This window comes from Maribacter sp. 2-571 (assembly GCF_050589625.1).
Taxonomy (GTDB): domain Bacteria; phylum Bacteroidota; class Bacteroidia; order Flavobacteriales; family Flavobacteriaceae; genus Pelagihabitans.
Window position 1 is genome coordinate 1 of sequence record NZ_JBNGOP010000031.1, and the last position, 57,671, is coordinate 57,671.

At 44.1% G+C, this 57,671-nt stretch carries 54 protein-coding genes (1 of these 54 running past the window's edge); 23 read left to right on the forward strand and 31 right to left on the reverse strand.

What is annotated here, in order from left to right; all coding sequences use genetic code 11:
* Positions 1 to 441: 441 nt before the first annotated feature.
* Positions 442 to 663, reverse strand: coding sequence for a hypothetical protein (locus ACRD7P_RS17835; RefSeq protein WP_430909049.1), 222 nt, complete (start codon positions 661 to 663; stop codon positions 442 to 444).
* A 578-nt stretch (positions 664 to 1,241) separates the two neighbouring features.
* Here ACRD7P_RS17835 and ACRD7P_RS17840 point away from each other — a divergent pair.
* Both ACRD7P_RS17840 and ACRD7P_RS17845 read left to right on the forward strand, forming a co-directional pair.
* Entirely contained in the window at positions 1,242 to 1,700 is a 459-nt protein-coding gene (locus tag ACRD7P_RS17840) for a hypothetical protein (RefSeq protein WP_430909050.1), read from the forward strand.
* 214 nt (positions 1,701 to 1,914) lie between these two features.
* Positions 1,915 to 2,967: a quinone-dependent dihydroorotate dehydrogenase gene (locus ACRD7P_RS17845; RefSeq protein WP_430909051.1), complete on the forward strand. Its 1,053-nt coding sequence runs from the start codon at positions 1,915 to 1,917 to the stop codon at positions 2,965 to 2,967.
* A gap of 11 nt (positions 2,968 to 2,978) precedes the next feature.
* Here the strand turns inward: ACRD7P_RS17845 and ACRD7P_RS17850 are convergent, their stop codons facing one another.
* Positions 2,979 to 3,401, reverse strand: coding sequence for a Dabb family protein (locus ACRD7P_RS17850; RefSeq protein WP_430909053.1), 423 nt, complete (start codon positions 3,399 to 3,401; stop codon positions 2,979 to 2,981).
* A gap of 154 nt (positions 3,402 to 3,555) precedes the next feature.
* Between ACRD7P_RS17850 and ACRD7P_RS17855 the strand changes: the two genes are divergently transcribed.
* The gene (locus ACRD7P_RS17855) at positions 3,556 to 4,179 is read left to right on the forward strand and encodes a LysE family translocator (RefSeq protein ID WP_430909054.1); all 624 of its coding nucleotides are present in this window, start codon (positions 3,556 to 3,558) and stop codon (positions 4,177 to 4,179) included.
* Positions 4,180 to 4,307: 128 nt separating this feature from the next.
* A complete protein-coding gene (locus ACRD7P_RS17860; protein ID WP_430909055.1) occupies positions 4,308 to 5,174 on the forward strand; it encodes a hydroxymethylglutaryl-CoA lyase in 867 nt (288 codons plus the stop codon).
* A 15-nt stretch (positions 5,175 to 5,189) separates the two neighbouring features.
* Here ACRD7P_RS17860 and ACRD7P_RS17865 read toward each other — a convergent pair whose 3' ends face one another.
* Both ACRD7P_RS17865 and ACRD7P_RS17870 read right to left on the reverse strand, forming a co-directional pair.
* On the reverse strand, positions 5,190 to 5,543 hold the full coding sequence (locus ACRD7P_RS17865) for a hypothetical protein (protein ID WP_430909056.1): 354 nt from the start codon (positions 5,541 to 5,543) through the stop codon (positions 5,190 to 5,192).
* Between the two features lie 742 nt (positions 5,544 to 6,285).
* The gene (locus tag ACRD7P_RS17870; protein WP_430909058.1) at positions 6,286 to 6,795 is read right to left on the reverse strand and encodes a fasciclin domain-containing protein; all 510 of its coding nucleotides are present in this window, start codon (positions 6,793 to 6,795) and stop codon (positions 6,286 to 6,288) included.
* Positions 6,796 to 6,874: 79 nt separating this feature from the next.
* Here ACRD7P_RS17870 and ACRD7P_RS17875 point away from each other — a divergent pair, with 79 nt between their 5' ends.
* Both ACRD7P_RS17875 and ACRD7P_RS17880 read left to right on the forward strand, forming a co-directional pair.
* A complete protein-coding gene (locus ACRD7P_RS17875) occupies positions 6,875 to 7,480 on the forward strand; it encodes an RNA polymerase sigma factor (protein ID WP_430909059.1) in 606 nt (201 codons plus the stop codon).
* Entirely contained in the window at positions 7,473 to 8,261 is a 789-nt protein-coding gene (locus ACRD7P_RS17880) for an anti-sigma factor (protein ID WP_430909060.1), read from the forward strand. The genes ACRD7P_RS17875 and ACRD7P_RS17880 overlap by 8 nt, the downstream gene beginning before the upstream one ends.
* A 604-nt stretch (positions 8,262 to 8,865) precedes the next feature.
* Here ACRD7P_RS17880 and rimO read toward each other — a convergent pair.
* Together rimO and ACRD7P_RS17890 are read right to left on the reverse strand one after the other, a co-directional pair.
* A complete protein-coding gene (gene rimO / locus ACRD7P_RS17885) occupies positions 8,866 to 10,170 on the reverse strand; it encodes a 30S ribosomal protein S12 methylthiotransferase RimO (RefSeq protein ID WP_430909061.1) in 1,305 nt (434 codons plus the stop codon).
* 194 nt (positions 10,171 to 10,364) lie between these two features.
* Positions 10,365 to 10,910: a pyridoxamine 5'-phosphate oxidase family protein gene (locus tag ACRD7P_RS17890; protein ID WP_430909062.1), complete on the reverse strand. Its 546-nt coding sequence runs from the start codon at positions 10,908 to 10,910 to the stop codon at positions 10,365 to 10,367.
* A 654-nt stretch (positions 10,911 to 11,564) separates the two neighbouring features.
* On the opposite strand from ACRD7P_RS17890, the gene guaA reads away from it, so the two are divergent.
* From guaA to ACRD7P_RS17905, 3 genes are all read left to right on the forward strand, one after another.
* Positions 11,565 to 13,097, forward strand: a complete 1,533-nt coding sequence (gene guaA, locus ACRD7P_RS17895; protein WP_430909063.1) for a glutamine-hydrolyzing GMP synthase — start codon at positions 11,565 to 11,567, stop codon at positions 13,095 to 13,097.
* A 2-nt stretch (positions 13,098 to 13,099) separates the two neighbouring features.
* The gene (locus ACRD7P_RS17900) at positions 13,100 to 15,235 is read left to right on the forward strand and encodes a LysM peptidoglycan-binding domain-containing protein (protein ID WP_430909064.1); all 2,136 of its coding nucleotides are present in this window, start codon (positions 13,100 to 13,102) and stop codon (positions 15,233 to 15,235) included.
* 309 nt (positions 15,236 to 15,544) lie between these two features.
* Positions 15,545 to 16,075 carry a DUF922 domain-containing protein gene (locus ACRD7P_RS17905; protein ID WP_430909066.1) on the forward strand — a complete coding sequence of 177 codons (531 nt, stop codon included), beginning with the start codon at positions 15,545 to 15,547 and terminating at the stop codon, positions 16,073 to 16,075.
* A 118-nt stretch (positions 16,076 to 16,193) separates the two neighbouring features.
* Here the strand turns inward: ACRD7P_RS17905 and bshC are convergent, their stop codons facing one another.
* The gene (gene bshC, locus ACRD7P_RS17910; protein ID WP_430909067.1) at positions 16,194 to 17,804 is read right to left on the reverse strand and encodes a bacillithiol biosynthesis cysteine-adding enzyme BshC; all 1,611 of its coding nucleotides are present in this window, start codon (positions 17,802 to 17,804) and stop codon (positions 16,194 to 16,196) included.
* A gap of 203 nt (positions 17,805 to 18,007) precedes the next feature.
* On the opposite strand from bshC, the gene ACRD7P_RS17915 reads away from it, so the two are divergent.
* A complete protein-coding gene (locus ACRD7P_RS17915; protein ID WP_430909068.1) occupies positions 18,008 to 20,485 on the forward strand; it encodes a M14 family zinc carboxypeptidase in 2,478 nt (825 codons plus the stop codon).
* Between the two features lie 395 nt (positions 20,486 to 20,880).
* Complete coding sequence (locus ACRD7P_RS17920) at positions 20,881 to 21,378, forward strand: CIA30 family protein (RefSeq protein WP_430909069.1); 498 nt, start codon at positions 20,881 to 20,883, stop codon at positions 21,376 to 21,378.
* Positions 21,379 to 21,550: 172 nt separating this feature from the next.
* Here the strand turns inward: ACRD7P_RS17920 and ACRD7P_RS17925 are convergent, their stop codons facing one another.
* Entirely contained in the window at positions 21,551 to 22,675 is a 1,125-nt protein-coding gene (locus ACRD7P_RS17925) for a Gfo/Idh/MocA family protein (RefSeq protein ID WP_430909070.1), read from the reverse strand.
* Positions 22,676 to 22,957: 282 nt separating this feature from the next.
* On the opposite strand from ACRD7P_RS17925, the gene ACRD7P_RS17930 reads away from it, so the two are divergent.
* Positions 22,958 to 23,554, forward strand: coding sequence for a GIN domain-containing protein (locus ACRD7P_RS17930; protein WP_430909071.1), 597 nt, complete (start codon positions 22,958 to 22,960; stop codon positions 23,552 to 23,554).
* Positions 23,555 to 23,568: 14 nt separating this feature from the next.
* Here the strand turns inward: ACRD7P_RS17930 and ACRD7P_RS17935 are convergent, their stop codons facing one another.
* The 8 genes from ACRD7P_RS17935 to ACRD7P_RS17970 form a co-directional block, all read right to left on the reverse strand.
* Positions 23,569 to 23,877: a hypothetical protein gene (locus ACRD7P_RS17935; RefSeq protein ID WP_430909072.1), complete on the reverse strand. Its 309-nt coding sequence runs from the start codon at positions 23,875 to 23,877 to the stop codon at positions 23,569 to 23,571.
* Positions 23,878 to 24,164: 287 nt separating this feature from the next.
* Positions 24,165 to 24,635 (reverse strand): hypothetical protein, encoded by a 471-nt coding sequence (locus tag ACRD7P_RS17940; protein WP_430909073.1) that lies wholly within the window; start codon positions 24,633 to 24,635, stop codon positions 24,165 to 24,167.
* A 495-nt stretch (positions 24,636 to 25,130) separates the two neighbouring features.
* Positions 25,131 to 26,459 carry a DUF58 domain-containing protein gene (locus tag ACRD7P_RS17945; RefSeq protein WP_430909075.1) on the reverse strand — a complete coding sequence of 443 codons (1,329 nt, stop codon included), beginning with the start codon at positions 26,457 to 26,459 and terminating at the stop codon, positions 25,131 to 25,133.
* 3 nt (positions 26,460 to 26,462) lie between these two features.
* The gene (locus ACRD7P_RS17950) at positions 26,463 to 27,431 is read right to left on the reverse strand and encodes an AAA family ATPase (protein WP_430909114.1); all 969 of its coding nucleotides are present in this window, start codon (positions 27,429 to 27,431) and stop codon (positions 26,463 to 26,465) included.
* A gap of 82 nt (positions 27,432 to 27,513) precedes the next feature.
* A complete protein-coding gene (locus ACRD7P_RS17955) occupies positions 27,514 to 28,725 on the reverse strand; it encodes a DUF4350 domain-containing protein (RefSeq protein ID WP_430909077.1) in 1,212 nt (403 codons plus the stop codon).
* The gene (locus ACRD7P_RS17960; protein ID WP_430909078.1) at positions 28,718 to 29,455 is read right to left on the reverse strand and encodes a DUF4129 domain-containing protein; all 738 of its coding nucleotides are present in this window, start codon (positions 29,453 to 29,455) and stop codon (positions 28,718 to 28,720) included. The genes ACRD7P_RS17955 and ACRD7P_RS17960 overlap by 8 nt, the downstream gene beginning before the upstream one ends.
* A gap of 6 nt (positions 29,456 to 29,461) precedes the next feature.
* Positions 29,462 to 30,346, reverse strand: coding sequence for a hypothetical protein (locus ACRD7P_RS17965; RefSeq protein WP_430909079.1), 885 nt, complete (start codon positions 30,344 to 30,346; stop codon positions 29,462 to 29,464).
* Positions 30,318 to 31,301 (reverse strand): stage II sporulation protein M, encoded by a 984-nt coding sequence (locus ACRD7P_RS17970; RefSeq protein WP_430909080.1) that lies wholly within the window; start codon positions 31,299 to 31,301, stop codon positions 30,318 to 30,320. Before ACRD7P_RS17970 ends, ACRD7P_RS17965 begins: the two co-directional genes overlap by 29 nt.
* Positions 31,302 to 31,334: 33 nt before the next feature.
* Here ACRD7P_RS17970 and ACRD7P_RS17975 point away from each other — a divergent pair, with 33 nt between their 5' ends.
* A complete protein-coding gene (locus ACRD7P_RS17975; protein ID WP_430909081.1) occupies positions 31,335 to 32,051 on the forward strand; it encodes an RDD family protein in 717 nt (238 codons plus the stop codon).
* A gap of 50 nt (positions 32,052 to 32,101) precedes the next feature.
* On the forward strand, positions 32,102 to 32,713 hold the full coding sequence (locus ACRD7P_RS17980) for a trimeric intracellular cation channel family protein (RefSeq protein ID WP_430909082.1): 612 nt from the start codon (positions 32,102 to 32,104) through the stop codon (positions 32,711 to 32,713).
* 92 nt (positions 32,714 to 32,805) lie between these two features.
* On the opposite strand, the gene ACRD7P_RS17985 is transcribed toward ACRD7P_RS17980, so the two are convergent.
* Complete coding sequence (locus ACRD7P_RS17985; protein ID WP_430909083.1) at positions 32,806 to 33,534, reverse strand: peptidylprolyl isomerase; 729 nt, start codon at positions 33,532 to 33,534, stop codon at positions 32,806 to 32,808.
* A gap of 2 nt (positions 33,535 to 33,536) precedes the next feature.
* On the opposite strand from ACRD7P_RS17985, the gene ACRD7P_RS17990 reads away from it, so the two are divergent.
* On the forward strand, positions 33,537 to 34,178 hold the full coding sequence (locus ACRD7P_RS17990; protein ID WP_430909084.1) for an NUDIX hydrolase: 642 nt from the start codon (positions 33,537 to 33,539) through the stop codon (positions 34,176 to 34,178).
* 107 nt (positions 34,179 to 34,285) lie between these two features.
* Here ACRD7P_RS17990 and ACRD7P_RS17995 read toward each other — a convergent pair whose 3' ends face one another.
* The 9 genes from ACRD7P_RS17995 to ACRD7P_RS18035 all read right to left on the reverse strand — a co-directional run bounded on the left by ACRD7P_RS17995 (position 34,286) and on the right by ACRD7P_RS18035 (position 41,691).
* Positions 34,286 to 34,666 carry a VOC family protein gene (locus tag ACRD7P_RS17995; protein WP_430909115.1) on the reverse strand — a complete coding sequence of 127 codons (381 nt, stop codon included), beginning with the start codon at positions 34,664 to 34,666 and terminating at the stop codon, positions 34,286 to 34,288.
* A gap of 149 nt (positions 34,667 to 34,815) precedes the next feature.
* Entirely contained in the window at positions 34,816 to 35,628 is an 813-nt protein-coding gene (locus tag ACRD7P_RS18000) for an AraC family transcriptional regulator (protein ID WP_430909085.1), read from the reverse strand.
* 157 nt (positions 35,629 to 35,785) lie between these two features.
* Positions 35,786 to 36,352 carry a pentapeptide repeat-containing protein gene (locus ACRD7P_RS18005; protein ID WP_430909086.1) on the reverse strand — a complete coding sequence of 189 codons (567 nt, stop codon included), beginning with the start codon at positions 36,350 to 36,352 and terminating at the stop codon, positions 35,786 to 35,788.
* Between the two features lie 41 nt (positions 36,353 to 36,393).
* Positions 36,394 to 37,053 carry an ankyrin repeat domain-containing protein gene (locus ACRD7P_RS18010; protein WP_430909087.1) on the reverse strand — a complete coding sequence of 220 codons (660 nt, stop codon included), beginning with the start codon at positions 37,051 to 37,053 and terminating at the stop codon, positions 36,394 to 36,396.
* 100 nt (positions 37,054 to 37,153) lie between these two features.
* Positions 37,154 to 37,699 carry a hypothetical protein gene (locus ACRD7P_RS18015; protein ID WP_430909088.1) on the reverse strand — a complete coding sequence of 182 codons (546 nt, stop codon included), beginning with the start codon at positions 37,697 to 37,699 and terminating at the stop codon, positions 37,154 to 37,156.
* A gap of 25 nt (positions 37,700 to 37,724) precedes the next feature.
* A complete protein-coding gene (locus ACRD7P_RS18020) occupies positions 37,725 to 39,314 on the reverse strand; it encodes a family 20 glycosylhydrolase (RefSeq protein WP_430909089.1) in 1,590 nt (529 codons plus the stop codon).
* Between the two features lie 48 nt (positions 39,315 to 39,362).
* On the reverse strand, positions 39,363 to 40,061 hold the full coding sequence (locus tag ACRD7P_RS18025) for an SGNH/GDSL hydrolase family protein (protein WP_430909090.1): 699 nt from the start codon (positions 40,059 to 40,061) through the stop codon (positions 39,363 to 39,365).
* Positions 40,062 to 40,071: 10 nt separating this feature from the next.
* Positions 40,072 to 40,947 (reverse strand): alpha/beta hydrolase, encoded by an 876-nt coding sequence (locus ACRD7P_RS18030; protein WP_430909091.1) that lies wholly within the window; start codon positions 40,945 to 40,947, stop codon positions 40,072 to 40,074.
* 12 nt (positions 40,948 to 40,959) lie between these two features.
* On the reverse strand, positions 40,960 to 41,691 hold the full coding sequence (locus tag ACRD7P_RS18035) for an MIP/aquaporin family protein (protein ID WP_430909092.1): 732 nt from the start codon (positions 41,689 to 41,691) through the stop codon (positions 40,960 to 40,962).
* 403 nt (positions 41,692 to 42,094) lie between these two features.
* On the opposite strand from ACRD7P_RS18035, the gene ACRD7P_RS18040 reads away from it, so the two are divergent.
* Positions 42,095 to 42,427, forward strand: a complete 333-nt coding sequence (locus ACRD7P_RS18040) for a DUF2853 family protein (protein ID WP_430909093.1) — start codon at positions 42,095 to 42,097, stop codon at positions 42,425 to 42,427.
* A 114-nt stretch (positions 42,428 to 42,541) separates the two neighbouring features.
* On the opposite strand, the gene ACRD7P_RS18045 is transcribed toward ACRD7P_RS18040, so the two are convergent.
* Entirely contained in the window at positions 42,542 to 43,471 is a 930-nt protein-coding gene (locus ACRD7P_RS18045; RefSeq protein WP_430909094.1) for an SMP-30/gluconolactonase/LRE family protein, read from the reverse strand.
* Positions 43,472 to 43,474: 3 nt separating this feature from the next.
* Complete coding sequence (locus ACRD7P_RS18050) at positions 43,475 to 44,305, reverse strand: sugar phosphate isomerase/epimerase family protein (protein WP_430909095.1); 831 nt, start codon at positions 44,303 to 44,305, stop codon at positions 43,475 to 43,477.
* 417 nt (positions 44,306 to 44,722) lie between these two features.
* Here ACRD7P_RS18050 and mazG point away from each other — a divergent pair, with 417 nt between their 5' ends.
* Positions 44,723 to 45,496: a nucleoside triphosphate pyrophosphohydrolase gene (gene mazG, locus ACRD7P_RS18055; protein WP_430909096.1), complete on the forward strand. Its 774-nt coding sequence runs from the start codon at positions 44,723 to 44,725 to the stop codon at positions 45,494 to 45,496.
* A gap of 103 nt (positions 45,497 to 45,599) precedes the next feature.
* Here the strand turns inward: mazG and ACRD7P_RS18060 are convergent, their stop codons facing one another.
* The 3 genes from ACRD7P_RS18060 to ACRD7P_RS18070 all read right to left on the reverse strand — a co-directional run bounded on the left by ACRD7P_RS18060 (position 45,600) and on the right by ACRD7P_RS18070 (position 47,578).
* Positions 45,600 to 46,169: a DUF1572 family protein gene (locus ACRD7P_RS18060; RefSeq protein ID WP_430909097.1), complete on the reverse strand. Its 570-nt coding sequence runs from the start codon at positions 46,167 to 46,169 to the stop codon at positions 45,600 to 45,602.
* A gap of 150 nt (positions 46,170 to 46,319) precedes the next feature.
* The gene (msrB, locus tag ACRD7P_RS18065; protein ID WP_430909098.1) at positions 46,320 to 46,820 is read right to left on the reverse strand and encodes a peptide-methionine (R)-S-oxide reductase MsrB; all 501 of its coding nucleotides are present in this window, start codon (positions 46,818 to 46,820) and stop codon (positions 46,320 to 46,322) included.
* A 179-nt stretch (positions 46,821 to 46,999) separates the two neighbouring features.
* Positions 47,000 to 47,578: a collagen-like triple helix repeat-containing protein gene (locus tag ACRD7P_RS18070; protein WP_430909099.1), complete on the reverse strand. Its 579-nt coding sequence runs from the start codon at positions 47,576 to 47,578 to the stop codon at positions 47,000 to 47,002.
* A 203-nt stretch (positions 47,579 to 47,781) separates the two neighbouring features.
* On the opposite strand from ACRD7P_RS18070, the gene ACRD7P_RS18075 reads away from it, so the two are divergent.
* From ACRD7P_RS18075 to ACRD7P_RS18100, 6 genes are all read left to right on the forward strand, one after another.
* The gene (locus ACRD7P_RS18075) at positions 47,782 to 49,719 is read left to right on the forward strand and encodes an alpha-1,4-glucan--maltose-1-phosphate maltosyltransferase (protein ID WP_430909100.1); all 1,938 of its coding nucleotides are present in this window, start codon (positions 47,782 to 47,784) and stop codon (positions 49,717 to 49,719) included.
* A 3-nt stretch (positions 49,720 to 49,722) separates the two neighbouring features.
* Positions 49,723 to 51,357, forward strand: a complete 1,635-nt coding sequence (locus ACRD7P_RS18080; RefSeq protein WP_430909101.1) for a maltokinase N-terminal cap-like domain-containing protein — start codon at positions 49,723 to 49,725, stop codon at positions 51,355 to 51,357.
* 80 nt (positions 51,358 to 51,437) lie between these two features.
* Positions 51,438 to 53,336, forward strand: coding sequence for a 1,4-alpha-glucan branching protein GlgB (glgB, locus tag ACRD7P_RS18085; RefSeq protein ID WP_430909103.1), 1,899 nt, complete (start codon positions 51,438 to 51,440; stop codon positions 53,334 to 53,336).
* Between the two features lie 102 nt (positions 53,337 to 53,438).
* Positions 53,439 to 55,838 (forward strand): glycoside hydrolase family 31 protein, encoded by a 2,400-nt coding sequence (locus ACRD7P_RS18090; protein ID WP_430909104.1) that lies wholly within the window; start codon positions 53,439 to 53,441, stop codon positions 55,836 to 55,838.
* 198 nt (positions 55,839 to 56,036) lie between these two features.
* Positions 56,037 to 56,846: a M48 family metallopeptidase gene (locus ACRD7P_RS18095; protein WP_430909105.1), complete on the forward strand. Its 810-nt coding sequence runs from the start codon at positions 56,037 to 56,039 to the stop codon at positions 56,844 to 56,846.
* A 70-nt stretch (positions 56,847 to 56,916) separates the two neighbouring features.
* Positions 56,917 to 57,671: the 5' portion of an MFS transporter gene (locus tag ACRD7P_RS18100; protein ID WP_430909106.1), read on the forward strand. Its footprint extends 604 nt past the window's final position; only the first 755 of its 1,359 coding nucleotides appear in the window; its start codon is at positions 56,917 to 56,919; its stop codon lies off the right edge, out of view.

A 57,671-nucleotide genomic window follows, 5' to 3' on the forward strand; every position in this document is an offset into this window, starting at 1 on the left:
CACGGACTGTTCTATGGTGATGCTATAGCCCGATTTGGGAAGGAAGGTCTCCCCGCCGACGATCAAGGTGATCTTTACGATTTTTGACATGTGTGCGCTTTGGTTTGTAATAGGTTTTTCTGAAATAATTTTGTAAGGGTACCCCTGCTATACTATACGGTAGCTTCCCTGTAAATAGTTTGATCCTATCGATGAAAAGGTCTAATTTTCGGTCAACGGTCATCACCGCTGAGCAATCGGGTATTTGGAAGGGCTTATACCATCTTAACTTTGAAACAGCACTGATAAATCGTTTCTTTATCAGCTCTTTTTTGTTAAAAAAATATAACCGTAGTTAAGGCTATGCTTAGATCCCCGTTCAAGCTGGGGACAGGCTTTTTGCCTCGAACAACTAAAAACTAATTCAATTTCTATACGCGCCATTTCAAAGTTAAAATGGTATTACTTCAAGTAAAGATCCATGGCCCCGGTAATATTCAATGGTCCAAATTGTTCGTCCATGTCGTTGGCCTGTACAAATTTAATGTAGTACATATCCTCATATTCCTGAGGAAGCGAGGGGAGTAGTTTTAAATCCCCATCCGGTGTTTTTTTAAATAATTTTCCAGAACTGTCCATGTAGATGCGAAGGGCCGGACCGTCTGTTTTGGACTTTTTGTTCATAAGCTGTTTTTTTGTTCGGCCGATTCCCAAATGGATAGCTACTAGACCAATGTCAGGATAAAGTTAAAAAAAGGAGTGGGAAACAGGGACCAAAAAGACATTTGTTCTACCGGTTTAACGCATTGGTCACAAGTATTGGTTGAAAGGATACACTTTCGTGCAAGCCTTCCCTACAAGTACTAGAAGCTTCAAATCTTAAGTTATTAGGTAGTCGAACATCTCAGTCCGCAATTTTTATGGATTATAAAGTAACTAACCGCTTACTGCTACTTTAAAGTAAGGTTGAAAAAGTATTTCATTCTCTTCCAATAATTTTTTGCGTTTTGGATGCATAGCGGTTCAGTTATAGGTGTTTTTCGCTTGAGAATGATTTTTGTCGGAAAACGGTACCGTTTTTGGACATGATGACCAACGCACTTTGGCATAAATTGCAAGTGATGGACAATTGTTTGGGCCGTAAACAACAAATCCAAAACGGCTCATTCCATTGACGCACAATAACATCACTTTTTGCAATTGATATAATTTTTGGCGAGAATTGTAGTTAACAACATAAGAACGGTCCTAATGTATACGATATGAACGATATAAAACGAGCAAAATGGTTGGTGTGGACCATTATGTTGCTGCTATTTACGTACGGTGGTTATTCCCAACAATGCAACCTGAACGTCACCGGCGGCAATTCTGTTGAGATTACAGAAATGTTTCAATTGAATGCTGCCCAAAAGGCTACATTGGAAACCTTGAGCGGCGATTTCGCGTTGCTTCGAAAAGATGTGGAGGACCAAATTCAAAAATTGTTTCAAGATCATCCGCAAAGTACCCAAGAAGAATTGACCACGCTTTCAGCGAAATACAAAATGTTACAACAGAAAATGGTAAAGGCCTCTTGGGAAGCCGATAAGAGTTTTTTACAGGGGTTGAATCCGAAACAATATCAGCTGTATCTGGACCTTTGTGCCGAGGCCATTTTGGAACCTATAAAAGTAACACCGGTCATCTACACCGATAGCATTCCTCCAAAGAAAGAATAATCTTAAGCAATACGTTTGTTTAGGGTTTTGAAAATACTGTTAATCGTTTAACTAGGTAGGTAATTTTCTACGGCCTTCATATTCTGCGCTTTCCACTACTGATCGATAATTTTTGGTGAAAGACGATTGTTGAACAACACTGTTAAAAAATCGCCTTAAATAAAACAGTAAATGGGATGTAGTTTGTACTTTTGACAAAATCCTACCCCAAATTATGTACAAGTTTGTCCTACGTCCTTTCCTTTTTATGCTAGACCCGGAGAGGGTACATCATCTTAGTTTTTGGATGATAAAACTATTGTCAAAACTTGGTTTTTCCGGACTGTTTCGATCACTATACACCATTAAGGACGAACGGTTGCAACGAGAGGTGTTCGGAATACGATTTGATAATCCGGTAGGTTTGGCGGCAGGCTTCGATAAGGACGCCAAGTTATATAATGAACTGAGCGATTTCGGTTTTGGATTTATCGAAATAGGAACGTTGACCCCAAAACCGCAAGAAGGGAATCCCAAAAAAAGACTTTTTCGATTAAAACCCGACGAGGCCATTATCAATAGAATGGGATTTAACAATCAGGGCGTTTTTGATGCCGTAGAAAAATTGAAGAAAAAACATCGGGTAATCATTGGTGGGAACATTGGAAAAAATAAGATTACCCCGAACAATATGGCGATCAAGGACTACCTGATCTGTTTTGATGCCCTTTTCGATCATGTCGATTATTTTGTGGTAAACGTAAGTTCTCCAAATACGCCCGGTTTAAGGGAATTGCAGGATAAGGAACCGTTGACCCAGTTGCTGCTGGAAATAAAAAAGGAAAACGTTAAGGTGGCCGCCAAGAGCAAGGAAGGAAAGGAAAAACCTATTTTGTTGAAGATAGCTCCGGACCTGACGAACGACCAGCTCAGGGATATCATCAAAATAGTAAATGTCACTAAAATTGATGGGGTAATTGCGACCAATACTACCTTGGACCGTCGTAATTTGCGATCGGAACTCGTATTTACGGAAGAAAAAGGAGGGCTTAGTGGAAAGCCATTGCGGAACCGAAGCACCGAAGTGATTCGATTTTTGGCCGAAAATAGCGGAAAATCCTTTCCTATAATAGGAGTGGGCGGCATTATGACCGCTGAGGACGCCCTTGAAAAACTGGATGCCGGTGCCGATTTGGTACAGCTATGGACGGGTTTTGTATACGAGGGACCCGCACTTGTAAAACGCATCAATAAGGCCATCTTAAAACAAGCGGCGACTGAGACCTAACGGCATGTTGACTACTGCCGAACCCAATAATCCGTAACCAACACATCTTCCAAATAGGGGTTAAGCAACCCTCCAAAGGCTTTATGGTCGGGGTGGGGCAAGTAAATAGCTCTGTCCGCCTCTGTGGCAAAAGTCAGGAAAAAACAATGAGTAAATCCCTTGTCCAAACCTTCCGGGCTATTGTTCGTTCCCCATTCAAAAGCCTTGATTTCCGGTATCTTTGCCGGTAGTTCCTTAAAAGCGGTCGCTATTTCTAAAATTTTTGCATCCGAAGTGCCCTCTTTAAATTTAAAAAGGACCACATGTCGTAAAAGGGAATCCTGTTCCATCATGAAAGTGGTTTTGCCGGTATCGATTTGGTTTTGGCCCAACGCCATAAGCGTAAGGGAACATAATGCCGTAAATAAAACGGCAGCAACGGTTTGTGGTCGCATGAAATTATTTTTTGGAAAGATATGAAATTGATGGAAAGTTTGATGGAATTTGTATTTTGTTTGTTCTACAAGCCAGAAATAGCGGGATTACAAGGTAACTACTAGTTACTATTTTTAATGTTTGCAATCGGTTTTAAACACGCGGGACGTGAATATGGATTACGAAATACTTACGACATTTATCGGTGCCACCCTGGTACTGGCCATCGCTCCGGGCCCTGACAACATTTATGTGTTCACACAAAGTATTTCCAATGGGCGACGAAATGGCTTGGCGACCACGGCCGGACTCATATCGGGTTGTTTGGTGCACACCACCTTATTGGCGTTTGGGGTATCGGCCGTTTTAAAGGCGAACAACAGGCTGTTCGTTTTTATCAAAGTTTTTGGTGCTTGCTATCTTATTTACCTGGCATGGCAGACCATACGGTCAAAAATGACCCTACCCCTAACCAAAGATGCCACTTCGGATAAGAATTTAGTACGACTTTTTCGGCAAGGTTTTTTAATGAACGTGTTGAACCCCAAAGTGACCCTCTTTTTTATCGCATTTTTTCCCGCGTTCCTATTCAGTGATACCATGTCGCCCTTGCTACAGTTTTATGTGCTGGGTTTGCTTTTTATGCTCGTTTCAGCAATAACGTTCGGTAGTATTGCAATGTTAGCGGGTTCCATTTCCGACCGCTTGGCAGGTAAGGTCGGTATAGGAAGTTATGTGAAATGGTTTCAAGTGGTCGTATTGCTTTCCATAGCCGCATACCTGTTGTTTTCGAACTGATGTTCGGAGTTGAAAGTGGGAATAAAGCCTATAGAAAGAAATGCCCTTGGTCGGATATACCGATCTCCGGCAATCGATAGGGCGTTACGAGTGTTGCCGTTACCACCCTTTTTCAATACCTTGTACCCATGCCGGAAACCGTAAAAGTTATCGAATGTCCTAGGGACGCCATGCAAGGAATAAAGACCTTTATTCCGACGGAAAAAAAGGTACGCTACCTACAGGCCTTGCTGGGTTGTGGCTTCGATACCATCGATTTTGGAAGTTTTGTGTCGCCCAAGGCCATTCCGCAGATGATCGATACCGCGGAGGTACTTTCCTTATTGGACCGCTCCAAAACTACAAGCAAGTTGTTGGCCATTGTGGCGAATGTTCGGGGAGCTAAAGATGCTAGTGTACACGGGGCCATAGATTATCTGGGGTATCCCTTTTCCATTTCCGAAAACTTTCAGATGCGGAACACGCATAAAACCATAGCCCAATCCGTAGCGACCCTAAAAGAAATCCATGAGATAGCCGCTGGGAGCGGAAAACAAGTGGTCACTTACATTTCTATGGGGTTCGGAAATCCGTACGGTGATCCTTGGAGCGTGGAAGTAGTGGGGGAGTGGACGGAACGACTTGCCGATATGGGGGCCAGAATTTTATCCTTGTCCGATACTGTTGGCACTTCCGACCCGGAAACCATCGATTACTTGTTTTCAAACCTGATACCCCAATATCCCGAAATCGAGTTTGGGGCCCATTTGCATACGACCCCTACCAAATGGCACGAAAAGGTCGATGCCGCCTACAAAGCCGGATGTCGTCGTTTTGACGGTGCGGTACAAGGGTTTGGCGGTTGCCCTATGGCCAAGGACGAGCTTACCGGAAATATGCCCACAGAGAAAATGCTCTCCTATTTTACGACCGAAAAAGCAAAGACCGGGGTGGATTGGATGGCTTTTGAAGCGGCATACAATAAGGCTACCGAACTCTTTTCGCAATATCACTAATCACACGGTCACTTCCTATAACAAGTCATCGAGACAGGCGTTCAATTGTAGTTGAAACAACGTGCCCTCCAAGAGGTCGCGCAATTGGCCCAGTTCGCTGGGACTAATGGCAAAGCTCAGTGTGGTCAAATGGGTTTCCAGCAAAAGGCTTCTACAGCCTTCTTTGTTTTGGCAATCCGTACATAAAGATTTGGATCTCATCAGCGCCCTGACATTTTCGGAAAATACGTTCAGCTCCTGGGCACTAAGCAGCAGTCCGGTATCCCGGAAAACCAATTGTACCTTGGCGGTGTCGCCGGTCTTCACTTTTTTCCAAAAAAAGGAGATTCCGATTTCGTTGTAATATAAGGGTTCAATATCTTGGTGCATAACGGTTGTTTTAGTAGTGTAGTATTAACCAAATAAAAGTCCGTGCCGTGCTTTACTGCATAGAGTAGCAAAGCGGTATGTTGGTAGAGGACAAGCAAGCTTCGAATACAGACCATAATAGCCGTGGTATCAAAAGCAACATCACAAACATAAAATTAATTTAGACTAATTAAAAATAATAAAATGATTTCTTTTTTTGGATGTTGTAGTTGGTTTTAGCAATCGGAGCATAAGGGCTTTGGATTTTGCAATGGGCAAAGAGCGGTCGATAGGTAATTGGTAGCTAGTGATGTAATACAAAGTAATAAGTAAAAAGGAATTGGTGGATCTTGTAAATTTAATTTTGACAGTTTACTGGTCTTTTTTTAAGTAGTACGAAGTATTCGGTACAAAGTATTCAGTATTGCGGGGAATGAATTTGACAGTCGAACTTGTCTTTGTTCTATTTTCTTTCAGCGCAGCGGTCTTTTTTCAAGTAGTACAAAGAATTCAGTATTGAGGGGAATGAATTTGACAGTTGAATTTGTCTTTGTTCTTTTCTCTTTCAGCGCAGCGGTCTTTATTCAATGAACAGTTTGCGTGGTCACTAATGAGTAAAAAAGTATGTAGTGATAACGTTTGAATTTGAATTTGAGTTTGAGTTTGACGTTTGACGTTTGAATTTGCGTTCGGTTTTGACGTTTATTTCATAAAAAAAAGCACCGCTCTCGCGGTGCTCCCTAACAATCAAAAAAGTACGCGCTTACTGTGGCATTACAACATCTTCGATGATGTGGATGACTCCATTGGAGGCTGATACATCCGTTTTGGCAATTTTACTGAAATTGCCGTTGGCATCCTTTAAATAGATTCCTCCATCTTTGCTCACTGCGGTTAAGGTACCACCGTTCAGGGTAGTCAAGGTTGCTTCCCCTTTTCCTTCCTTTAACGCTTTCGCTACATCGGCGGCCATTAACTTTCCGGATACGACATGGTAGGTAAGTATGGCCCCTAATTTTTCCTTGTTAGCCGGCTCCAACAAACTGTTCAAAGTTTTGGAGTCGATTTTTGCGAAGCCCGAATTTACCGGGGCAAATACGGTGAAAGGGCCATCACCTTTAAGGGCATCCACCAAGTCCGCCGCTTTTACCGCAGTGACCAAAGTAGAAAAATCATCTACTGACGCGGCAACATCGACAATATCTTGCGATTTTGCTTTTTGGGCGAACAACAACAGGGATAACACGGTGAAACTTACGATTAATTTTTTCATGGTTTAATTTTTACATTTTCTTAGTACAAACAACTATAGCTTGTTTTCATGAGTAGGTACACGGGCATGCTCCCTTTGGATGAGCATGCTGTTTTTTTATCATATCTTTAACCTTGAAATGCCGGCTCGGGAAACTCATATCGAATTGATCAAGCGCCTACAACAAGGTGAGCAAAGTGCGCTCTTGGGCCTGTATGACGCGTATTCCAAAGCGTTGTACGGTATCATTGTCCGCATTTGTACCCGAGAGGATATTGCCCAAGATGCGCTACAGGAAAGTTTTATAAAGATTTGGGAAAAAATCGATAGTTACGACCCGGGTAAGGGACGTTTTTACACTTGGGCCTATCGTATTGCAAAAAACACCGCGTTAAATACTGTTAGAAAAGCCACTCCGCTCATCCAAACCGATGATTTGAGTGTATATACCAATAAAACTACAGCCCTTCCTACGGACTACACGGAGTTGAACGGTGTCCTTAAAAAGTTGGAACCACACCATCGCAAAGCCATAGAGCTGGTTTATTTTAAAGGGTTGACCCATCGAGAGGCACATGAGGAAATGGCAGTTCCCTTAGGGACTTTTAAATCGTACATCCGCCAGGCGTTGGTACAGCTCCGAACGGAATACCCTAAAGAATTGTTGTTATTGTCAGTATTAGTTGAAATGATCGGACATGGATAAAAAAAAAATCTTGGAAGACGGCCTCTTGGAGCAGTACCTTCTTGGGGAACTTGACGAGGCTACCATGAAATCGGTAGCGTCGGCCATGGAGGACGATATGGAGTTACGCGCCCATTTTGAAGGACTTGAGGAGGATTTTGAGCGTATCGCCTTTGAAAATGGGATTGTCCCGCCAAAAACGGTAAGGGATGCCTTGGAGGCGCAACTTTTGGAAAGCGAACAAAAGGATGAAAAACCAATACGCTCCCTATCACAGGTCAAATCGGGTTCCAAAACGAATTTTTTGGTGGCGGCTAGTATCGCTGCAGTATTGGCCTTTGGGACATTTTGGATGTATACCCAATGGCAAACCGCGGAAAACAATTTTAAGGCACTCGAAAGCCAAACTGTTGCATTGCAAGAACGGCTGTCCCGATTGGAAAAAAACTATAGCGAAACCAGTAATCGCTACCAACAGATCAATAATCCCAATGTAATACCCTTGGTGCTGATGGGTAATGAAAAGGCACCTAACTCCAAGGCGACCGCTTATGTGAACCATAGGACCAAACAGGTTATTTTGAACGCAAAAGGGCTGCGGACCCTGGACGAGGAACATACCTATCAAATGTGGGCCGATGTGGAAGGGGAGATGATCAATATGGGTATTGTAAAAACAGGCGAAGACTATATCATTTTAAACTATATCGACCACGCCGAATCGTTGAACATCACTATTGAACCGGCCGGCGGAAACGACCATCCCACAGTGGAGAACTTGATTTCCAATGTAATCCTGTAATTAGGGTATAAAGTAGAAGGTAATCGTTGCTAGGACAGCAGTCGGTAGCGTATATTCGTTTAATAGTGCCATTGTTTCGATGCTAAGGTTTGCGTTTGTCTGGAACTTGCATTTAAACTTGAATACGGTCTTTTTTCAATGGACAGACCGCAGTAGTAGTAGGCATGATTAGTAATGAGTAAAAAGTAATTAGTAAAGTTTTGAATTTGAATTTGACGTTTGCAGTTGGATTTTGAACTCCATACTTGAACTTTTTTAGTCTATTGTCTTTTCTCTTTCAGCGCAGCGGTCTTTTTTCAATGGGCAATGAACAATTAGTAATAAACAATAAGTAATCAGTAAAAAGTGGTGAGTAAAAAGTTGTTCGCTTGATTTTGAACTTGAGACTTGAACCTTAACTTTTTTTAGTCTTTGTTCGTTGTTCTTTCAGCGTAGCGGTCTTTATTCAATTAGCAATTAGCAATTAGCAATTAGCAGTTCGTAGTAGCAGTTGGTAGTTGGCGTGGTTGGTAATGCGTAAAAAGTATATAGTAGTAAAGTTTTGAATTTGAATTTGACGTTTGTATTTGAATTTGACACTTGAGCTTGATCTTTGCACTTGCACTTAACTCGCCGGTTCTCCGTACAGATCAAAATCGGCGGCATCCGTGATCGTAATGTTAGCAAACGCTCCCTGTTTTAAATAATGCTTGGTCGCATCGATCAATACTTCATTATCCACATCCGGCGAATCGAATTCGGTTCGGCCGACAAAGTAATTGCCTTCCTTCCGATCAATAATGCATTTAAAGGTTTGTCCGATTTTTTCTTGGTTGAGTTCCCATGAAATTTGAGATTGCAATTCCATAATTTCGTTGGCCCTATCTTGCTTTACGGCTTCGGGAACATCATCGGTCAACGTATAAGCATGGGTGTTTTCTTCATGGCTATAGGTGAAACAGCCCAAACGTTCAAAACGCATGGCCGCCACCCATGCTTTTAGGGTTTGAAAGTCTTCCTCCGTTTCTCCCGGATAACCGACGATCAGAGTGGTGCGTATGGTCATTTCCGGTACAGCTGCTCGGAATTCGGTTAATAATTTGGTGGTCTTGGCTTGGGTGGTACCGCGACGCATGCTTTTTAATATGGCATCTGAAATATGTTGCAGGGGAATGTCCAAGTAGTTACATACCTTGGGTTCCCGCTTCATGACATCGAGCACATCCATGGGAAAACCGGTCGGGAAGGCATAGTGCAAACGGATCCATTCGATGCCGTCTACTTTGACCAGTTCTTCTAAAAGTTCGGCCAAATTCCTTTTCTTATATAGATCAAGACCATAATAGGTAAGGTCTTGGGCGATTAAAATAAGTTCCTTCACCCCTTTGGCGGCCAGCTTTTCGGCTTCCGTAACCAAGTCGGCTATAGGTTTGCTACGGTGTTTGCCCCGCATTATGGGGATGGCACAAAAAGAGCATGGTCGGTCGCAGCCCTCGGCAATCTTTAAATAGGCGTAATTCTTAGGGGTTGTCGTCAGGCGTTCCCCAATCAATTCGTGCTTGTAATCCGCACCGAGCGCTTTTAAAAGATTGGGAAGCTCGCTGGTGCCAAAATAGGCATCAACATCAGGAATTTCCTTTTGAAGGTCGGGTTTGTAGCGCTCACTTAGGCAGCCCGTTACAAATACCTTGTCTACGGCACCGGCTTCTTTCTTTTCTACGTACTCCAAAATGGTGTTGACACTCTCTTCCTTTGCATTGGCAATAAATCCGCAGGTATTGATCACTACAATATTGCCTTCCTCCTCATGTACCACATCTTTCTTATTGGCTTTCAATTGCCCCATGAGTACCTCTGAATCGTAGATGTTTTTGGAACAGCCGAGAGTTACGACATTGATTTTATTCTTCTTAAGGGTCTTTGTACGCATAGCTTTTAATAAGGGCGCAAAAATACGAATTGGCCGGGGAAGTATCCGGCTTTGTGAAGTAAAGTTTAGAAGGGACCGAAAGGGCTTCTGGAAAATCGCCATCCCATTTTACCTCGCCTAACGATTTGTGTTACGGGCAAAGGGGTTTTTAGCCGGGCGTATATAACGTTGTGGTGCATTCGACCACGCGCGATCTAGGGAACTAAAAACTGTCCCTTCCAATCGTTCCCTTCGCGCGTATAGTCGACCCTAATGTGGTTCGGCCGTTTGAGCTTAAGATATTCTATTTTGGTAGGATGTAATTCAAGAATGCAGAAATTATCAAGACCTTCGGAGTAGGACAGGGCATCGGGGCTGGAAATCGGACTTCCCGGCGGGGAAACCGTGGTATAATCTTTTCTGCTCGCAAGGGGAACACCGCTCCAATACCGTTTTAAGGTGTCCTCATCCGTAATACAGCGTGCAGAGGCATCCACTTTTAGTTGCAATAATTTTTTAGGATGATAGAACAGTAGGCTTGCCCTCTTGTTTTTTTTGATGTGCGTGACCTTTGTCGAACGCTGATCCGTATAGAGAAACAGCTTGAGGTCCTCCGTCACCCTTCGCAGCACAACGGTACGTAGTCTTGGATCACCCTCTTCGTCGGTCGTGGCCATGGTCATATACCGGAACGGATGTCCTTTTTTAGAAGTTCCCAGCCGTAGCTCCGTTACCAGTTCCTCAAAAAAGACATCGGTCATGTTCGCTGATTTTTTTAAAATCAAAGATATGGAAAACTGGGTCTATTCCGGTTTCAGTTGCGACGGACGTTTTGAAAAGGCCCATTTGTTGATTTTTGGTGAAATACCATTTTAACTTTGAAATAGCACTAATAAATGGTTTCTTTTCAGCTGTTCTTCGTTAAAAAATAATAACCATAGCTAAGGCTATGCTTCTTTTTTTGTCTTGAACAACCAAAAAATAACTCAATTTCTGTACCTGCCATTTCAAAGTTAAAATGGTATAAATCAACAAAAAAAAGAAAATCGGGGTAGGGTATTTTATTTATGGGTTGTTTTAACTCAAAATTACTACCAAAAAGAAAATTATAATTAGTTCAACAACAGTTCATGTGTTTAGGTTGGTTTTTTGATTTTGATTCAAAAGCCTCGACGTAGGGTCGGGGCTTTTTTTATTGGACATAAGGAGAATACCGCAAGGTTGTTCCAAAACATAGTTCCACGTGATTACCGATCGCCTTTAACGTTCACCTCTTTATATTTTGATGCCGTTTGTCACCTGGTCGGATAAAGATTTTGTACGGTTGTCTTGGGTATTTTAACAGCTGTTAAAAACCTCTTGTAAATATCCTGGAATAACTGTTTCCCAAATTTTCGATTTTCCTATTTTTGCCCATGCAAAACAAAGTCCTGATTTTAGATTTTGGTTCCCAGTACACCCAATTGATAGGGAGACGCGTTCGGGAACTCAATATTTTCTCCGAAATAAAACCCTATAACAAAGTTCCGGAAACACTGTCCGACTATAAGGCGGTCATCCTTTCAGGCTCCCCGCTATCGGTGCGTGGCGATGATGCCGCACATCCCGACCTGTCGAACATACGGGGTAAAATGCCCTTGTTGGGCATCTGTTACGGGGCGCAATACCTTGCCCATTTTAATGGCGGTAATGTGGCCAAGTCAAATACTAGGGAATACGGCCGCGCGAACTTATCTTATGTAAAGGACGGCTCGGTTTTTTTCGAAGGGATAGGGAAGGGGAGCCAAGTGTGGATGAGCCATGCCGATACCATTAAAGAATTACCCGAAAATACCACCTTATTGGCAAGTACCGACGATGTGGAATACGCCTCCTATAAGTTTGAGAACGAAGCTACTTATGGCATACAGTTTCATCCGGAAGTATACCATTCTACGGATGGAAAACAGTTGTTGGAAAATTTTTTGGTGAACATTGCGGGTATGGAGCAGACTTGGACGCCGGACGCCTTTGTGGAAAAGACGGTTGCCGAACTTAAAGAAAAGATCGGTGATGAAAAAGTGATCCTTGGACTTTCCGGTGGTGTCGATTCCTCCGTAGCTGCGGTACTATTGCACCGGGCGATCGGGAAAAACTTGCACTGCATTTTCGTGAACAACGGGCTGCTCCGTAAAAATGAGTTTGCGAGTGTTTTACAACAGTATGAAGGAATGGGCCTTAATGTAAAGGGAGTCGATGCTTCGGCACGCTTTTTGGATGATTTGGAAGGGGAGAGCGATCCCGAAACGAAACGAAAGACCATAGGCCGCGTATTTGTGGAGGTTTTTGATGATGAGTCCCAATTGGTCGATAACGCCCAGTGGTTGGCACAGGGAACTATTTATCCCGATGTCATCGAATCGGTTTCCGCTACGGGCGGCCCTTCGGCAACGATAAAAAGTCACCATAATGTTGGAGGCTTGCCCGATTATATGAAGTTAAAAGTGGTAGAGCCATTAAAAATGTTGTTTAAAGATGAGGTGCGGCGTGTCGGCGCCAGCCTGGGCATAGACAAGGCACTGTTGGGAAGGCATCCTTTCCCTGGTCCTGGTCTGGCCATTCGCATACTGGGCGATATTACCAGGGAAAAAGTGGCCATTTTGCAAGAGGTCGACCATATTTTTATACAGGGCCTTAGGGACTGGGAGTTATATGACGATGTTTGGCAGGCCGGTGCCATGCTACTTCCCGTGAACAGTGTCGGGGTCATGGGAGACGAACGTACTTATGAAAAATGTGTAGCTTTACGTGCGGTAGAAAGTACCGATGGCATGACGGCCGATTGGGTAAACCTGCCTTATGAGTTTTTACAGAAAACATCGAACGATATTATCAATAAAGTCCCCGGGGTAAATCGTGTCGTATATGATATTAGTTCAAAACCTCCGGCGACAATAGAATGGGAATAACTATGAACCAATTTGTAAAAAATATAGCCACGGTACTGTTTGTATTGGTACTTGGAAATACGGCCCTTTCGCAAAAATTTACGAGCCACAACGTGCAAGAGGGCGAAACGCTAGAAACGCTATCCAAACGTTACGGCGTGTCCCTTTCGGATATTCTCATCTATAACAAAGAGGTAAAGGTGGGGCAATCCCTTAGGCCCGGAACACTTTTGGTCATTCCTTCCGAAAAGGCTGCTACCGGCACGTCGGAGAATGTAACTTCAGATATACAGGAGGAACCAATAGGGTTTACCTCGCATCGGGTACGTAAAAAAGAAACCCTTTATGGTATCGCCAAGCGGTACCATGTGACCGAGGATGACATCAAACGCTATAATAAATCCCTGTACGCTTCTCAATTAAAGAAGAAGATGGTGTTGAAGATCCCAAAGTACAGAAGGACGAAACCGACCGAGGCCACGGTGGTAGATACCGATGCGGTATATACCTATACGGTGGCACCAAAAGAGACCCGGTGGAGCATAGCACATAAAAATGGAATTACTATCGATAGCCTATTGCAGCTCAATCCCGACCTATCGCGAACTTCCGATTACCTTAGGGAAGGGCAGCAGCTGAACCTGCCCAAAAAGCCGGGAAGCAGTATCAAGGGACAACAGGCACAACTCTACCGTTCCTATACCGTTCCTCCAAAAATGAACTTTTACCAATTGGAACAACAGTTCGGAATTAAGTCGGACGAGGTCGTTCGGCTGAACCCCGAAATTACCGAGCGGGGCGGGCTCAAGGAAGGAATGGTAATCCGACTTCCCCAAACGCAGACCGTTGCCGGGGACGTAAACACGGACAACTACATATTTTACGAGGTAAAACCAAAACAGACCGAGTTTTCGCTGACCCGTAAACTGGGGATCGGTTATAAGGAGCTGTTACGATTGAACCCGGCATTGAAAGATGGTTTGAAAGCAGGTATGATCCTTAAATTACCAAAAGGGCAAACAGGGAACTTTGAGGTTCGGAACGCTTTGGTATTGGATAAAATCGATCTTTTGGATAGTATCGATACCGGCAATCGTCCCAAGTTACTTTTTTTACTTCCCTTTCGTTTGGATCGTCTTGATCTTGCCGATACCGAGTCGGTAGAGGAAGCGATAAAGAAACGGAACGATGTAAAAGTGAGTTTAGGGCTGTATACCGGTGCCCTGATCGCCATCGACTCCATTGCGGAACTGGGCATTTCTGTCGATGTGAAGGCGCTTGACAATGAATTGGACCTCAACCGTACCAAAGAATTGCTTGCAAAAGAAAACATAGGAAGCTATAGCGCTATTGTTGGCCCCTTGGATCCCCTTTCCATTAAAGAGACGGCCATACGCTCCTCCACTAGTGGAGTGCCCCTCATCGCACCCATTCCGGTACGAAGCGAAATCAGCTTGCCCAACGTGTTTTTCAGTTATACTGGCGAAGACTTGTTACGGGAACGCATGCTGCACTACATGGATAGTTTGGCAGTGGACAAAAATATTATCGTGGTCGCGGACAAGAAAAACGAAGCGGTGCAACAGCAGCTTCTGGACCGCTATAAAGGGGCCAAAGTGGCCGTCCTCATCGAAGAAAAGAAAAACATATCGCTCCGGCTCGATAAATTTATAGCCCTGTTGTCAAAAGAAAAGGAAAACTGGGTGTTTGTGGAAACCGACAACGAAAAATTAGTGCCCAGTGTCAGCTCCATTCTTAATTCTAACAATACCAAGGACGTTAAGGTACGGATGTTCACAACGAACAAGAACAAAGCATTTGACAACGAAGCGATTTCCATATCGCATTTGTCGAATTTACGGTTTACCTATCCTTCGGTGAGTCGCGAAGTAAGTAATAATGCCTTTGTAGAACGCTATCAAGAACGTTTTGGAGATGTTCCGGATCGTTTTGCGGTACGTGGCTTTGATATTACCTATGACCTGCTGTTGAAGTTGGCCTATAAAAACGACTTGTTCGTCATCTCTAAAATGGTAGGGGAAACGGAGTATAACGGCAATAAGTTCAGCTATGAGAAAGATCCAGCTTCCGGGTATTACAATACCGCGTCCTATTTGATTACCTACGACGACATGCGGATCAAGGAAATTAAACTTTAAAAGCGGCCGTAAATCTTCTTTTAGGGTTTTTAAGAGGCGATATTGAGCGTCTTCGAAAGGACGTACGTCAACTTCTTAGAGAGGTACGCTTTGCCCAATGGGCGGTAAATGGGTGCTTGTTATTTGGGTGATTTTAAGGTAGAAATGGTATTAAAAGGGAATTGGACTATTTCTGTTGTTTGATAGCGGTTGGTGCAACGAATATTGCGTCTTCGCGAATTGCTTTATAACAAAATCGCTATACGCAAGATCCAATAGTTACGTTATACTAGTATAGGTGATGCATTGCTCCAATAATCCTAAGGGCAAATGACTTTAATAAGATATTTTTTAATCGGAATCCTTCTTTTGGGAACGACATCCAATGATGTCCCCCCGGAGCGTACCATTCGCTGGACGCCGGAGGTACGGCTTTCATGGGACAGTTTTCAAGGAAAGCCTACAGTATCGCGGGCAGCGGCGATAACCGCTAGCGGAATCTCCTACCAGTTTTCCTCAATGTATAAAAATGGAGCGGTAGCCTTGGATTTTACCGTGGATACCTTTTTCTACCCCGACAAATCATGGTTCCGGCCCGACTTATGCGATTCGGTAATCTTAGGGCACGAACAGTTGCATTTCGACATCTCGGAACTGTATGCAAGAAAAATGCGCAGACAACTTTCGGAAACACGATTTACGGAGAATGTAAAAGCTGAGGTCAAAGCGATTTACCGGCAGATCAATACCGACTTGAACGACTTTCAAAACCGATACGACGCGGAGACCAACTATTCCAGAGACCGGGAACAACAACAACGTTGGAATGTAGCTATCGCCAAGGAGCTTTCAACCGACTAATACCATTTCAAAGTTAAGATGGTATAAGGATGTGTCGAATACCGAACGAAACATGCGCCATTGCCAAAATGCCGTACGCTGTTACTTTAATTGTAGAGCGGATGTATGTCCGTAAAACTTAGAGGGAATCGTACCGTAAAATGGCAAACTCCGATTTGAGCGGTTCAAATGCCGCCATTAAACTGGGAACAAGGGCGTCGCCCAGTGCCAGGTATAATTCGGAAAAATTCTGGGTCCGTTCCTGAAGAGATCGGTTGGGGAAAAGTTGGTTTTGAAGATCTGTGATGCGCACCACTTGGTCCTTTAAGGTTCGTTTTTGCGCTTTTAAAAGACGTTTTTCAAGCTTGTCCAATCCTTTTTTCTGTTTGGCCTCCTGTGCCTTTACCGCTCCCAAAAATGAGGGGTCCGTTTTTGTTGCCAAATCATAAAGTGCCTTGAACTGTGTTTCCAAATGTTCTTTTTGTGGGGTAAAATCAATATCAATATTGGAGATTTCGCGTATTTTTTTATTGATCAGACGGTGCCGTTTTAAAAAGAGGTCTTCCAGGGCCACGTTTAGTTTTTCGGCTTTAAGTGCCTGTTTTTTGGAAACGAGTACCGCCGAATTACGGAGCAATAAAATAGGAAAGGGGACTTCCATTGCATCGAACATGGCCTTGAGTTCAAGCCAATAGGCGATTTCGCCACCACCACCGATGTAGCATAGATTGGGCAGTATCACCTCTTGATACAAAGGGCGCGCGATTACGTTCGGGGAAAATCGCTCCGGACTGGTTTCCATTTCCAGTAGCAGTTCTTCCTTTGTAAATGTAATATCGGTATCGTTGACGACAAAACCATCCTTATCGGCAATGATGCGTTCCCGTACCCCGTCCGCCAAATAAAAATAGTTGATCTCCCGCGGGTTTACCTGAACAGTGTAGGATCCCGGTAATTTTCGCAAGGCTTCAATGCTTGCATTGACGCTTGAAAAACCAAGGGAATCAAAAATATCCTTTTTGGCAAAAGGCATTAACAGTCGTTTTAAATGGGGATGGTTCCCATCAATGATTACCAGGCCTTCCGATTTAAAAAGCGTGTTCGCCAGAAAACGGGTGGCCTCCGTTAAGGTGTCGTTCTCCAAATAGGCCTTACTAAAAAGGTCTTTTAAGAAGTCGGCATTTTTTCCCGGGCCCAACTCATTGGAAAATGCCCGATAGACTTCATTAAGCCCCGTGGTGTTCAGTTTTCCCACGGCACCGGATGCCGTTTTGTTCCACTGTAGTTTCTTCCCTTTAAAATTAAAATGGTTGATTTCGTCAAAATCGTGGTCCTCGGTGGCCATCCAATACACGGGAACAAAATTGAATTTTGGATACTGCTGCTTCAACTCCTTGCAAAGTTTTATCGTACTTGCAATTTTAAACAAGAAGTAAAGCGGCCCCGTAAAAAGGTTGAGCTGATGTCCGGTAGTTATGGTAAACGTAATAGGCTCTTTTAACTGTTTTATGTGATCCTGCGTTTTTTTGGAGGTATCGACCTTGCCATACTGTTCCATTAACGCTTGATACAATATCTCGCGGTCTGCCGCAGAAAAACGGTCTGCCTTTTCGGTTAGCTGTTCCCCAAAGTTTTCAATATTGAAAAAGCGGTTATAGAAGGGTTTTAGGCCCTCTTTTTTATCAATGTAATCACAAATGAGTTCGGAAAAATAACCGGTTCGTTCAAAGGGAATAAAGTCACTATTCATAAAAGAGGTCAAATGGCGGTAAAGATAAAACGCTTCGTACCGTTGAGTTCCTAAAAATACGTTAATTACGTTAATCTTTGTTTTGATGCTCTTATCGGATTTCGGCGTTTTTATGTCTTTATTTTAGTAGCTTTACCAGTAGGCAGAACTTTCCTCAAACAGCAGGTGTACTGGGGTAGTTGCTCGGAATGGGGCCTTTGAAAATGCGAACATTAAAATTTTATCGCTTGAGAACACTTTTACTTTTTTACTGTATTTTTTTTTCGATCGTGCTGCAGGCGCAAGAACTCCAATCTCCCTCCGCGTATTTGGGCTATCCTTTGGGTACACAGTTTACACGCCATCATGAGGTAGTCGATTACTTCCGGTACGTGGCGGCAACCGTTCCCGAACAAATACGCTTACAGGAATATGGGGAAACCAATGAGCGACGGCCTTTGTTGTTGGCTTACTTGTCTTCTCCCGATAACATGTCCAATCTGGAAGGGATACGTACCGAGCATCTTAAAAATACCGATACCGGGGGCAATGGTTCCAAGGCCATTGTGTGGTTGAGCTATAACGTTCACGGTAATGAAAGTGTAAGTACCGAGGCTTCCATGCAAACGCTTTATGAGCTGCTTACCGAAAAAAAGGCATACCTTGAAAATACCGTCGTCATCATGGACCCCTGTATCAATCCCGATGGTAGGGACCGCTATGTGAATTGGTACAACCAATTTAGGAACATGCCCCATACCGTTGATGCCAATAGCAAGGAGCATCATGAGGGTTGGTTGACCGGAAGGCCCAACCATTATATGTTCGATCTAAATCGCGATTGGGCATGGCTTACCCAAGTGGAAAGCCAACAGCGGATAAAGGTATTCAATAAGTGGTTGCCCCATGTTCATGTCGATTTTCATGAGCAGGGCGTGGACAACCCGTATTATTTTGCACCTGCAGCGGAACCCTTTCATGAGGTGATAACCGATTTTCAAAGGGACTTTCAAGTGACCATCGGAAAAAACCATGCCAAGTACTTTGATGCCAATGGTTGGTTTTATTTTACGCGAGAGGTTTTTGATTTGTTGTACCCTAGTTATGGCGATACCTTTCCAACGTACAACGGAGCGATCGGTATGACCTATGAACAAGGGGGCAGCGGTCATGCGGGACTCGGGATAAAAACCAGTAATGGAGATACCCTAACATTGAAGGACCGCATCGACCATCACCATACTACGGGACTTTCTACGGTGGAAGTAGCATCGGAAAATGCCCAAAAATTGAACGATGAGTTTCGCAAATTTTATCAGCGAACCAATTTCAAATACAATAGTTATGTAATGCGCGGCCATCCTGATAAGATCGATGCGCTTACCGAGTTATTGGATCAACATGAAATAACATATGGAACAACGGATGCGACTACGGTCAAGGGATTGTTATATGGCACGGGAAAGAACGGAAGCCTGAAAACATCCGGAAAAAACCTTGTCGTTTCCACCGATCAACCAAAGGGTACGCTGGTGAAGGTGTTGTTCGAGCCCAATGCCAAGCTCAGCGATTCCTTGACCTATGATATTACCGCCTGGTCACTACCCTTTGCGTATGGGTTGGAAGCTGTGGCCGCGACCAATGGCATACCGGTAACCCCTTATGCGAAAAATAAGGTGCCCGACCTCAAAGAGAACAACGATGCCTATGCCTATCTTTCCAGTTGGAACAGCATGAAAGATGCCGCGTTTTTAGGAGATCTGTTGCAGCAGGGAATACGGGTTCGTTTCGCCCAAAAACCTTTCGCAATGGATGGGAAACGTTATGATAGGGGAACCCTTATCGTTACCAAGGCCGACAACATGAACAGGACGGATTTTGAAACGGTTTTAAAAAGTGTCGCAAAACAGCACGAAAAAGGACTTACCGCTACAACTACCGGTTTTGTAGAGGATGGAAAAGATTTTGGTTCAGGCTCTGTAAAAATGGTTCCGGAACTCAAAGTAGCCATGCTATCGGGTGATCCCGTATCGACGCTCCGTTTTGGTGAAATTTGGCATTTCTTCGAGCAGCAGCTGCACTATCCGTTGACGATATTGCGAAGTACCGATATTTTTGGCGTGGAGCTTTCCGAATATGACGTTCTCATTTTACCCGACGGTTGGGGATACGGCCGTTTTTTGAACGATGACAAACGCTCCGCAATTAAGGAGTGGGTTAAAAATGGAGGGAAGGTAATCGCGATGGGTGGAGCGATCAAAGGAATTACGGGCGAAAAGGGTTTCTCCCTGAAACCTGTGAAAAAGAAGAAGGATAGTACGGTCAATCCACGTTCCTATGAGGCTTCGGAAAGGGAACAGATAAAAAATGCGATTACGGGCGCCATTTTCAAGACCCGTGTCGATACGACCCATCCTTTGGCTTTCGGGTATGGCGACACTTATTTTAGTCTAAAACTGGGTGCCGATGCCTATTCCTATTTGGATACCGGAACGGTGGTCTATCTGCAATCCGACGATACGCGACCGGTTTCCGGTTTTGCGGGGAACGAAGCCCAGAAAAAAATTGGGAATACCTTGGTTTTTGGCGTAGAACGGCATGGAAAGGGTACGGTGGTATATATGGTGGACAATCCATTGTTCAGAGGATTTTGGGAGAACGGCAAGCTCTTTTTTGCCAATGCACTTTTTATGGTCAATTAAACCCGCTTTATGCATTAGAAAATCTATTACAGCTTCCAGCTACTTCAAAATATGGTGCTGCGCTACATTTTATCGCAGCTAAAAGCTTCATTACGAAGTTCTAATGCATAATCCGGGTTAAAAAATACCATTTCTACCTTAAAATTACCCATTAAAAATTGTTCTTTTCCGTGTATGCTTCAAAATAAAATCCAACCATAGCTACAGCTATGCCTGGATTTTCTTTTTCGCCTACCCAAAAAATCCCTGGTTTTTATTTACGTAATTTAACATCAGAAATGGTATAAGACGAAAACAGCGGCAGAAAGTTATTTGAAAAATCTTTAATTTCGGAACGCATCTGGTCAGCTCCGCTTAGTAGCAGGGCGATAACACCACATTTATTTACGATTCGAATGATACAGCATAGGACCTTTATTTTTGATTTTGAAACCGTCACCGAGGCAACGGCCTGGTCGGTAGTGGACGATGCAGTAATGGGAGGGCGTTCCAAAGGTCGTTTTTCCGTGGAAAAAGAAGGTAGCGGAGTTTTTAAGGGCAAGGTGTCTACCGAAAACAATGGCGGGTTTTCATTGGTGCGGTATCGGTTCGGTACCAAAAGTATGATCGGCCACCGAAAGTTTGTGGTCAAAATCAAAGGAGATGGCAAACAATACCGTTTTCGCGTAAAAACCAATGATACTGATCAACATACCTATTCCATAGCGCTAAAAGCACTTTCGGAATGGACTACCCTCGAAATTCCCTTCAATCAGCTGCGTCCTACCTATCGGGGTAAAACCTTGGACATGCCCGAGTATCCGGGAGAACGCCTTCAAGAGGTCGCTTTTTTGATCGGGAACGGTATTGCGGAAAATTTTCGTTTGGAAATTGCCTGGGTAGCCGTCGAATAAGACCGCTTTAACGTTGAAATTGTATAAAGCCATGGACATTTTTTTGGTAAAGAAAATCGTGATAATGGTTTTTTTAGAACAGTAACCCCCTATAGCAATGTTAAAGAAGAGCTAGGATACGACCGTAAGCTTTCACCCATATTCGTAAGGCCCATAAGGATAGTAGTCAAGGCTAGTGCTCGTTTTTTAAAACTACGGTCTGCTGCGTTCGGGCACTTTTTTTGGCCGCGCTTAAAATTTCCATGGTAATAAGATTGTTCTCCAGGGAGTACGGGTCAAAAGGTTCTAATTGTAACGTCCCACGTATTACTGACGCAAATACCGAAAAAGGATCATCAAATGGCGCCAAACGTTTTTGGAGGGTAACCAGTTCCTCGGAAAAACCATCGTAGCCTTCGGAAATACGGATACGCAATTGTGATGCGTTATCAACGAGCAATGCGCCATTTTCTCCATAAATTTCCATATCCTTTCTTCCGATCGGCCAGTTCCATGATGGTTCGAAAATGGCCATTGCGGTAGGATAATTTACAATGATTGTTGCATCATCGTCCACCAAGGGATTATTTGCGGGTTGTAACTGCTGGGTTACAGCGGTGACCTGTAACGGCCTTTGACCGTTTTGCAACCAGGTCATAAGGTTGGCCCCATAGCAGTCAAAATCCATTAGGGCCCCACCGCCATTATGTTCCGGGTCTACCAACCATTCTAAAAACTCCTCAGGGACACCGATTTTTTTAGGACCCTTATGTCCGTCCCTAACGATAACCTTTCGAAGTGGGCCGACCTTTCCTTTTTTAAAAAGGTCATATGCTTTTTTGTTCGTGGGATACCATGAGGTTTCATAGTTGGTCAGTACTTCTATGCCATGTTTTTTTGCAAGTTCGGCCATTTTTTGGGCTTCTTTGAAGTCCAGTGCCATGGGCTTTTCCAACATCACGTGAATTCCTTCGGGTGCACAGGCCTCCACTACGGCCAAATGTTCCTTTATGGTACCAAATGCTGCGACCGCATCGGGCGAAACGGCCTTTATCATTGCGGTAATGGTCGGGTATACCAAATCCTTTGAAAAACCAAACTGTTGCGACAGGCGATCGATCAGCGCCGTATCGGTTTCAACGATCCCCGCCATATTGATGTCGTCCGCGGTGTTCCGATCCAATATCCAGCCCACATGGCCATGGGTAAGGCCAACCACACCAAGCTTAAGAGGCGCTTCTTGGGCCATTGCCGAAATTCCCATGAGTATGGTGAAAAATAACAGGCGATAGCGGTACATGGTTCTTTTTTTAGTCAATGGAAATGTTTTATGGTCCATTACACAAAGATAGGAAACCCCGATATCAGGGTAAAACGAAACTGGTCCGCATGACCAATACCATTTCAAAGTTAAAATGGTACAAAACGGGGTTTTCGAAAATAGAAGAACGCCCTTCCAGAAGCTGGTCATACACTTGTAAATCGGACGCTATGGTAATGGGGCAGTAACTTGATAGTGGCGCCGATATTTTTTTGGACGATAGTGTAACATTTCAGTTTAGGGATAGTCTTTATAGCATCAATCAAAAAACGAACAATCATGAAATTAAATCGGCTAGCGGTAATCGCATTGACATTTTTAACTTTTGGCATTCAGGCCCAACAAAAAGAAACAAGAACACTGGAGCCTTTTACCAATGTAGTCATAAAGGGAAGGGTGGCATTGCATCTGGTGAAAAGTGATTCCAATTCGATGACCATCAGCATGAAAAACCGATTTGATCTAAAGGATTTCACTACCGAGGTCCGTGGAAATACGCTGACGATGACGTACACCAAAAAACATCGAAAACAACATGACCCAAAAGTAACGGTGTACTTGGACTACGACCGGTTAGATCGATTGGAAATGAACGGAATGGTGAGTGTGACCGCTTCCGAGACCATTACCGCTACACGCCTGCAGATCCATGGCGATGGTATGGTAAAAGGCGATTTGGACCTGGTAGTATCCGAACTTGACGTTCGCTTGGAGGGAATGTGCGATATGAAGCTATCCGGAGCTGCGGAGAATGCGCGACTGGACGTTGACGGAATGGGAAAAGTAAATGCCTTGGGGTTGAAAGCCCATACATTTGAACAGTATTCGAGCGGATTTGCAAAAATTCGAATGGGTTCCGGTACAAACGACGGTTAACCGACCATCCGTTCCTACTGCAGTAATGATAAAATGAAATTATGGGCATTCAATGCCACAAAGGTGAGTACTGCCATGAAAACGAACTTTAGGTGGTTCTCGAAAAAAGGTTTTCCGTGAACTTCTTTTCTCCTTAGCCATAGACCAATGGCCGTACTTGTAAGTAGTGCAGGTATAAAAATCCAAAGCACGGTGTAGCAAAAAACATATGTCGCCGCCAGTTTTAACTGCTGCTTTACCGTAGTGTGGTACAAAAGTATCATCATAAAGTTAAAAGAGCAGATGACGCTATAGGCAATGTTCAAGAACCTTAAGCCCTTCAATAAGATTTGATAACGATTTTCCTTATTTCTGATCAACATCCGATGAACACTTGATTGAACCAGATAACAAACGTTGGGAATCACTTTTTCGTATAAGCGTTACCACCATTCTGAACATGATACCTGCTTTTGGTTACATAAAACATCTGAGATGAAGGCGGTGTTGCCTTAACAGATATAAGGGTGCGCCACTTGAGTGGTAAACTTTGGGAGAAGTACGGATGTAGTGGCGATAAAAAGCGGTGCGTTATCCTGCAGCGCTGAAGGTACTTGCCGCTAGTTTAACGTTAAATATAAATTTCAGGATTGTTATCTACCGTTTTGTAGATCGGCTCTTTAACGACATCGAGTTTAGCACCGAATTGCGCGGCCTTTAAAGCACGCTGTACCCGATTGAATAGATGTCCATTACATGAAATTTCTACCAGACCGGATTTGGTTTTGACGATTATTTTTGTCTCTTTCGTAACAAATTCGTCCGGAGAGAGCACAAAATGTCTTGTCAAACGGTCGGAAACGCCTATTTTGGTAAGCAAGTGTACCGGGGACATTCGAAAAGTGTTGATCACTTGTTTTCCGCGGATCAAGGTAATCGATTCAATTTCCTCGGCGTACAATTTTATAATATTCCCCAAATGCGGAAAATCACCCTTTATAACAAGCGCTTTTCTTCTAAAATCGATGGTACAGGAAGTACCTTCCGTTAGGTGGTCGGAACGAAAATGGTTGTCTTTAAAACGTGTAAGCCGATATGCCATTTTAGTTGCGGATTTGCGCAATCTTGTATGCGTGATTTTTTCCTGGCCCCTTCGTCTTGATCGCAAAAATGCTCGCATACCTAGTAAGCGTTTTTTAAGTAGGTTAATACAATAGAATTACAGTTTCGATGTTTTTGGGGGAGGTTACAAGATACAATATCTGTTCTTTTTTCAATTCGTTTTTGTTGCGCTACCAACCTAGTGTTTATCGATTTTTTGATGTAATTCATCGATGAGCTTACGTAAATATAGGGTGTAGCGTCGGCGGTGTTTGTGACAAAAAGTTATTAACAATCGGAATAATTACATCAGAAGTAGTATTTCCCAAAAAAGACCGTTCAGGTTTGTTTAACCCTTCACGGGAATGGCTTTACAAAACTTTTTTGTTATTAAGAAAAAACCTAATTTTTATAGTGTAAAAAACAAATTCACCGTCATTTTTAACCTAATTTTTTTGTCGGAACAACGAAAAGGGAGGGGGATAAAACAGTATCGTTAGAGCAGTCCTCTCGCTTTAATTTCGAGATATTTGTTAATGGTATTTATGGTCAGTGCCTCAGGCTTGGTCAAAACGGTTTGAATACCGTGCTTTTGTAGTTCTTTTTGCATCAACCGCTTTTCAAGATCAAATTTTTCGGCAATGGTTTTATGGTAGATGGCCTGCATATTTTCTGCATCCTCGGCAATCAATTGCTCCAATTCGGTGTTTTCAAAGAAGATAACGACCAAAACATGTTGTTTGGCCAAGCCCAATAGAAAAGGAAGTTGGCGTTTCAACGCGGACATGTGCTCAAAGTTGGTGTACAGGAGCAGCAGGCTGCGGTGGGTGACTTTACGTTTAATGTGGGCGTATAACATTCCAAAATCGGAGTCGCTAAAATTGGTGTCGATGTTATATAACTTTTCAAGTATGGTGTTGAGGTGGGTGATTTTTTGCGCGGCGGGAACAACGGTTTCCAAATGTTTTGAAAAAGCGATGAGGCCGGTTTTATCGTTGCGTTTTAGGGCAACGTTCGAAAAGGCGAGTGTTGCATTAATGGCATAGTCCAAAAGTTTTAAACCGTTAAAGGGCATTTTCATTACCCTACCGCTGTCGATAATGCTATATATCGGCTGGGAACGTTCATCTTGGTATTGATTGACCATTAACGCCTGCTGCTTGGCGGTCGCTTTCCAGTTAATGGTTCGAAAATCGTCTCCGGGGACGTATTCCTTTATCTGTTCAAATTCCTGGGTATGCCCGATGCGCCGAATCTTTTTTAAGCCCAAGTGGGACAACTTATTGCTAATGGCCAAAAAATCGTATTGCTGCATTTGAACGATACTGGGATAAACCGGTACCATCTGATTTTTTTGGAAAATAAAACGACGTTTTACGATCCTTAAAGGGCTGGAAGCGTACACGATCAAATTACCAAAAACATATTCGCCCCTTTCGGTGGGACGCACCGTGTACTCAAAGGTTTTCTTTTGTCCTTTTACCAAGGTGCTGCTATGGGTAAAGTCGCGCTTTTGAAATTGAACCGGAAGCTCGTCGATAAGGGTAACATAGGTCTTAAAGCCGTAAAAGGTCTCGTAGTGCAGGTAAATGGCATTAAAATCGCTGTTCGATAATTTTTGGGGTGCCTGCCGGTTTGCCAGAACGCCTTTGCCATTGTAAAGCAAATAGCAATCGAACAAGAACGCTCCCCCCAACACCGTAATCAATAACCAGGCAATGGGATAGATGGCGGGAATCCAATAAGAAAGGATAAAACTTGCCGACAGCAGGGCAATGTATCTAAAGAAAACGTTATGAAAGTAGAACGATTTTAAAAACGACATGGGCTATCTTGGGATTTCTACGGACTCCGTAATCATTTGAACGACGTTTTCGGGAGTGGTCCCTTCCATTTCCCTTTCCGGGGTAAGGATGATCCTATGGTTTAAAACCGGAACCATTGCCTTTTTTACGTCTTCGGGCGTTACAAAATCCCTCCCGCTTATTGCGGCAAAGGCTTTGGCGGCGTTTAAGGTGGCTATGGATGCCCTTGGTGATGCCCCTAAATACAAATGGGGGTGGTTTCTGGTTTTGTTGATGATTTCGGCGATATAACGCACTATTTTTTCGGCTACCACAACATGTTGGATCTTGGATCTAAAGTCTTTTAGCTGTTCGGGAGAAACAACATCTTTTACCTCTTCCTGTACTTTTTGTCCCTTTCTATCGTGGTGGGTCTGTATAATTTTTACTTCCTCTTCCAGGGAAGGATACGCGACCTTTATTTTGAAGAGGAACCGGTCCAATTGCGCTTCGGGAAGGGCGTAAGTACCTTCTTGCTCTATGGGGTTTTGAGTAGCCAAAACCATAAAGGGACTGCCCATGGGGTAGGTGGTACCGTCCATGGTAACCTGCCGTTCTTCCATGGTCTCGAACATGGCCGCCTGCGTTTTGGCCGGGGCACGGTTAATTTCGTCGATAAGCACGATGTTGGAAAATATAGGGCCTTTTTTAAACTCGAACTCCGAAATTTTCACGTTAAAAATGGAAGTGCCCAAAATATCACTGGGCATTAGGTCGGGCGTAAATTGAATGCGGCTAAACCCCGTTTTTAAGGTTTTGGCGAACAATTTGGCGGTGATGGTCTTCGCTATCCCCGGAACCCCCTCGATCAGCACATGGCCATCTACCAATAGCGACACGATCAGCAATTCTATAAAACGTTCCTGACCTACGATTACCTTTGCCAACTCTTTTTTTATGGCTAACGTGGTACGCTTCAGTTCTTCCAACGGAATACGGTTTTGAAAATCCATGTCGTTTGAAGTTTCGGGCTGTGGTACATCCTGCCCGGTAGTGTTGTCTCCGGCTTCCTGTTGCGATTCGTTTTGGTTGTTATCAGTTTCTTCCATGGGCTCTTTTTTTAAATTCTTCTATGGCGGTGTTTACTTTTTTCAGTTCGTCTGCGGTTATCGCGGACTGTCGTTCAATTTGGTCAAAAAGGGAAAACAGTTCCTTTATCTCCTTCGAATCATGTGCACTTCTTGCGGCCAGATTATCATAAAACGTGGCTTCCCGGTCGTGGGTGTTCATATAAAACCGGGTACGTATATACTCCAAAAAGTAAGCGATTTTATGTTTCGCAATTTGCTTGTGTTCCCCTTTTTCATAATACATGTCGGCAATGGTACGGGTAAAGGCCAACGTTTGGTTTTTAAGCGGAAGGACTACGGGAATGGCGCGTTGTTTGCGTTTGCCTTCGAATAAAATGTAGCTAATGGATCCGATCAAGCATAGATAATAGGCCCATTTTAAGGATGGTTCGTTTAGGAAGATATACATCGGGGAAGTGTAGAAGGCCTTCCCGTTTTTATGATAGGCGTCCATCAAAAGGTCGCCTTCGGTATCGATATAGGAAAGTAGCCCCTCGGTATAACGGTAGTTTTCGTTGGACAGCATAAAATAATTGGTGACCGCTTTTGGGAAGGTGCTTAGGATAACGGTACCTCCCTTATATTTGAGGCGTATGACATTGGCATAGGTTTCGTCCGATGGATCTGAACGGTCGTCGACCGTTCCTAAAATAGTGGTGGTTTTCGCATCCATTTCGTCAAAATAGGTGACAAAATCATCTTTGGTGTACACATAGCCCATGTCGGGGCTTAGTTTTGGGTGTACCAAACGGTGCTCAAAACCAAGGGTGTCGTTCAGGTTGTTGTACAAGTTTTTGGTCGTAATGCCAAGCGTGTCCATAAGGGCTTGCTCAAAACTGCCCGAGGCAACGAAAAGCGTATTTCCCTTTGCGGTCCAATCGAGTAGGGCTTCCCGCTCCGCATCCTCGAAGGAAACATAGTCGTTCGCAAAAAAATAGGTGCCCGCATGCTCTTGGTCCTGGGTAAGTCGCTCGTAGGGTGGAATATCGATTTGCTGGTTGTCCGGAAAAAAATCGTCGACCACATCGGTGAAAACTTTACAACCATATGGTATTCTGTGTTCGGCGACATAGGAGGGAAACCAGTTCAACCGTTTCGGCCGGTTGTACTGAAGCACAAGCAACAAGGCTATGGTAAAAAGTCCGATACCGATATAGACCCACCCTTTTTTAAGCATTGTCGTTCAAGTTTTTGTGTAAGGTGCTAAAGGCTTTTTCCGCCTTGCGGTATTTTTCCTCGTTTAACGAAAAACTCCCGTACCAAATATAATCGTACAAACGGGTTATGGTCCGGAAGGGTTTTTGGTGCCGATCGGCTTTTAGTTCCCTTAAATAATCGTCGTTCGTTTTCTGCGGCTGCCAATCGATCAGTTCCTTGGAACTCATTTTTTGCAAAATGAGTAAGTAGTAGTACCGTATGGCCAAACGATAGTCGGCCGCAGCAAGTGCCTTTTGTACCAGTGCCCAGATATCCTCGTTTTTTAAAATCCGTTCTTCCTCGGAAAGTATTACATTGTCCGTTCCATGTTCGGAACGCTTCATGGCATTGGCGTTTACCTTAAGAAAAAACTTGATCAGTATGAACAATAGCACGCCCAATAACAGATAGGGAACAATGCGTAAAAAACCGGCGAGCATCCCTACTGCCTTTTCTGCCCCGAATATCCATTCGAACAGTTTTAAAAAAAGATTCCCTAGCCAAGCGGTAAACCTGTTCCATGCGTTGTTCTCATTTTTGGTCTCTGTATAATCAAAGTCGGCATCGTTCGCATAACGTTCCATTTGGGCATCGCTGATTTCGCGTTTTTCCAATGGACCTTTATCGTAGGGAGGGGAAATACTATCTTGCCCACACATACGATGTAGGGAGGCCATCAAAAGAAAGAGAAGAAACAGGTTTTTGGTCATTCGTTGTTATTCGGGCCGTTGTCCCAGGTTTTGAATGCGTTCGTTGGTACCTGTAAAATTCTTCTTTTCATTCAGGTTAAAGTAAATAAAAGCACCTGCTACAAGGGTAATGATGTTGAGCATAAACTGTGCAATGCTGCTAACGACGTTCAATAGAATATAAATAGGATCCTTAAAAATTTCCATCATGCTCTCCGCATCCACTTCCCCGCTTAAAATACCCATTTTGGCGTAGTTGTACATGGTGGTCGGCAAGGCAAAGGCATAGCCCGCGATCGCCACTATAATAGTGACCACTACCATGGTGGCAAAAGTGATCCACCATTCGTCCTTTACCAGGCGAAAGCTATCGCCATAAGCGGTAATGGCCCCTTTTTTTTCAAAAACCATAATACCAAAGGCCAAGGATAGGGGTACCCATAAATAAATCATGGGAAAACAACAGATAACAAGACCCACGATCAAGGAAATGGCAACTAAAAAGATAAGCCCGACAAAGGAGGGCAACGAGGCGTAAACATCGCTGCGGATCGCTTGAAAATCAATTTCACCCTTACCGGCGGTATAGGATTTTACATAGTGCAACACGGTGGATTGCGATAGGGCGTAAACAAGCAACAAGGTCACAAAATAGAAGGAGGCCAATCCGAATATGGTCAACATATCCATTCCCTCGAAGTTTTGGTTCTGTATCATAAAATTAAACTGGTCGCCCACATAGTACAGGTAAAAGACCAGTGCGATCACCATAAGCAATAGATAGGGACCTACTATCTTAAAAAAAACGGGGAAGAACGTTTTAAATTGGCTTCGCATAAAGGCGAAGGTATCGGATAGCACGTCGCCCAATTCGCGCTGTTTTTTAAATTCGATGTATGGGTTTTCGATCATGGTCGGTTTTTTTATAAAGTTGTCTAGGGTAAATAATGTAGTAGTAAACGATCAATGCCAAAGAGGCGGATATGATAAAAATGGCCAACCAATCGGGCATTTCGGTATGGCGGGTAACAAAACCTTCCAAAAACCCCGCAACGATGAAAAAAGGGACCGTACTCAACATGATCTTAAGGCCGTTGCGGACGCCCCTTTGAAAGGAATCGAGCCGGGAGTAGGTGCCTGGGAAAAGCATACCATTGGCCAGGACCAAACCGGCGCAACCAGCAACGATGATCACCGATATTTCTATGGTGCCGTGTATCCATATCGTTCGTGCCGATTCCCAAAACAGTCCTTTTTCATAAAAAAAATATTGAAAACTGCCCAGCATAAGGCCGGTCTGTAAAATTTTATAAATGGTTCCGATACCCAAAAGAATACCAAGTGCAAAGGTGACCAGGGCCACAATAATGTTGTTGATGGTGATGCCCAACGCCATGTTGAATTCGCCCATTTGTTTGTAAACGGCCATGGGGTCGTCGTTCGCAATGTTTTCCAAGGTCATGTTCACATATCCATCGCCCAATATGGAACGCACAAAATTACCTTCATTGGCGGCAGAAAATACACCCACCGCGGTAAAAAAGGCAAAAATGAGGAATGCGATCAAAAGTTCCCTTTGATGGTGGTAGAACATGGTCGGGAATTCGGTTTTCCAAAAACCGATGATCCTGTTCTTGGATTCTTTTTTGGTCCTGTAAATCTTTTGGTGGGCCTTGGCCGCTAGCCCGTTAAGGTACATTTCCGTGTTGCTCTTCGGATAAAACGTTTTGGCGTAGCTTAAATGGTCGGTAATTTCAATATAAAGGTCGGACAATACATCGGGAGCTATATTCGTTCTGTTGGAGAGCGCACTTTCAAATGTGGTCCATTTGTCTTTATTTTGCTTGACGAAGGAAGCCTCGCGCATCAGGTTTTTGGTTTATACCAAAGAAACAAAACTATGGAACAATTTCAAATAGAAACGGCCCAAAATATAAGCATTGGTCAAAACACTGCGCACTTGGGAGACCGTATGTTAGCGTATATCATCGATAGTTTTATCATATTGGTATACCTGATATTGTCGGTACTGTTATTGATTTCCATGGGGGTCGATGCCGGAGACCAATGGGCTTTTTATTTGATACTCAACCTACCTGCCCTGTTGTACTATCTTTTGTTGGAAACCTTTATGAACGGAAAAACGATCGGGAAGAGTTTGATGAATATCAGGGTCGTAAAACTCGATGGTTCGCGGCCCGGTTTTGCCAGTTATTTTGTGCGATGGATCCTACGTATTGTCGATGTTTCCCTGACTTCGGGAGGATTGGCGGTACTCACCATTTTGGTGCGTGGAAAAGGCCAGCGCATCGGTGATCTAGCGGCGGGAACGACCGTAATCAGTGAAAAGCAACGGGTTACGCTACAGGATACCCTTTTGCGGGAACTCCCGGAAGACTACCGCCCAAAATTTCCCCAAGTGACCGTTTTTAAGGATGCGGAGATGCAGACGATAAAGGAGTTGTACGATAATGCAAAACGAAACGGCAACCACCAAGTGATCATTTCATTGAGCGATCGTATAAAAGAGGTGGCACAAATCGTTACCGATCTAAAACCGATCGATCTGGTAGACGTAGTGATCAAGGACTATAACTTTTACACCCAGCAATTGTAACTATAAGGTTATGGCGCCGCTGCGCCCCGACAACTTCTAAAACGACCGAGATGCTTTATTTTGCCATGGATATTCTGGGAACCGTTGCTTTTGCCATTTCCGGAGTGGTGGTGGCCATGGAAAAAAAACTGGACCTCTTTGGGGTCTTCATAGTAGCCTTTGTAACTGCAGTGGGCGGTGGAACGCTCCGCGATATGTTGATAGGCGCCACCCCCGTAAATTGGTTGCGGCAACCGGTCTATATTTTTACGATTTTAGGGGCAGTGGTCTTTTCCATCCTGTTTTTTAATGCGCTAAAGTATTTGCGTACCTCACTTTTTCTGTTCGATACCATCGGTATCGGGTTGTATACCATGGTAGGTATAGAAAAAGGGCTGTCTGCCGAGCTACAACCCATGATGTGCGTTGCCCTGGGTACGATAACGGCAAGTTTTGGAGGCGTGATCCGCGATATTTTATGTAACGAAATTCCCGTGATATTTCGGAAAGAGATTTATGCCACCGCATGTATCGTAGGCGGCTTCTTTTACTTTATGATCGTTCGTTTGCCCATTGATACGGCATATGCATACTTGGGCAGTATCGTTCTCATCATTATAATCCGTTTACTTGCGGTTCGGTATGGACTTTCTTTGCCCACTATTTATAGAAAAACGGCTTAAAACCTGTTTTGGCCCGTTGGAAGTCTTCAATGAGCCTAAAATTGATAAGCTTCGATTATAGGGACAAAGCCTGATTAACGGCATGACACTACCTAGGGCAAGACCTCCATTTTTTGTATGTAAATGTTTTGGGAAGGCCAATCTCCCTTGCCTACCGGCCGGCCGTTTATTTTATCGACAACATCCATACCGGAAATGACCTTTCCGAAAGGGGTGTAATCCCCATCCAAATGGTACGATCCCGGGTCTTTTACCACGATAAAAAATTCGTAGGGGGAGGCCAACATGTGCGGGTTGTTTATTTCGCTACTGGGGATCGAAAGGGTGCCACGGTGATGTTTGTGGCCTTTGCGGGTATCCGGGGGCAAAAGGTACCGACCGATCGCCTTGCGCTTGTTCGCCGTGGCCAGATCATCGGAGTTGCCGCCCTGTATGATAAAGTTCTTTACTACCCTATGGAACTGCGTTTCGTTAAAATATCCCTGTCGTACCAAATAAATGAAATTGGCTTTATGGTAGGGAACGTCATCGAACAATTGCACGGTAAAGGTTCCTAAATTGGTAGTAATTTTGACCTTGTTTTCAACGAGGTCCTTTTGATAGTCAAAGAAAAAATCGATGGCATTTTCTTCGGTGAGCTTAAAGGGTTCTTCCGTTTCGATCGGCTCAGGTTCCGATACCGTATCGGTAGCCGTAGTGTTCGGTGGTGCCGAAGGCAACTTTTTTTCGGGCGCGTCCTTACAGGCGGCTACAAAAAATAACAGTATACTTGTACAACAGGCCCGGGCAACCAAGGAACAAAGGAATTTAAACAATGTCATAAATGGATTTTCAGGTATTTACACGTGAAGTGTCAAAAATAAAAAAACTACCGCTACCCGGTGAAGCTTCCCATTATAAAATGATGCCCGCCTTTAGGCAAAAAGAGTTGGATACTTTTATTACGGATCGGCAAAATTCTAGAAAAGCGGCGGTAATGGCCCTATTTTATTCCGGAAAGGGGAAGGAAACGCACTTTTTGCTTATCCTCAGGAAAACCTACGAAGGGGTCCACAGCAACCAAGTAGCATTGCCGGGGGGAAAGGCCGAGCTTTCGGATGCCGACCTTTTAGAGACCGCCTTAAGGGAAACCAAAGAAGAGGTAGGGGTGTCCCCAAAAGCGATTCAAGTGATAAAACCGTTGAGCAAAGTATATATCCCGCCCAGTAATTTTGAGGTACAGCCCTTTTTGGGATTTAGCGAGGTTCCACTTTCTTTTGTAGCGCAGGAGAGCGAGGTGGCCGCACTGGTAGAAGTACGGTTGCGCGATTTGCTGGACGATGCCAATGTGTTCGACCAGCGTTTGAATACCTCTTATGCCAAAAATGTATCGGTACCCGCGTTTCGACTTAATGGGCATACCGTTTGGGGAGCTACGGCAATGATGTTGAGCGAATTGAAGGAGTTGTTTTCGCAAGTATGGTAAGGGGGTATCGGGCAGGTATTGTGGTATGGAAAAACCAAAACGGTCCGCTTGAATAAGTGGACCGTTCCATTTTTCGATCTTATTCCGTTTTTAACTTTGGAATGGTATTACTCCTCGGGAGCGGTATAGGTAACGATATCGATTCCGATTCCGTTCGGATCTTTTATTGCGAAATGCCGGTCTCCCCAGGGTTCGTTACGCAGTTCCACGACAATGGGTACTCCTTTTTTCTTTAGATTTTCATAATGCACATCAACATTGGGTACTTCAATGGTCAGGTAAACCCCTTTTCCGTTGAAGGCAGATTGAAATAACGGCCGTTGCGTGGGGTGATCGGGAAGTAAAAACCCTATTTCTTCGCCTCCGCCGGGAGTGTGCAATAACAGGTAAAAATCGTTCTCGAAAGTGATTCCAAAGTTCAATACTTCAGTGTAAAAAGCTTTTGTCTCGTTCAATTTGTCCGTAATGATTCCTGCATTTAGTTTCATAGAAAGGGATTTTGAGGTAGTGCTTTGTGCAAGTCCCAGGGTGGCGGTCAAAACACAAATACCGATTAACATACGTTTCATAATGCTTGTTTTTGTTGTTACAAACTTATGGTAACCGGTATCGGCTTCATTGTAAAAAACGGACATTGTTACCCGAATGCCTCGGATGGTGTTATACCATAAAATGTTTTGAAGTTTTTTATAAAGTGGGCCTGATCAAAGAAACCTAGGTCATAGTAAAATTTTTGTTTCCGTAAACTTTGGCGCGATGGTTTTGCATACAATACTTCTTGAAAGCGTACGACATTGCTAAAGGCTTTTGGTGTTGTGCCGATATAGTAATTGAAAACCCGTCGCAGCTGTCTTGGACTAAGTCCAATATCCAAATCGGTCGCTACATCCAAATACCCCCGTTTTTCAAAAATGATGATGACCGCCTTTAAAAACCTGTTATCAAAGGAGGGCTTTTGTTGCATTATTTTTTGGGACAACCATTCTTCTAGGATTTCAGCCGATACCTTAAAACTTTTCCCAATAGACATATGCGTCGCGATCCATTGGGAAAGGTCCGGGAGCAAACTGTCAAGTTTTACCGATCGGTTGCTCAATTTTTTAGCGTTTAGGGAGAACAGTCCCGGGAAGGCCCCTGGTAGAAATCGAATTCCGATATAATCAAAATCGTTACCGATGGAAAACGCAACATATTTTCTGCAAAAACCCATGATGAAACTGTCAGTAGAATGCCGGTGATCGAAAAAAATATCGATACAGCCGTCCGATACTACCCTATAGGTATAGGGTTCGGACAAGCGGCTTCGAGTGCGCAATTGCCAAATGCAATACACATATTTCCTTATTTCACCCACTGGGCGTATTTCCTGGTATACCATTCCATCGGCATGTCCTTTAACAGAAGGCTGTAAGGGCTTGTAGGTATCCGCTATACTATAAAATTCTTCCATCGGTTTTGGGGCAGCGACCGAGAAATATACGTTTTTTTTGAAAAAAAGAACGATATCCAATGGGGAGTCGCGTTAAAAAAGTTTTGTTACCGTTTCGTTGGAGTACACTTTTGAGAAAAATGAAGATCTGATCGTGGAGCCTTCGATGGGTCTGGTCCTATATAATATGTAGCCGGTATTTTTGCAATAGCCCCGACAGGGATTTATGGGAAAATTTCGCTTGTTCAATTTTATTGTTTTCGGGGTCGATGCTAAAATTGATGGACGAGGTAAAATCGGCTTTCCGGAGGTCGGCATGTTCAAAAACGGCTCCATCCAGATCGCATTGTTCAAAAGTAGCGCCCTCCGCATTACATTCGGTGAAATCTGTTTGCAGCAGGGGTGTGTTTTTGAAAAGTGTGCCACCTATTTTTGTTTGATAGAACGAAGCGTAGTTCAAGGTACAGTCCAAAAATTGAAAGGACAGCCCAAAGGGATCGCAATGATCAAAACGGAGCCCTAGCATTTTACAGTGCCGAAAAACAACTTCTTGAAAAGAAGTTTTGTGCAGCGTGGTATTGCTGAGGTTACATTCATCGAACGTGCAGGAGATAAAACGGAATTCCTTTAGGCTAGTTTCCGAAAAATTACAGTTGTGAAAGCTGCAGGCCTCATATTCCCCAAAAGGAATCTTATCTTTTTGAAAGTCTTTTGACCGGTATGTTTTTTCCGCAAAGTATTCCATACTATTTCATTCTCCGGGCGGTATTGTTCTGCAAATTGGTATCATGGTTGTTTTGCCTTTAAAAACGTCGCTATTTCTTTGTTGCCTTCCCGTTGCGCTATTGCAATAGGAGTGTCGCCGTTTTCCATTTGTACGGAAACGGTAGCACCATTTTCGACCAAAAGTTGTGTCAATTGTAAATTTCCCCGATGTACGGCGGAATGTAGTGCGGTTACCTTTTGTGTTTGTACCGCATCTAATGCCGCACCCTTTTCGATAAGCAATTTTACCAGTTCATAATTTTCCTTGGCGACCGCTGAATGTAAGGCGTTTACCTTGGAAGGATTGGTGGCGGCCAAGTTGGGATCGGCCCCATGGTCCAATAACAGTTTGGCAATTTCGGTCCTATTAAAGAAAGCGGCCAGGGAAAGGGGGGTAAACCCATCCGGGGAATAGGTGTTGACCAATCCTTTTGAGGGTTGCATAAGTTGTTCCCGGACCAATTGTTGCTTGCCGCAAACAATGGCCTCGTGAAACTCGAACGTTTTTTTTAGTTCGATGGCTTGGTCGAACGCTTCTGTGAAGCCGGCGTACGCCAATAGCATGAGTCCCGAACTACCGTTCGTATCGGTCGCATCCAAAAGGGTAGGGTTATTTTTTACTAGGGCGATCGCCTGTTGTTCTTCACGATTTTTGATATGGTCCAATAAGGTTTCGATCATTGTGATAGTTATTTTTCTGGTATATTGTTATAGGATTACCCAAACCTTTTGATTAAGACTGAGGTCCCAATTGTCTATAGAGTTAAAGTTAAGACACTTTTTAATAAAGCTTTTCGTCAATTAATTTGCCAGTTCTAGAATAGATTTTCCAGCTTCCTATTTTTTTATTCCCTATCATTTTTCCTTCTTTTTTTAGATACAGACTATCCAATTTCACTGAGTAGTTATAGAATTTGACATGACTGATAACTTTGGTTTTTTGATCGACACGAAGCAATTCTTCTAAATCCGTAGTTTCTAAATCAATTTCCAAAGTCGTTGATTCGCTATAAAGTCCACTAAAGTTTAAATAGCATTTTTGGGATAACAAATTTCCAAATCGGTCAAATTCGGCTTTCATCTTTACTTTCCCATTCCTAAAATACTGATAGTAATCTCCAAAATAATAGTCCGCTGAATGGTCTCCAGCTTTATAGGTTAGAATGGTTCCCTTCTCCTTTATCGCTCCGTTTTTGTATCGTTCTTCAAAATTCAAGGTATCTGTTGCAGTTAACTTTTCAGTCAAAATTTCGTACGCTTTGGAATATTGAGAAAATGATGAACAGGTTATAACAAATATAAACGCAACTGTGGTTATAAACTTCATTAAAATGTTTTACACAAACATGCTATCATTGACTTTCCCAAGGAACCAATGCAGATTTGTAATAGTTCACGTTCATCCGTTTAAGATAGTATTCCTGATCCGCTAAGCGTTTTTTATAAGTGTCCCAGTTGCGGAGTTTTTTTGAGGTCCACCCCAGTTCCGCATATCCGATAGCCCTTGGGAAAGCCAAGTATTCGAGCTCGGAAATGGTACTGATGGTTTCCGACCACAATGGGGCTTCCAAACCAAGAATATTTTTCTCGGGGATTCCTTCATAGGCTTTTGGCGACCAGTTGTAGGCGGTATCTACCGGTATAAATGCGGCCCAGTGCAGACCGTGTTTCGAAAGGGAATCGTACTGCATATCCAAATAGGCCTTTTTGGCGGGTGACATAATGATTTGCATTCCTTTTGCAACGGCCAGTTTGGCGTTTTCGGTACTCGACCAGAACTGTGAAATAGAACTGCTATCAACATCGGCGGTGCCGATTTCGTCCCAACCGATCATTCGTTTTCCATGTTTTTGGACTATTTTTTCAACCTTTTCCACAAAATGGATGTAGTCTTTCTTTTTGGTCACATGGCTTTCATCGCCACCGATATGGAAATATGGACTTGGTGATATTTCGGCAATTTCACGCACCACATCGTCAATGAACGCATATACGGTATCCTTTCTAGTGTCGAAAGTGCTAAAACCGACCCGGGTACCCTCATATGGCTTTAAGGTTTTGCCATTACCGTTTAAAATGGGGTAGGAGACCGATGCGGCATTGGTGTGCCCGGGCATATCGATTTCCGGGATGATCATCATATGGTGTTTTTCTGCATAGGCCACGATTTCCTTAAAGTCCTCCTGGGTATAAAACCCTCCAGATTCCCCGCCTACTTCGGTACTGGCACCAATTTCGGTGAGTTTTGGCCACGATTTAATTTCTATGCGCCAACCCTGATCGTCCGATAAATGGAGGTGAAGCCCGTTGTACTTGTAATAGGCAAGAACATCGATAAACTTTTTTACATCGGCAACACTGAAAAAATGGCGGGCGACATCCAACATGGCCCCGCGGTAGGCTAACGAAGGGGCGTCGACAATTTTACCCGTTGGAATCGCCCAAATGGGATAATCGGCCAGGGTATCGTTCGCCGTTTCGGGAATAAGCTGCCTTAAGGTCTGTACGGCACGAAAAGCGCCCGCGGCGGAATTGGAATTGATGATGATGGAATCGCTACGGATATACAGTTGATATGATTCTGGTGTTTTGAGTTCCAGACTGTCCGACCGATTGATGTAGATAATCCCTTCCAGACTATCGTTTTGTCCGGAATTTACCGCAATGTCCAAATTGGTCTTTCCTTGTATTTTTTCCGATAAAAAAGCACCTACTTCAGCAAAACCGTTCGCCGTTTCGGTCGTAAATATGGCAGAAAACTTATCCAATGCAAATCCCGTTTCCGTAGCGATTACCTTTTGGGGCAGCGGAATGATGCTTACCGCCTTTAAATCGGTTTTGGGTAAGGAGAGTTGGCGCTTCTTTTTTTCTTCCCCACAGGAAACCAGGATGCCTATAGCAACAAAAAAAAGAAGAAAACGCGTTATTGGTAGCTTTATCATAATCCTAGTTGTTTGTACCGTTGGTCACTGGGCGCCCATCCGATATGTTCAGTTCAAAAAGGGGGCAACGGCCGATTGCCAAATGTCGTATCCCTTTTTGTTCATGTGCAGCCCATCTTTCACAAAAAGGTCCTGTTTTAGTTTGTTGCCCTTCAGCATTGGTTTCCAAACATCTACAAAGCTCACTTGTGGTGCTTTTTTGCTCAATTTCTTGAATTTGCGGTTTAGCCGTTTGTATTGTCGCTTCAACTCCCAGCGGCTTATGCTTGGTTTCGCGGAAATCAATACGATTTCCGTATCGGGCCGTACCTTCCAAATTTTGTCCATGATCTGCTGGGTAGTCGCTATGATTTCTTTTGGTTTTTTTTGCGCTGCAATATCATTGTCCCCTTCATAGATAAAGACTTTTTTAGGAGCAAAATTTAAGATAAGCGCATCGGTATAAAGCAAAAGATCCGATGCTTGGGAGCCTCCAAAACCGGTATTTACCAGTTGCATTCCCGGAAATCGTGTTGAAAGGTCTTTCCACATTCTTATACTGGAGCTTCCGGTAAAAACGATGGTTTCCTTGGAAACGTCCCAAAGCGTATCGTAACGTTTTTGTAAAGCGGTCACTTCATCCATAAATGGGTTGTCCTGTGCCTGGGCATAGTGTCCGGTCAAAAGGAATAGCAGCGGTAAAAAAACGAAAAAAACTGTTTTGGATACGTTGTTACGACCTTTGTGTTGTTTGTGGTTGTTAAACATGCGATACTTTTTATTTTGAGGTATTGGTAATGCCTTCGGATACCGCCCAGTCATAAAATCGGGAAATCCAACTGTCCGAGGGGAGTCCTTGTTTTTTCATCCCAAAACCATGTCCACCCTTGGCATACATATGCAACCCTACTGTTTTACCTGCTTTCAGCCAAGAAGCATAGAGCTCGGTGCTGCCAGGGGCAAGGCCCAAGGGGTCGTTACTTGCGCAGACCACCAACATAGGGGGCGCATCGGCAGGTACTTCTTTTACGGGCATGGCATAGGTCCACGTATATACGGGAACGATGAAATCAGGTCGGTCCTCGCTTTTGCAGCTATAGGTAACGCCCATGGTTACAGCACCTCCTGCGGAAAATCCCATAAATCCTATTTTTTTGGGGTCTATGGAAAAGGTATCGGCTTTTTCCCTTACGTATCGTACGGCGGCAAGCCCATCGGCGATGGAGTAGGGCATAACGGGCGCTACTTTCTTCAATATTTTTGAAGGATCTGTAGCACCATCTTCGCTGATGTCCTTTACCCCGTCGGTACCCGTAGGCACCAATCGATATTTTAAGACAAAAGCGGTAATTCCTTTTTCGTTCAACCATTTGGCAACGTTCTTGCCCTCGCTTTCAATACTAAGGGCATAAAGCCCTCCTCCTGGTGCTATGATCACAGCGGTGCCGTTCGGGGTTTCGGGTCGAAAGACTTCCATGGTTGGGGTGGCGATATTGGTAACTACTTGCGTTTGCCATATTTCGGAAAAATATTCTTTTTCGGGCTGTTCCCAAACGACTTCGCTTGCCTTCTCGTGCGGAACTTCAATAATTTCTTGCGCTTTACCGAAGGTAACCATGCCGATTAATATACAGGTCAACAGATATTTTTTCATTTTGTTTTTGTTTTAAGGTCCAGTAGGCAAATACAAATATACGATTGCTGCCAATACTCCACCGATACTCGGGGCAACCACGGGAATCCAGGCATAATACCAATGGCTATGTCCCTTGTTCTTAATGGGCAATAGCGCATGGATGATCCGGGGCCCAAGGTCTCTTGCGGGGTTTATGGCATAGCCGGTAGGTCCGCCAAGACTGATGCCTATGGCCAGTACCAATAGGCCTGCTGGCAAGGCATCAAGGGATCCCAGCGAGATGGGTGCGTCGGATACGCTTCCGCCGGCAATATGGAAAATGGCCAATACAAAGGCAAATGTAGCGATGACTTCGCTCAAAAAGTTCCAGAACGAATGGCGAATGGCGGGAACGTTCGCAAATGACATCATTATAGCATTTTTATCCTCTGTAATGTCGTAGTGTTGCTTATATAAAAGCCAAACCAGGGTGGTACCGGTCATCGCACCCAAAAATTGCGCTAGGATATAACCCGGGACAAGGGTCCAGGCAAACTTTCCGGCACTCGCGAACGCGAGGGTGACCGCTGGGTTCAAATGTCCTCCACTGGCGTCGGCCGAAATGAATACACCTACGAATACGGCCATTCCCCAGCCTATGGTAATACTGATCCAACCGGCATTGTTTCCTTTGGTACCTTTTAATAATACATTCGCAACGATTCCGTTTCCTAGCAGGAGCAGCATGGCGGTTCCAATATATTCGAAAAGATAGGCGCTCATAGGCATTAGTTACCATTAAGGGTAGGAAGATAAATAATTTATCGGTGCGACCGATTCCCCTTGGGTACTATCTTTTGGTTTTTTACGCACCGGACAACAATCGAGATCGGGAAATGCAATCTTTAAAACCACTTGGGCAGATCATGGTCATGGGAGCATACTTTTGTTGAACCTTTTACAAACGGGTACCTATATTTCGAAACGATGTCATCCATTGCGGTTTTTGGGAATTCTTAGTTTTTTTGGAATCTTTCGGTGATTTTGAGAAAGAATCCAGCTATAAACAGGGGGAAATTGAATTTCTAAAACATTTTTCCATTTTTTTCGATAGTTTTTTTTTAACTTAACCAGTAGAAAAATAACAATTCAACACAACTATCTAGTAACCCTAAACAAGAATACAATGAGTGAAAGAGATGACAAATTAGCGGCCTTAAAAGCGACTGCGGTAAAACAATTGAACGAATGTGGTGTTTCCAACATCGATGACGAGCAGTTGAGCGGGTATGTAAACAGCCTAAAATCGATGGTAGATAACAAAGATGCCACGCTGGTTTCCGGTAAGGACGAATCCGAATTGGAGACCGTTCGTAGAAACTTTGTCGAGAAAAAACTGGGTGTTAGCGATAAGGACAAAGCCATGGCCGCGATACATGCGGTTGCGGAGAAAATGTCGGGTATTCGGATGAAGAGCCGTCCCGCGTTCTACTATTTGGTAGCACATGAGTTGAGCTAGTAGTAGCTCACAAAAAAAAGTAAGAGGGACCATGGCACACCATGGTCCCTTTTTTTTACCAATTTTTTTTACAGGCGTCGATACCTTGGCATTCCCTTGACCCGCTACATCTCATTAATAGGCACCTGCCACCAACATTTCTAAGGTGTATACGGAATCCATGGCGGTAATGAACAGTGTTTTTCTATCCGCTCCACCGAAGGTGACGTTTGCCGTCCATTTTTCAGGAACGGGAATGTGTCGCAATTTTTTTCCATCGGAATCAAAAACGGTAACGCCATCCCCGGTCAGGTAAATGTTTCCATTTTGGTCAATGGTCATTCCGTCCGATCCCATCTCGGCAAAAAGTACCCTGTCGGTAATTGAACCGTCCCCGTTTATAGTAAAAGCGTAGGTTTTTTTGGCATCGTTATCGGCGATGTACAGGGTTTTTCCATCTGGCGATCCGATAATGCCATTGGGCTGTTGATAGCCGCCTTCCGCTGCAATTTGTAACGTTTTGGTAGTACTATTATAAAAATAGACCCGCCGTTCGGAAATTTGGGGGGCACTGTGGTTCCACCAAGGCCTTTCGTATAGGGGATCGGTAAAATAAATATTCCCATCGGGAGCGATCCATAAATCATTTGGTCCGCCAAGCGTGTTACCCTGGTAATTGTCTATTAGAACGGTAACCGATCGATCTGGGGCGATTTGCCAAAGTTCGTTTTTTTCATCGGCGCAGGCCAATAGATTTCCATTTTGATCCATGTACAATCCGTTCGAACGCCCCGACGGGGAAAGCCACTCCGAAACCGTATTGGTCTTCGCCTCCCACTTTAAGATCCGGTCGTTGGGTTGATCGGTAAAATACACATCGCCATTACCGTCTACGGCCGGTCCTTCCGTAAATTCATAGGCATCCGACACCAATTGGAGTGTTGTCGTTTCGGCAACAATACGGTTCTCTTGGGCCTTGCAGCCCGAAAAAAATAGGATGGGGAAAAATGCCATTACGGATAACGAACGTGGTGATGGTAGGATGCGAAATTTGAAGCGTGCCATGGTCTATAGTTGTTTTAAGAAATCCATATTGTGTTGCATGCTCTCCATGGGAGTGCTGGCATACTCTTCCTGTTCGATAAAAATATGGTCGACACCTGACTGCTTCTGGTACTGCATCATTTTTTTGATGTCCAAGGCCCCTTTACCGAACTCCGTACTTTCATTGTTGGCCAGGTTCATGTCCTTCAAGTGCCAAAGCGGGAACCTTCCGGGATACTTTTCGAAGTAATGCAGTGGATCTTTTTTTGCAACGATTACCCAACCGAGGTCGAGTTCCATATGTACCAACTCCGGTACGGTCTCGTCCATTAAAATATCGTAGAGCACAGTGCCTTTGTCCGATTCGAACTCGTACTCGTGATTGTGGTATCCGAATTTAAGTCCCATTTTTTTACAGGCTTCCCCGGCCTTATTAAAGGCTTCGGCCACGCTTTTGTAATTATCGATATGTTGCCCGTTAGTGGGTAGGGAGGAACAGATGACGTATTCCTGCCCGGAAGCGGCCGCTTGTTCCATGGTGTTTTCAAAGGTGTCGTCCAAGTGAACGTGCCCACTGATCAGCTGCATGCCCAGATCGGCACATACCTCACCCATTTGTTCGGGGCGCAATCCGTAATACAATCCTTTGTCACTGCGGGCCGATTCAATTTTTTTTATACCAAGCCCGGCGATTCCCTCTAAGGTTTTTATAGCATCTTTGGCCAATGCATCCCGAAAAGAGTACAATTGCACGCCAAAAGCCGGTGACGGTGCAGAACAACCCATAGTCGGTAGTACAAGTGCGCCAATTGCCGCCGTACCCGATCGTTTTATAAAAGACCTTCTTGTTGTCATATACATGTTTTAATTGAAGGCCTTAATATACGAGAAAGAACCAAGAATTTTTGAGAAAAGAGAACCTTCAATAGTGAGTTTTCCATTCTGCACAAGAATACACTTATGAAATGAGCCATAACAATTCTTGATACCAACCGAAATGATTATTGGCGAATTACATCTGACCATTAAAAAACAATAAATGTAAACAGATGAAAAGGGTTTGAAAACCAACGAGTCCGAGGTAACGAAAAATACCCGATAGCCTGTGCCGGGATATTTTGTATGGCCGCTAATCACTAAGAAATAAATCCGTCACCTCGTTTAAAGGGAAAATGGCCCTTTAAAGGATACGGCGGTGTCTTTTTTGAAATTGTAACCGGATTTTGAGTATGATGAACGCGCCGGGTCGTATTTTTGATAAAATTTATGACAATGAACACTAGAGCCGCGCAATTAAAAGCATTTGATCGCTTGCTTACGATTATGGACGAGTTGCGGGAAAAATGCCCGTGGGACAAAAAGCAGACCATGGAAAGTCTTCGCCATTTGACGATCGAGGAAACCTATGAGCTGGCCGATGCCATTCTGGACAACGATTTGGACGAGGTGCGAAAGGAGCTGGGCGATGTATTGTTACACATTGTTTTTTACGCCAAAATTGGCAGTGAGACCGACCATTTTGATATCGCCGATGTCTGTAACGGTATTTCGGAAAAACTGATCCATAGACATCCCCACATTTATGGGGACCTTTCCGTGGACAGCGCTGAAGAGGTACAACAAAATTGGGAGCAGATCAAGCTTAAAGAAGGTAAAAAGAGTGTTTTGGAAGGAGTGCCCAATGGATTGCCGGCGGTGGTGAAGGCCAACCGCATACAAGATAAGGTTGCCGGTATCGGGTTCGATTGGGAAAAACCCGAACAGGTTTGGGAAAAGGTACAGGAAGAACTAGGGGAACTACAGGAAGAAGTAAGCAACGGCAGCCCGGACCGCGTTGCTTCGGAGTTCGGCGACGTACTTTTTTCAATGATCAATTATGCCCGGTTTTTAGGTGTAAATCCCGAAAATGCCTTGGAGCGCACCAATAAAAAATTTATAAAACGGTTCAAATACCTGGAAGGAAAAGCCAAGGATATGGATAAGGAATTAAAGGACATGACCTTGGACGAGATGAACGTTTTTTGGAACGAGGCGAAAACACGCTAAAGTTTTATACCAATTTAAAACATTGTAAGGCTGCACGGTCAAGTTGCAGGGTAATAGCGCAGCAAGTAAACGGGAGTGCAGATTCTCATCTTTAGTATACCATTTACGTTTTTTTCCGTTGTTTGTTCGGTTGGTTCGATGCCTTGTGCAATCCGAAGGTAGTTTGGTTAAAAGCTTCCGACCCGCCTTTGGGTATGGATAGGGACTGCCATTGCTCTTTTTTCAGTTGTTTGCCCAAAAAAACAATTTGCCCCACATGGTACGAATAATGTGCCAACTGCCGATGTGCCGCTTGAACGATCGAATGCGATTCGCCCCTGATCTTAATGGTATTTCCAAATGAGGTTGCATCGATTTGTGACAAGGCATCGAAGAGGCACTGCCAACCGGAATCCCAGGCCGATACCAACTCTTTTTTAGAAGCATAGGGCGACTCAAATTCCGACTCCCGGTTACGCCATTCCTTCTCGCCGTCCTCCGTTAAAAAGTTGGTCCACCTGCTTTTCATGTTCCCGACCATGTGTTTTACGATGAGCGCAATAGTATTCTCCGCATCATTTGACCGGTACAGCAGTTCGGGATAGGTGAGTTGCGTAAAGGTATGGTCCCCAAGCGTTTTGTACCGCCGAAACTCAAAAAGGACGCTATCAACATAGTGGCTGGCTTCTAGCATAGGATGGAAATATCCGAAAACCGGACCAAAATTGCAAACCAGAAAACATCGTTGGCTACCGATGCAGCTTTTTCCCTACCATAATCAGGTGAGGTTGGCTATCAAAAGTCGGTATGCATGTCGTTATACCTTTTCAAAATTAAAATGGTATTATTCCTTAGCAGCGGGAACAAAATCCAGTGCCACACCATTAATGCAGTGTCGTTTTCCGGTAGGTTGCGGGCCGTCATCAAAAACGTGTCCCAAATGTCCCCCACAGGTCGCACAGTGTTCCTCGGTTCGTGCGTATCCTATTTTGTAGTCGGTATCATAGGCCACATTGCCTTCGATCTCTTTATAAAAACTGGGCCATCCGGTACCGGAATCAAATTTAGTGTCACTTTTGAACAAAGGGGTCGAGCAAGCAGCACAGACATAAGTACCTTCCTTTTTGTTTTCCAAAAGGTCACTGGTAAAAGCATTTTCGGTTGCGGCTTTTCGCAACACGTAAAATTCCTCCGCGGTGAGTTCTTTTTTCCATTCCGCCTCTGTTTTGGTTACGGCGTAGGCGGTTTCCTTTTGGTCCGTTTTTTCCGCGGTCCGCTCCTGTTTTTGAGAGTTGCCCTTGCAACCGACAAATACGATACACAGTGCTATTAAAAGTTTTTTCATGGGTTCCATAGTTTTAGTTTTTGTCGTAAAAATGCGGGATTCCTTTCAAAAGTGCACCGTTTGTGCAGTGGTATTTTTTCTAAGTGTCGAAAAAAGTAAAACCCTATGTGTTAAATGTCCGAACGTCGTACCGTTTCGGTTGTACCATTTCCGATACATACGGATAAATGAGTTCATTGTTATTGGAGTTCCAGTTTTTGTATTTGGTTCATTTCAAGTCCCATTTTACCCATAACGCTATCGATATTGGTTTGGTCAAAATCGGCGCTTTGTAAAAATTCGCTGGGCACGATGACGATACGGAAGGTTTGGTTGTCCGTAAAATCGGTGCTTAAAAGGGAAAGGTCGAAATTACCATCGATAAACAGTTCAAAATCCAAAAAAGTATGCGCCACCGTATACTGCATTGTTCCTTCTGGAACGAAAAAATTCTGTGGGATCAAGCTCCATGCATCGGCAGTGCTGCCATCCGCCAAATCGATCTGGCCATCAAAACGATACACCAAAACGGCATCGGATTCAAAAATTTCAAAATTGGTATAGTCGGCAAAGGTTTCCACTACACTCCAAAGGTTGGCCTCGGCATCATAACCGAAATTTACCCCTTCCAATTCAAATACCTGTCCCTGTATACCGTCCTGCCCGTCAAGTCCATTGTTACCATCAAAGCCATCAAATCCAGGAGGTCCTTGTGGTCCTTCACAGGAAATAAAGAATAATGCCATACAGGCAGCTAGGGCTAAAGTCACTTTTTTCATAATATCGTATTTAAGCGGTATCGTTCATTGGTTGCCATCCCGAAACCATTTGTTATTTCTGTAATCTCTGTTTCAAAAAGCGTTCCAAAAATGGTTGCATCCGTTTTTTTAGGTCGGTAAGGGCAACAAAAAAATATAAAATTCCCATTTTGGGTTAAAGGTTAATTCCCTATTTTTAACAAAATCAACGAAATAGGGTCGTTATGTGGAAACAGGAACGAGTGGTCATCGAGAACGTAAGGCCGCAACTTCAATCAGGTGCATTTTTTATCAAACGGGTAGTGGGGGAGAATGTTGTGGTACATTCCGATGTTTTGGGAGACGGGCACGACTTGATTCAGGCCGAATTATTGGTGCGGCACGAAAAGCGAACAAAATTTGATGAAATTCGAATGGCACATTTGGGCCAGGACGTTTTCAAGGCCCAGTTTACCGTTCAACAACCCGGGTTTTATGAGTACCGGATAAGGGGATGGGTAGACCACGCGCTAAATTGGCAGCATGGTATTCAGGCGAAACTTGACGACGGCCAGCAGGTAAGTAGCGAATTGCTAGATGGCGTACAATACCTAAAGTGGCTCCAAAAAAAGGCCTTGAAAAAATCGCAGGCCTACCTTAAAAAATTAATCACTGTTTTTAAGGATGACAGCGCATATGATACGGCCATATCGGAGGCGGTTTCCGAGAAACTACACCAATTGTTCTTAACGTTTCCCCAAAGGAATTTGGCAAACGAGAGTGCCGTGCTTCAAGTTTATGTAGATCGTAAAAAGGCCAATTTTAGTACGTGGTACGAATTTTTTCCGAGGTCTGCCGCTCCGGAATATGGCCAGCATGGTACCTTCAAGGACTGTGAGCGTCTATTGCCCCGTATTGCCGATATGGGTTTTGATGTGCTCTATTTCCCTCCCGTACATCCCATAGGGGAAGTCCACCGTAAGGGAAAGAACAATACCGTAACCGCAAAAGAAGGCGATTCGGGAGTTCCGTGGGCCATTGGCTCCAAACATGGTGGTCATAAGGCGATACATCCCGAGTTGGGGACCGAAAAGGACTTTAAGGACTTGGTGAGAAAGGCGGCGAATATGGGAATAGAGATCGCTATGGATCTCGCTTTTCAGGCCGCTCCAGATCACCCATATATCGAAACACATCCGGAATGGTTTCGAAAACGCCCCGATGGTACCATTCAATACGCCGAAAATCCACCGAAGAAATATCAGGATATCGTAAACTTCCATTACGAAACAAAGGAATTTAAGGCCTTATGGAACGAGTTGCTCAGCGTAACCTTGCATTGGGTAAAATGTGGGGTGCATATTTTTAGGGTGGACAACCCACATACCAAACCCTATTATTTTTGGAATTGGCTTATTGGGGAAGTCAAAAAAAAATATCCCGACGTGCTGTTTTTAGCAGAAGCTTTTTCCCGACCGAAAGTTATGCAGCAATTGGCCAAACAAGGGTTTTCCCAGAGCTATACCTATTTTACTTGGAGGGTGGCCAAGCACGAATTGATCGAATACATGACCGAATTGACACAGTCGGACATGAAGGAGTATTACCGGCCCAACTTTTGGCCCAATACCCCCGATATTAACCCATATCACCTTCAGGGAAGTAACGAGGCCATGCATTTGATCCGTTATGCCCTTGCCGCCACCCTAAGCGGAAACTTGGGTATTTACGGTCCGGTATTCGAATATATGGTGTCCGATGCCATGCCGAATAAGGAAGAATACCTCCATTCCGAAAAGTACGAGGTACGGCATTGGGACTGGACGATCGAAAATAAGCTGACCTATTTGATCGAACAGATCAACCAGATACGCAAAAACCATCCGTCCCTGCAGCAAACGAACAACATTCGGTTTTGTGCCATGGAGAACGAACAACTGATCGCCTTTCATAAATGGAACGACGATCGAACCGATCAAACCTTGATCGTAGTGAGCCTTGATTCCCATCACACACAAATTGGTCATGTGCAATTACCGATGGCCGCTTTGGGTATGGAACACGGTGAAAGCATAGCGGTATATGACCTGATAAGCAACAATAGCTACATTTGGAACAATGAATGGAACTATATAGAACTGGGGCCGAACCTGCCCTTTCATATTTTCCACATAAGAAAATAAGTCATGGCCAAGAAGAACAAAGAAAGCCTGCTGCGACCGCCCTATGTATTTGAAGCTACCTGGGAAAGCCTTTTGGAAGACGCCTCTTTCGTAAAAATCTTTCTTTCGGACGTTTTGGAAGACTATATCCTTAGGCAGCGGTGGTACGGAGGTAAGTCCAGCCAATTGAAATACATAGAGCTCAACCAATATTTCAGGATCCAACAACATGGCGAAGTCTATTATGGACTGTTATTGGAAGTCAATTTTCAAGAAGCCTTTTATCAGCATTACTTTCTACCGATCGCCTTTGTTACCGATGAGAGCTTCGCCAAAGAAGATCGCATATTGCCTTTGACGATCAATGGGCAGACCGGGTATATCATCGACGCTATTAATCTGGAAGCCTTTCGGAAGTTGGTGTTCGAACGCATCATGAATGCGGAACCGAACGATACTACTCCCGTTCGGTATCACCGAAGTTCCCTTTTTACCGATACCGCCTATGTGTCTTCCCGCTTTATGGGACTGGAGCAGAGCAATACTTCCATTATCTATAATGACACCTCCGTAATCAAGTTCTTTAGGAGGATCTATGCCGATAAAAATCCGGATTTTGAAATGAGCCAGTTTTTGTCCGAAAAAAAAGGGTATCGCAATACCCCTGCCTATTTGGGAAATGTGAGTATCGTAGATAAGGACAAGGATAATATTACCATAGCGTTATTGCAACAATTAGTACCCAATGAAGGAGATGCTTGGGATTTTATGTTGAAGGAGGTACACAAGGTATTCTTAAATCTGGAGTACAAAAAAATAGAAGTAGATCGTTTGCCCGATACCCAATTGTTCCAACGATTGGAGATCAGGGACGTACCGCCCGAAATTATCGATTGGGCCGGGTTGAGTATTTTTTTAAAATTACAGGTGATGGCCAAGCGCACGGCTGAAATGCATGTGGCCCTTGGTTCGGAATTTGAGGATACTGCTTTTACCCCCAAACATTTTAATAGCGATTATGAAGTGTGGCTGAAAAACCGATTGCTGTATCAGTTTCAAAACCGCTTGAACAGCGTCGAAAACAACCTGCACAAGTTGGAGGGTAGGGCGGCCGAATTGGTAAAGACCTTTTTGGAACGTAAAAATGAGATTCGCAGGCGCTTTGTGAAATTTGATTGGACCAAGCTAAAAGGCGAGCGTATCCGCGTGCATGGCGACTATCATTTGGGCCAGATATTGGTTCAGGACGATGATTTTTACTTGCTCGATTTTGAAGGGGAGCCGGAAAGTACCATTCGGGACCGGAAGGTTAAACACCCACCTTTAAAGGACGTTGCCGGAATTTTCAGGTCGTTCCATTATGCCATTTACGCTACCATATTCAACAATGGCGAAAGCTATCCCTATTCGCAAGAAGACCTTTTTAAGGCTGGGGAAACGCTCTATAAGTTTTTTATAGGTGTATTTTTAGAGGCGTATACCACTTTGATCCAGGCAAACAATTTAAATATTGGATACCGTCAAGAACGCATCTTCATCCTCAAATACTCCATGTTGGAAAAGGCCATTTATGAATTGGGGTATGAGATGAATTCCCGCCCTCGTTGGGCAGTGATTCCTTTGGAAGGAATTTTGGGCATCATGGACAACCAAGACTAAAACAATAGAACATACCGCGCTTTTTTGAAAGAATCCAATTTTGCGGTATCGACGAATAACGAAGCAATAAAAAAAAGTATATGGGCAATGTAGTACCGCATAGCGTATTTTCCGATTTTGATATCGATCTTTTTAAATCGGGAAAACACTATCGACTTTATGAAAAATTGGGTTCGCATCCCATGACGGTAGACGGGGTAAAAGGAACGTATTTTGCCGTTTGGGCGCCCTCGGCCAAAGCGGTTTCCGTAATTGGGAATTTCAACTATTGGTTGAGCCATGAACATCCGCTTAACGTCCGCTGGGACGAAAGTGGCATATGGGAGGGGTTTATTCCGAATATCGGTAAAGGCGAGGTGTACAAGTACCATATCAAGTCCAACAATCATGGGGCCGTTACCGAAAAGGCCGATCCGTTTGCGCGCTATTGCGAACATCCGCCCAATACGGCTTCCGTCGTCTGGGACGACTCCTACAAATGGAAGGATGCCAAATGGATGAAGGACAGAAAAGCCAAAAATGCATTGAATAGTCCGTTCTCCGTTTATGAGGTGCATTTGGGGTCTTGGAAACGGAAAGGGGATAACGCGTTTCTTTCCTACGAGGAACTCGCTGTAGAATTGGTGCAATATGTGAAGGAAATGGGCTTTACCCATGTAGAGTTCATGCCTATAATGGAATATCCGTACGACCCTTCCTGGGGGTACCAGCTTACAGGCTATTTTGCTCCGACCTCCCGTTTTGGGGAGCCGCAAGGGTTCAAACTATTGGTAGATAAGCTGCATCAAAACGGTATCGGGGTGATTTTGGACTGGGTACCTTCCCATTTTCCGGAAGATGCCCATGGTCTTGGTTTTTTCGATGGATCACACTTGTACGAACACCCCGACCGTAGAAGAGGGTACCACCCCGATTGGAAGAGTCTGATCTTCAACTATGGTAGGAACGAGGTAAGGGCTTTTCTGATCAGTAATGCCTTATTTTGGTTAGATCAGTTCCATGCCGATGCGCTGCGGGTAGATGCCGTTGCTTCCATGTTGTATTTGGACTATTCCCGTGAAGAAGGGGAGTGGGAACCCAATATGTACGGGAACAATGAAAACCTGGAGGCCATGAGCTTTATTCGGGAACTGAACGAAACCGTATATGGGAACTATCCCGATGTTCAGACCATTGCCGAGGAATCCACGGCGTTTACCGGAGTTTCAAAACCAGTCAATTTCGGAGGGTTGGGTTTTGGTATGAAATGGATGATGGGCTGGATGCACGATACCTTGGAATACTTTAAAAAAGATCCGATATACCGAAAGCACCATCAGAACGATCTGACCTTTAGTATGACCTATGCGTTTACCGAGAACTTTATGTTGCCTTTTTCGCATGATGAGGTGGTGTATGGTAAAAAGTCGTTGGTTTACCGAATGCCGGGTGATGAATGGCAACGCTTTGCCAATTTAAGACTGCTTTTCGGATACATGTTTACCCACCCCGGTACCAATTTGATATTTATGGGCGGCGAATTCGGGCAGACCGAAGAATGGAACTTTCAACAAAGTCTCGATTGGCACCTGACCCAATACGACGGCCATAAAGGGATTCAAGAAACCATAAAGGGGCTCAATGAACTCTACAAAAAGCAACCCGCGCTTTATCAGAAACAGTTCGATTCCGAAGGTTTTCAATGGATCGATTATGGCGATCATGAAAATTGCGTACTTACCTATATTAGAAAGGGCGAGGATTCCAAAAATGATCTTTACATCGCATTGAACCTTACACCGGCACCAAGGGTGGACTATCGCATTGGGATTCCAAAGAAATCCGGTGTGCCCAAACCCCTTTTCAACAGCGACGATGTCAAGTATGGCGGTTCCGGTACCGACTGTGCAATTTCAAAACTACAGAATACCCCGTGGCACGGGCATTCCAAATCCGTTGAAATAACGCTTCCCCCTTTAAGTATTGTTATTTTTAAGTAAGATTGACCGAAGAAAACGCAATAGTCGTCAATTCAGGATGTATATGTTTCATTATTCGACGGTAATGTGCTTTTTTTGCTGTTCCCAAAAAATAAATAGGTTATGATTACGAATACCGAGTTAGAATATAAAGGGAACCTCTATCCCAATAAAATAGTCGACTTTAGACAGGATACCGACAAATTATATTTCACTACCGAAAACGGGGTCATTTTACAGATTACCGTAATGCGGAACAGTACCATCCGTTTTAGATATGCTACCGGGCATACCTTTGAGCCCGATTTTTCATATGCCGTTAGCGAGAATGCCAGCAGGGGCTACAATCGGTTGGAAGTTACCGAAACCGATAGTGAATATTACATAGAAACGACCCGAGTGAAAATTTTGGTCGATAAGGCTTCCTTGCGTACCCAAATCTCCGATTTGGAAGGCAACATCCTCAACGAAGATGAAATCGGCTTTCACTGGGAGGAAAACTATCAGTATGGTGGGAACACTGTTAAAATGAGCAAAATCACCCAAACCGGCGAGAGCTTTTACGGAATGGGCGATAAGGCAACACATCTTAACCTTAAGGGAAAGCGGGTCAACAACTGGGTAATGGACCAGTATGCCTATGGTAAAGATCAAGAGCCGTTATACAAGGCGATTCCATTTTATATCGGCCTGAACAAGAATAGGGCCTATGGTATTTTCTTTGACAACAGTTTCCGTTCCTATTTCGATTTTGCGCACGAAAGGCGCAACGCCACCAGCTTCTGGGCCGATGGCGGTGAAATGAACTATTATTTCTTTTACGGTCCGGAAATGTCGAAAGTAGTACGGCTATATACCGATTTGACCGGTACCCCGGAACTCCCACCGCTTTGGGCATTGGGCTATCACCAGTCCAAATGGAGTTATTTTCCCGAGAGTAGGGTGAAGGAAATCGCCAAACAATTTCGAGACTTGCGCATTCCCTGCGATGCCATTTATTTGGACATCGATTATATGGACGGTTTTCGCTGTTTTACCTGGGATAAAAATCATTTTCCGGAACCCAAGCGAATGATGAAGGAGCTAAAGGAAGATGGGTTTAAGACCGTGGTCATGATCGATCCCGGTATTAAAATAGACAAGGACTATTGGGTATACCGTGAGGCCATGGAGAAGGGATATTTCTGTCGTAGGGGCGATGGACCCTATATGCACGGAAAAGTGTGGCCGGGGGAATGCAACTTTCCCGATTTCACCAATCCGGAGGTACGCGAATGGTGGGCCGAACTCTACAAAGAGTTTATGGCCGAAATGGGTGTTGATGCCGTTTGGAACGACATGAACGAACCCGCGGTGATGGAAGTGCCCGGAAAAACCGCGCCTTTGGATACCCGTCACAATTTTGACGGGCACCCCTGTACCCATCGAAAGGCCCACAATATATACGGTATGCAGATGGTTCGTGCCACTTATGAGGGGGTTAAAAAATACGTTTACCCAAAACGACCGTTCGTTATCACCAGGGCCGCGTTTTCGGGAACGCAAAGATACGCTTCCACCTGGACGGGCGATAATGTTGCTACTTGGGAACATTTATGGATCGCCAATGTACAAATGCAGCGCATGTGCATGAGCGGCTATTCCTTTGTAGGTTCCGATATTGGTGGTTTTGCCGAACAACCCAATGGGGAATTGTTCGCAAGGTGGATACAACTCGGGGTTTTTCACCCCTTCTGTCGTGTACACAGCAGTGGTGATCATGGCGATCAGGAACCCTGGTCCTTTGGGGATGAGGTTACGGATATCGTTCGAAAGTTTATCGAACTCCGTTATCAGTTGTTACCTTATCTGTACACCATGTTCTACAAATATGTAAACGATGGGATTCCGATGTTGCAGTCCCTAGTGCATTTTGATCAGGAGGACAACCAAACACACTTCAGGACCGATGAATTTATCTTTGGCGACCATATACTGGTATGCCCGGTACAAGAGCCAAATGCCCAAGGAAGGCGCATGTACATACCAAGGGGAAAATGGTATAATTTCTGGACAGAGGAAGTGGTGGACGGAGGTCTTGAAAAGTGGGTGCCCGCAGAACTGGACGAAATACCGTTGTTTATAAAAGAAGGGGCGATAATTCCAAAATATCCCGTCCAACAATATGTTGGGGAAGTGGAACTGGAAGAATTGGTGTTGGATCTGTATTATAAAGAAGGGGTGGAGCTTTCCTCGGTCTACGAGGACAGTCAGGAAGGATTCGACTATACGCAGGGGAAGTACAGCTTACGCAAGTTTAAATTGATCGGTAAGCCAAAACAACTGATTGTCCAACAATATAAGGACGGTGCTTTTACCACCCCTTACGAATCGTTCCGGTTCAACTTGCACGGGTTGCCGTTTAAGATCGTGGAAATAGAGATCGATAATGAAAAAGTGGCGTTAAAAGACCTGAAATTGAACGGGGACAACTCGCTCACGGTCAGTAAAAATTTCACCGAACTGCACATTACCGGGAAATAATTTGAACTTGTTTTGAGTTGTTGTTTGTAATCGAGAACGAAGGCTTTTGTGACGTAATGAAGCCATTTTATGGTTGCATAGCCCGAGCTACGGAAGCTGAAAATGGGGAAATTACGGTGCAAAATGCGAAATTCTTAGGCAAAAGAACAACTCAAGATGAGTTCTTTTTGTAATTTTCGAGTACTAAACACTTTTAACATGAAAAAAATAGCTTTAATACTCTTGGTTTTTATGGCTTCGGCGGCCTGTAAGACCAACCCTTTCACGGGAAAAAAGATGCTGAACTTTTACGGTAATAGCCAAATTTTTCCGACCGCTTTTGCCCAATACGACCAGTTTTTAAATCAAAATAAAGTGGTGGAGACCGGCAAGGATGCACAGATGATCACCAATGTTGGGCAACGGATCGCATCGGCTGCGGAGCGATGGTTGAGCGCCAATGGTTATCCAGGATATTTAAAGGATTATAAGTGGGAATATAATTTGGTGCAGGACGAAACGGTGAACGCTTGGTGCATGCCCGGTGGTAAGATCGTTTTTTACACCGGTATACTGCCCATTACCCAAACGGAGACAGGTGTTGCCGTGGTAATGGGGCATGAGGTGGCCCATGCTTTGGCGGATCACGGAGCACAACGGATGAGCGCCGGTACCTTACAGCAATTAGGGGCGGTGGCCGGTAACGTGGCCATTAAGGACGAGCGTACCCGAAACACCTTTAATCAGGCGTATGGCCTAGGGTCAACGGTAGGGGTAATGCTCCCCTTTAGCAGAAGTCACGAAACAGAGGCCGATCGCATTGGATTACAGATTATGGCGATTGCAGGCTATAACCCTGATGAAGCCGCCAATCTATGGCGCCGTATGAAGGCGAAAAGCGGCGGGCAGGCACCACCGGAATTTATGAGTACCCACCCTTCCAACGATACTCGAATCAACAATTTAACGGCCTGGGCACCTATGGCACGACAAGAAGCCGCAAAATTTGGGGTGACCAGTTTTAAATAGCGCCCTTATTTGGGCTATAAATCGTATCTTAAGAACCGTTCGCATGAAGTGAACGGTTTTTTATTTCGCCATGACCAAACCACCACTCACCAAAGGCAGTAAAAAATTGTTGAACGCTTGGGCGTTTTACGATTGGGCCAATTCCGTATACAATCTTGTGATTTCTTCCGCTATTTTCCCCATTTTTTATGGGGCACTTACCATAGTGAAAAACGAGCAGGGTGCGGTAATCAATGATACCGTTACCTTTATGGGTATCGATTTTAATAATGATACACTGATTAGTTATGTTACCGCGGCCGCTTTTTTGGTGGTGTCCTTTTTAAGTCCCTTATTAAGTGGTATTGCCGATTATGTGGGTAATAAAAAGGTTTTTATGAAGTTCTTTTGTTACCTCGGTGCGTTGTGCTGTATCGGTCTGTATTGGTTTAGTATGGAAATGCTATGGTTTGGATTGCTCTGTTATTTTTTGGCCTTGATCGGATTTTGGTCCAGTTTGGTTTTCTATAATTCCTACTTGCCCGATATCGCCTTCCCTGAACAGCAAGATGCCATTAGCGCCAAGGGGTTTTCCTTCGGGTATGTGGGTAGTGTACTGTTATTGGTTATTTGTTTGGTCATGATTTTAAATTTCGATGCGTTCGGCTTTGAGGACAGTGGCGTTCCTACGCGCTTATCCTTTGTGTTAACGGGGCTCTGGTGGATCGGTTTTAGTCAGTATACCTACCGTCACCTGCCAAAGGGGAACAAGCAAGAGAAATTTGGTAAGGACATCCTGTTCAACGGTTTTAAGGAATTAAAACTGATCTGGCAGAAAATTAAAAA

Coding starts and splice junctions, on each gene's coding strand:
- ACRD7P_RS17835 (WP_430909049.1), bottom strand. CDS start 663: ATGAACAAAAAGTCCAAAACAGACGGTCCGGCCCTTCGCATCTACATG.
- ACRD7P_RS17840 (WP_430909050.1), top strand. CDS start 1,242: ATGAACGATATAAAACGAGCAAAATGGTTGGTGTGGACCATTATGTTG.
- ACRD7P_RS17845 (WP_430909051.1), top strand. CDS start 1,915: ATGTACAAGTTTGTCCTACGTCCTTTCCTTTTTATGCTAGACCCGGAG.
- ACRD7P_RS17850 (WP_430909053.1), bottom strand. CDS start 3,401: ATGCGACCACAAACCGTTGCTGCCGTTTTATTTACGGCATTATGTTCC.
- ACRD7P_RS17855 (WP_430909054.1), top strand. CDS start 3,556: ATGGATTACGAAATACTTACGACATTTATCGGTGCCACCCTGGTACTG.
- ACRD7P_RS17860 (WP_430909055.1), top strand. CDS start 4,308: ATGCCGGAAACCGTAAAAGTTATCGAATGTCCTAGGGACGCCATGCAA.
- ACRD7P_RS17865 (WP_430909056.1), bottom strand. CDS start 5,543: ATGCACCAAGATATTGAACCCTTATATTACAACGAAATCGGAATCTCC.
- ACRD7P_RS17870 (WP_430909058.1), bottom strand. CDS start 6,795: ATGAAAAAATTAATCGTAAGTTTCACCGTGTTATCCCTGTTGTTGTTC.
- ACRD7P_RS17875 (WP_430909059.1), top strand. CDS start 6,875: ATGAGCATGCTGTTTTTTTATCATATCTTTAACCTTGAAATGCCGGCT.
- ACRD7P_RS17880 (WP_430909060.1), top strand. CDS start 7,473: ATGGATAAAAAAAAAATCTTGGAAGACGGCCTCTTGGAGCAGTACCTT.
- rimO (WP_430909061.1), bottom strand. CDS start 10,170: ATGCGTACAAAGACCCTTAAGAAGAATAAAATCAATGTCGTAACTCTC.
- ACRD7P_RS17890 (WP_430909062.1), bottom strand. CDS start 10,910: ATGACCGATGTCTTTTTTGAGGAACTGGTAACGGAGCTACGGCTGGGA.
- guaA (WP_430909063.1), top strand. CDS start 11,565: ATGCAAAACAAAGTCCTGATTTTAGATTTTGGTTCCCAGTACACCCAA.
- ACRD7P_RS17900 (WP_430909064.1), top strand. CDS start 13,100: ATGAACCAATTTGTAAAAAATATAGCCACGGTACTGTTTGTATTGGTA.
- ACRD7P_RS17905 (WP_430909066.1), top strand. CDS start 15,545: ATGACTTTAATAAGATATTTTTTAATCGGAATCCTTCTTTTGGGAACG.
- bshC (WP_430909067.1), bottom strand. CDS start 17,804: ATGAATAGTGACTTTATTCCCTTTGAACGAACCGGTTATTTTTCCGAA.
- ACRD7P_RS17915 (WP_430909068.1), top strand. CDS start 18,008: ATGCGAACATTAAAATTTTATCGCTTGAGAACACTTTTACTTTTTTAC.
- ACRD7P_RS17920 (WP_430909069.1), top strand. CDS start 20,881: ATGATACAGCATAGGACCTTTATTTTTGATTTTGAAACCGTCACCGAG.
- ACRD7P_RS17930 (WP_430909071.1), top strand. CDS start 22,958: ATGAAATTAAATCGGCTAGCGGTAATCGCATTGACATTTTTAACTTTT.
- ACRD7P_RS17940 (WP_430909073.1), bottom strand. CDS start 24,635: ATGGCATATCGGCTTACACGTTTTAAAGACAACCATTTTCGTTCCGAC.
- ACRD7P_RS17945 (WP_430909075.1), bottom strand. CDS start 26,459: ATGTCGTTTTTAAAATCGTTCTACTTTCATAACGTTTTCTTTAGATAC.
- ACRD7P_RS17950 (WP_430909114.1), bottom strand. CDS start 27,431: ATGGATTTTCAAAACCGTATTCCGTTGGAAGAACTGAAGCGTACCACG.
- ACRD7P_RS17955 (WP_430909077.1), bottom strand. CDS start 28,725: ATGCTTAAAAAAGGGTGGGTCTATATCGGTATCGGACTTTTTACCATA.
- ACRD7P_RS17960 (WP_430909078.1), bottom strand. CDS start 29,455: ATGACCAAAAACCTGTTTCTTCTCTTTCTTTTGATGGCCTCCCTACAT.
- ACRD7P_RS17965 (WP_430909079.1), bottom strand. CDS start 30,346: ATGATCGAAAACCCATACATCGAATTTAAAAAACAGCGCGAATTGGGC.
- ACRD7P_RS17970 (WP_430909080.1), bottom strand. CDS start 31,301: ATGCGCGAGGCTTCCTTCGTCAAGCAAAATAAAGACAAATGGACCACA.
- ACRD7P_RS17975 (WP_430909081.1), top strand. CDS start 31,335: ATGGAACAATTTCAAATAGAAACGGCCCAAAATATAAGCATTGGTCAA.
- ACRD7P_RS17980 (WP_430909082.1), top strand. CDS start 32,102: ATGCTTTATTTTGCCATGGATATTCTGGGAACCGTTGCTTTTGCCATT.
- ACRD7P_RS17985 (WP_430909083.1), bottom strand. CDS start 33,534: ATGACATTGTTTAAATTCCTTTGTTCCTTGGTTGCCCGGGCCTGTTGT.
- ACRD7P_RS17990 (WP_430909084.1), top strand. CDS start 33,537: ATGGATTTTCAGGTATTTACACGTGAAGTGTCAAAAATAAAAAAACTA.
- ACRD7P_RS17995 (WP_430909115.1), bottom strand. CDS start 34,666: ATGAAACTAAATGCAGGAATCATTACGGACAAATTGAACGAGACAAAA.
- ACRD7P_RS18000 (WP_430909085.1), bottom strand. CDS start 35,628: ATGGAAGAATTTTATAGTATAGCGGATACCTACAAGCCCTTACAGCCT.
- ACRD7P_RS18005 (WP_430909086.1), bottom strand. CDS start 36,352: ATGGAATACTTTGCGGAAAAAACATACCGGTCAAAAGACTTTCAAAAA.
- ACRD7P_RS18010 (WP_430909087.1), bottom strand. CDS start 37,053: ATGATCGAAACCTTATTGGACCATATCAAAAATCGTGAAGAACAACAG.
- ACRD7P_RS18015 (WP_430909088.1), bottom strand. CDS start 37,699: ATGAAGTTTATAACCACAGTTGCGTTTATATTTGTTATAACCTGTTCA.
- ACRD7P_RS18020 (WP_430909089.1), bottom strand. CDS start 39,314: ATGATAAAGCTACCAATAACGCGTTTTCTTCTTTTTTTTGTTGCTATA.
- ACRD7P_RS18025 (WP_430909090.1), bottom strand. CDS start 40,061: ATGTTTAACAACCACAAACAACACAAAGGTCGTAACAACGTATCCAAA.
- ACRD7P_RS18030 (WP_430909091.1), bottom strand. CDS start 40,947: ATGAAAAAATATCTGTTGACCTGTATATTAATCGGCATGGTTACCTTC.
- ACRD7P_RS18035 (WP_430909092.1), bottom strand. CDS start 41,691: ATGAGCGCCTATCTTTTCGAATATATTGGAACCGCCATGCTGCTCCTG.
- ACRD7P_RS18040 (WP_430909093.1), top strand. CDS start 42,095: ATGAGTGAAAGAGATGACAAATTAGCGGCCTTAAAAGCGACTGCGGTA.
- ACRD7P_RS18045 (WP_430909094.1), bottom strand. CDS start 43,471: ATGGCACGCTTCAAATTTCGCATCCTACCATCACCACGTTCGTTATCC.
- ACRD7P_RS18050 (WP_430909095.1), bottom strand. CDS start 44,305: ATGACAACAAGAAGGTCTTTTATAAAACGATCGGGTACGGCGGCAATT.
- mazG (WP_430909096.1), top strand. CDS start 44,723: ATGAACACTAGAGCCGCGCAATTAAAAGCATTTGATCGCTTGCTTACG.
- ACRD7P_RS18060 (WP_430909097.1), bottom strand. CDS start 46,169: ATGCTAGAAGCCAGCCACTATGTTGATAGCGTCCTTTTTGAGTTTCGG.
- msrB (WP_430909098.1), bottom strand. CDS start 46,820: ATGAAAAAACTTTTAATAGCACTGTGTATCGTATTTGTCGGTTGCAAG.
- ACRD7P_RS18070 (WP_430909099.1), bottom strand. CDS start 47,578: ATGAAAAAAGTGACTTTAGCCCTAGCTGCCTGTATGGCATTATTCTTT.
- ACRD7P_RS18075 (WP_430909100.1), top strand. CDS start 47,782: ATGTGGAAACAGGAACGAGTGGTCATCGAGAACGTAAGGCCGCAACTT.
- ACRD7P_RS18080 (WP_430909101.1), top strand. CDS start 49,723: ATGGCCAAGAAGAACAAAGAAAGCCTGCTGCGACCGCCCTATGTATTT.
- glgB (WP_430909103.1), top strand. CDS start 51,438: ATGGGCAATGTAGTACCGCATAGCGTATTTTCCGATTTTGATATCGAT.
- ACRD7P_RS18090 (WP_430909104.1), top strand. CDS start 53,439: ATGATTACGAATACCGAGTTAGAATATAAAGGGAACCTCTATCCCAAT.
- ACRD7P_RS18095 (WP_430909105.1), top strand. CDS start 56,037: ATGAAAAAAATAGCTTTAATACTCTTGGTTTTTATGGCTTCGGCGGCC.